This window comes from Pseudomonas sp. GW823-FHT06B06 (assembly GCF_058795195.1).
Window position 1 is genome coordinate 9,360 of sequence record NZ_JBXAHO010000027.1, and the last position, 56,242, is coordinate 65,601.

Here is a 56,242-nt window from a genome sequence, read left to right on the forward strand (position 1 = left end):
GGCGTCCCCTAGGGGACTCGAACCCCTGTTACCGCCGTGAAAGGGCGGTGTCCTAGGCCACTAGACGAAGGGGACACACTACAACATTCACTCCCTGCTTCGTTTCGCTGTTCGCTTTACGCTGCAAGTGGCGCGCATTCTATGGATGGATTGAGAGGTCGTCAACCCCCTGTTATAAATTTATTTAAATCAATGACTTCGCGCTGCTTTGCGACCCCTCCCGGCTTTTCTGTCGCCTGGGGTCTGGCGCCTATATTCTGACACTCGCCAAGACGTTATAGTCGACGCCATGAGTGATGGCAATATGCTTCAGAGTGCCAGCATTTATATACGCGGATCGCGGCCGATAAACCTTCAGCCACGCCGAGCCGGCGCCTGAAGGCCAGGCCACTTCACTCGCACGCAAACCCTATAAAGAGGTCTTACCGGTGACACCACTCATGATCACCCTGCTCGTCGTAGCCGGGATCGCACTCTTGATCGCCATTGGCTACATCAACCATGTGGTGGAAAACAATAAGCTGGAGAGGGCCCGCACCAAGGTTGAACTCAATGATCGCCTGCGTCGCTGTGGGGAGATCACCGAGACGTTTCCCGGCCAGTTGATGACGCCAGCGCTTAAACTGTTGCTGACGCGCCTGGAACTGAATGTTTGCCAACGCCTGCTGAATCTGGAAAAGACCAGCGCCAACCTCAAGGCCCGGATTACTGAACTTGAGGCTCTGGTTGGCCAGGGCGAATCAATTCCAGTCAACAACCCACCGGCACCGATCCAGACCGAAGCCAAGGCCAAGGACGTGCGTTTCCTGCTCGAAGCCCTGCACGGCCAAATCACCCGCGCTGCCCAGGATGGTTTTTTGCCACCCAATGAAGCCAAGGGATGGATTCGTCAAGTGCGCCATATCCTTGTGCTGCTTCACATCGAGTTTTTCAACAACCTCGGCCAGCATGCCCTGCAGCAGAACCAGCCCGGCCAAGCGCGACTGGCGTTCGAACGCGGCGTGCAGTACCTGCGCAAACAACAGGAACCCCAGGTCTACGCCGAACAACTGGAATACCTGGAAAAACTCCTGGCCCGCGCCAACGACCAGGTCATGGACCGTATCGCTCCGGTAGAGGGTGACGTCAACCAATTGACCGAAGGCCTGAAGGACGTCGAGGCGGATGCGGACTGGAAGAAGAAAGTGATCTACGACTGATCACAGAACGAACGTAAAAAAGCAGTAATACACACGAAGATCAAAAGATCGCAGCCTGCGGCAGCTCCTACATGAAACGTGATCCAGTAGGAGCTGCCGCAGGCTGCGATTTTTTAGCGGCTGTCAGGCCAGCATTAAAGCCTGAAATGCCCCACCATTCCCTTTAGCTCAACCCCCAACTGCGCCAGCTCGATACTCGACGCCGCATTGCCCTGCATCGCCAGCGAAGACTGATCCGCACTCGCACGAATACTCGTGACGCTGCGATTGATTTCCTCGGCCACCGAGCTCTGCTCTTCGGCAGCAGCGGCGATCTGCTGGTTCATCTGCTGGATCAAGGACACGGCCGCCGCGATACTCCCCAGCGCACTTTCAGTCTGCAGTGCATCGCTGACGGCGAGTTTCACCAACTCACCGCTGCTTTGTATCTGCTGCACCGAGGCCTGCGCCGCCGCGCGCAAGGCGCTGACCAGTCGCTCGATCTCTTCGGTCGATTGCTGGGTGCGCTTGGCCAGGGCCCGCACTTCATCGGCCACCACCGCAAACCCCCTGCCCTGCTCGCCCGCCCGGGCTGCTTCGATGGCCGCATTCAGGGCCAACAGGTTGGTCTGCTCCGCCACGCTCTTGATAACGCCGAGCACCGTGCCGATGTTCTGGATTTCCGCGCTCAGGCTTTCGATACTTGAACTGGCCGAAGTCGCGGAATCCGCCAGTTGCTCGATCCGCACCATACTCTGGCGCACCACCTGCTGCCCGCTTTCAACCTTGCCATCCGCTGTTTGCGCCGCCAGCGCGGCCTCTTCGGCGTTACGCGCAACGTCGTGCACGGTGGCGGTCATCTGGTTCATGGCCGTGGCAACCTGCTCGGTTTCTTCCTTCTGGCTGCTGACTTCGAGGTTGGTCTGCTCAGTCACGGCAGACAAGGATTGCGCTGAAGTGGCCAACTGCTCGATGCCCGCCTGCAAACCGCTGACGATCTGGCTCAGCCCTGCGCCCATCTGCTGCATGGCCTCCATCAACTGACCGATCTCGTCACGACGGGTCACCTCGACCTTCGCACTCAGGTCCCCTGCAGCGATCTGCTGCGCCACACGAATCACAGTGCGCAGCGGCGCCACGATCAAGCGGGTAATCACCCACGCTGCAATCAAGCCAACCAGCAAGGCCAGCACCGAAGAGCCGAGTATCAGTAGCGAGTTGTTTTTCAGTTGCGCCTGCATCGACTGGTCTTCGGCGACATAGGCCTGATCCACCCGCTCCACCACCTGGGCAGCGCGTTGGTGCAATTGTTGGTAGACGGTTTTTTCCTGCTCCAGCAGGCCGGTGTACTCAGCGAGCTTGTCGCTGAAACTGGCGATATGGCCGGTGACTTCATTGAGGACCGTCTGGTAACCCTCATCCTTGACCGTGGTCTTGAGTTGCTCGGCCTGGGCCAGCGCCTGGCTGGCCTGCTCGATCTTGCCCTGCCCGGCGCTGTCGTCGCCCTTGCGGCTCTGGGCCAGACGCACGTGTGCTTCGTTCATGGCTTGCAACATCAACCGAGAAACCTGGCTGACCTGACTGGCTTGCTCGATGAACGCGGCCCCGTCCTTGCCTTCGGTTTCCTTCAGCGTGTAAGCGCCGTCATCGGCGAGCCCGGCTTGCAGGACGTCGAGATTGTTGGCCACGCTGGACACCGACCAACTGGCCATTTCCAGCGCCAGGTCCTTGGCCTGGCTGAGCGAGACAAACTCGTCAAACGCCTTGCGGTAAGCCCCCAGGGACTGCTCGACATCATTCATGACCGGTACATTGGCCGCCGATGCTGACTTGAGCTGGTTTGCCAGGGCGATCAGGCCGTCAACGCCTGCGTGCAGGGCATCGACAGTTTTCGGGCTGCCATGCAAGGCATATTCCTGCTCCAGCAGTCGCACCTTGAGCAAACCGCTGTTGAGCGAAGACATCTGCTTGAGCCCGTCGAAGCGCTGACTGATGGTTTGCAGCGACCATACACCGATCGCCGCCACCAGGGCCGTCAGCAGCAACACCAGCGCAAACCCTACACCCAGTTTTTTTGCCATACCGAGGTTGGCAAAACGTCCTTGCACGGCCGAATTCATTGCACTCAGTCCCCCGCCATTATCAGTAACAGCAGAGTCGCAACGGCCCCGTATCAACACAAGACTCTGGCGCCTGAATAATGGCAAAAAGCTACGCCCGCGTCGTTTTCAGAACGCTGGAGGTCGATCCGCTATCAAAACGCGGTAACTCCGCCGTCCACGGCCAATGAGTGCCCCGTGGTAAAGGCCGCGCCATCGCTGCACAGGTACAGCACCGCGCTGGCGATTTCCTCGACCTTGCCGATGCGGCCGACCGGGTGCATCGCATTGGCGAACTCGCCCTTCTTCGGGTCTGCCTCATAAGCACGGCGGAACATGTCGGTGTCGATCACCGCCGGGCACACGGCATTGACGCGGATTTTTTTCTTGGCGTATTCAATCGCGGCCGATTTGGTCAGGCCGATGACAGCGTGCTTGGACGCCGCGTAGATGCTCATCTTCGGCGCAGCCCCGAGACCTGCCACTGACGCGGTATTGACGATTGCACCGCCGCCCTGGGCCAGCAACAAAGGCAATTGGTATTTCATGCACAACCAGACGCCCTTGACGTTGACGCCCATGATCGCGTCAAACTCCTCGACCGTACCTTCGGCCAGCTTGCCTTTTTCGATCTCGATACCGGCATTGTTGAACGCATAGTCGAGACGGCCGTAAGTATTGACCACTTCATCCATCAGGTTCTTTACATCGCTTTCCACTGTCACGTTGCACCTTACGAAGGTCGCTTCACCGCCAGCCGTACGGATCAGCGCGACCGTGCCCTCGCCGCCCGCCGTGTCCATGTCGGCCACCACCACCTTCAAGCCTGCGGCGGCAAACGCCTGGGCAGTGGCCCGGCCGATGCCGGCTGCCGCGCCTGTCACCACTGCCACCTGGCCGGAAAACGTCATGCTCATTGTGCTGTCCTCGAAGAGTAGTTTGCGGGGGATCGCGAGTTCCCAGCATAGCCACAGCCCCCAAGGCCCGGCAGCACTATCAAACGGCCGGTTGAGCCACCATGAGTGGCAGTGATTGAACTACCGTACCAACTATCACTGTACTGGATAAGACTGTATTCGCCGGATCAGCCGAACTTGCGGCATCGACCTCGAGGGTCTATCAACAAGGTTTCATTCATCCTGAGTGCCTGCCATGACGTCCCAGACCAATCGCCAATTTCTGCTCGCCAAACGCCCAGTGGGTGCCGCGACCCGGGAAACATTTACTTATCAGGAAGTACCGGTCGGCGAACCGGCTGCAGGCCAGATCCTGGTCAAGAACGAATACCTGTCCCTGGACCCGGCCATGCGCGGCTGGATGAACGAAGGCAAGTCCTACATCCCGCCGGTCGGTCTTGGCGAAGTGATGCGCGCGTTGGGCGTGGGCAAAGTCGTGGCTTCAAACAACCCTGGCTTCGCGGTGGGCGACTACGTCAACGGCGCCCTCGGCGTACAGGATTATTTCCTGGGTGAGCCGCGTGGGTTCTATAAGGTCGATCCGCAACTGGCGCCGCTACCGCGCTATTTATCCGCACTGGGCATGACCGGTATGACCGCTTACTTCGCGCTGCTTGACGTGGGTGCGCCCAAGGCCGGCGATACCGTCGTACTGTCGGGCGCTGCCGGTGCGGTGGGCAGCATTGCCGGGCAGATTGCCAAGATCAAGGGCTGTCGGGTAGTCGGTATCGCCGGCGGCGCGGACAAGTGCAGGTTCCTTATCGACGAACTGGGTTTTGACGGCGTCATCGACTACAAGAACGAAGATGTCATGACCGGTCTCAAGCGCGAATGCCCCAAAGGCGTCGACGTGTATTTCGATAACGTGGGCGGCGATATCCTCGACGCGGTATTGAGCCGCTTGAACTTCAAGGCACGGGTGGTGATCTGTGGCGCCATCAGCCAGTACAACAACAAGGAAGCGGTCAAGGGCCCGGCCAACTATCTGTCACTGCTGGTCAACCGCGCACGCATGGAAGGTTTTGTGGTGATGGACTACGCCGCGCAGTTCGCCGCCGCCGGACAGGAAATGGCTGGCTGGATCGCCAAGGGGCAGCTCAAGAGCAAGGAAGATATCGTCGAAGGCCTGGAGACCTTCCCGGAGACGCTGATGAAGTTGTTCAGCGGGGAGAATTTCGGCAAGTTGGTTCTAAAGGTTTAAAAGTGATCGATTAAAAGATCGCAGCCTCGTTTCACTCGACAGCTCCTACACAGCTCCTACAGGGAAATGCGGCCCCCTGTAGGAGCTGGCGCAGCCTGCGATCTTTTACGCCAGTTCGGCCACCACATCGGCCAAAGCCTTGGCCGGATCTGCGGCCTGGCTGATCGGGCGGCCGATCACCAGGTAATCGGAACCGGCATCCAGCGCCTGGCGCGGAGTCAGGATACGGCGTTGATCGTCCTGGGCGCTGCCCGCCGGGCGAATCCCAGGGGTCACCAATTGCAGCGACGGGTGCGCCGATTTCAGCGCCTGGGCTTCCAGGGCCGAGCACACCAGGCCATCCATACCGGCTTTTTCCGCCAGGGCGGCCAAGCGCAGAACCTGCTCTTGCGGCTCGATGTCCAGGCCGATACCCGCCAGATCCTCACGCTCCATGCTGGTCAACACCGTCACACCGATCAGCAGCGGTTTTGGCCCAGTGCGCTGGTCCAGCACTTCGCGACAAGCCGCCATCATGCGTAGGCCACCGGAGCAGTGAACGTTGACCATCCACACGCCCATTTCCGCCGCGGCCTTGACGGCCATGGCCGTGGTGTTGGGGATGTCGTGGAACTTGAGGTCCAGGAACACTTCGAAACCCTTGTCACGCAGGGTGCCGACGATTTCCGAAGCACAGCTGGTGAACAGTTCTTTACCGACTTTGACCCGGCACAGTTTCGGGTCCAATTGATCGGCCAGCTTCAGTGCGGCGTCACGGGTAGGGAAATCCAGGGCGACGATGATAGGAGTCTGGCAGGCGGACATGAGTGGGCTCTCAGGCAAGTCGAAATCGGCGCGCATTGTAGCGGAACCAATGGCCCTGCGGGACCCGATGATCGGTAAATCGTCGAGATCGCTCCGCCAAGACTAGCCTCTGCGGCAATTGTGTCGAGTTCGGTACAGTCACGACACGCCCCCAACATCCTTGTCCGCTACCCTCGGCAACCGCAATACGTCCTTGGCTCAGCACTTCCCGCCTCCGGGCAGGACGCCTATGCTGGAACCACAACCTCGCAGCCTATCTTTGTGGTTGGCAGCCTACCTGGCAGATGAACCCACGCATGCACAACACTCCAGCCCCCGTGAACGACGATCAAAAAGCGCCCGGCGATGAAAAACGCTGGAGCATTCGCGCCCTGATCGTCGACGATGATGTGCCGATCCGCGAGCTGATGATCGACTACCTGGCGCGTTTCAACATCCATGCAAGCGGGGTCACTGATGGCGCCGCCATGCGCCTGGCGATGCAGGCGGAGCATTTCGACGTGGTGGTGCTCGACTTAATGCTGCCCGGCGAAGACGGCCTGTCGCTGTGCCGCTGGTTGCGAGGCGAATCGGATATTCCGATCCTGATGCTCACGGCCCGCTGCGAACCCACCGACCGGATCATCGGTCTCGAGCTCGGCGCCGACGACTACATGGCCAAGCCGTTCGAACCCCGCGAACTGGTCGCACGCATCCAGACCATTCTGCGCCGGGTGCGGGACGACCGCAGCGAACAACGGGCGAACATCCGTTTCGACAATTGGCGTCTGAACAGCGTGCTGCGCCAATTGGTTGCAGCCGATGGCCTGGTGGTGCCGCTGTCCAATGCCGAATTTCGCCTGTTGTGGGTGTTTATTGAACGTCCGCGCCGGGTCCTCAGCCGCGAGCAACTGCTGGATGCCGCTCGTGGCCGTTCGATCGAAGCCTTCGATCGCAGCATTGACCTGCTGGTGTCGCGCCTGCGGCAGAAACTCGGTGACGATCCCAAGGCCCCGCAACTGATCAAAACCGTGCGTGGTGAGGGTTACCTGTTTGACGCCCGGGATATCGGTTGATGCGGGCGCGCTTCGATACGTTGTTCGGCCGTCTGTTTGGAGTACTGCTGATCGCGATTGTCCTGGCACACCTGCTGGCATTTGCATGGTTTCACTACTACGGCCCGCCGCCTCCCCCTCCCCCGCCGGCGTTTCCCGAAGACATGGACGGTCAACGCCCACCGATGGACCCGCGCCTGGCCCCCCGCCCTGCCAGGCCATGGTTTGGCGGACCACTGGTACCGCTGACGTTTCAGCTGATCTCGCTGATCATTGCAGCCTGGTACGGCGCCAAATTACTCAGCCGGCCGATTCAACGCCTTAGCGACGCGGCCGAGCGCCTGAGTGAAAACCTCGACAGTGCGCCACTGGAGGAATCCGGCCCACGGGAAGCGCGACAAGCGGCGCACACGTTCAACAAAATGCAGCAACGCATCATCGAGCAGGTCAAGCAGCGCTCGCGCATGCTCGGCGCGGTATCCCACGACCTGCGCACGCCCCTGTCGCGTCTCAAACTGCGCCTGGAACAAATTGACGACGACAAGCTGCAAGGACAGATGCGCCAGGATCTGGACGACATGATCAGCATGCTCGATGCGACGCTCGGCTACCTGCACGAACAGCGTACCAGCGAGGCGTCACAGTGGATGGATGTGCAGGCGCTGGTCGAGTCCCTGAGCGAAAACGCCCAGGACCAGGGGGCAAACGTCCAGGCCAGCGGTCATTGCGCGCCGCTGCAAGTCCAGCCGATGGCACTGCGCTCCTGTATCAACAACCTGCTGGACAACGCCTTGCGTTATGCCGGGAATGCGTTGATCACGCTCGAAGATAATCGCCAACACCTGGTGATCAGGGTCATCGACCATGGTCCAGGGATCGCGGCGGATAAACGTGAAGCCGTATTCGAACCGTTCTTCCGATTGGAAGGCTCACGCAATCGCAACTCCGGCGGCGTCGGCCTGGGCATGACCATTGCTCGCGAGGCGGCGCAACGCCAGGGCGGGCGGCTCAGCCTGGAAGAAACCCCCGGTGGTGGGCTGACGGCGATCATCCGCCTGCCCAGGACCTGAGTGCAGCGCAAGGATTGAATTCAACGACGGTCATCAACCCGCGACTGGCTTTTGCTCCAGTCGGTCAACAGGCTGTAAGCCACGGCCAACAACGTCGGCCCGATAAACAGGCCAATGAATCCGAATGCAATCAAACCACCAAACACCCCTAGCAACACAATCACCAGCGGCAAATTCCCACCCCGGCTGATCAAGTAAGGCTTGAGCACGTTGTCCACGCCGCTGATGATGAACATGCCCCATACGCCGAGGAACACCGCCATCCCGTACTCACCCTTCCAGGCCAGCCAGGCAGTGGCTGGAATCCATACCAGCGGCGGCCCCATGGGAATCAGGCTGAGCAGGAAGGTCACGATACCGAGCACCAGTGCCCCAGGGACGCCGGCAATCAGGAAGCCGATCAACGCCAGGACCGCCTGGGCCGCGGCGGTGCCGATCACGCCGTTTACCACCCGTTGCACGGTGCCCGCCACCAGTTCGATGTAGTACCCGGCACGGTGGCCAATCAGCCGCTCCAGCAAACCATGAACAAAGGCCGCCAACCGTGGGCCGTCGCGATAGAAAAAGAATACGAAGACAATGCTCAGGGTCAGCTCGAGGATACCGCCGCCAATCTGCGCGCTACGCGCCAGCAACCAGTTGCCGACCTGGCCCAGATAAGGCTTGAGCGACACCATCATCGCCGCGCCCTGCTGATCGATACTGTTCCAGATGACCACCAGCCGCTCGCCCACCAGGGGAATGCTGCCCAGCCAGGTCGGCGCTTCAGGCAGGCCGTCGACCTGCACATCCTTGATGAACGCCGTGGCGTCGCGCACATGATCCGCCAGGTTGAACCCCAGCCACACCAGCGGCGCCGCCACCAGCACCATCCAGCCCACGGTCAGCAGGGCCGCCGCCAGGGATTCGCGGCCATTGAGCCAGCGGGTCAGCAGGCGCATCAGCGGCCAACTGGCGAACGCCAGCACCGCGCCCCAGAACAGGGCCGACCAGAACGGCGCCATCACCCATAAGCTCGCGCCAAACAGCACCAGGAGCAGGATCTGCACCAACAGCCGATCGTTATTGATCATCACAGTCTCGAAAAAATCATTCAGCAAAAAGAGTAGGCGAACACGCCACGCGTGTTCGCCGGATGACGCTTATCGCAGCAGTTTGATATGCAATCCAGGACCGTCGACACCACCGGTTTCCATCCGCGCCGCACGTACGCCCTGCTCGATCAACGATTGACGCCAGGCTTCAGCGTTGGGCCCGGACACACTGACCCGCAAGGTGGTGTCCAGGTTCAGGCCCCGGGAGATCAGGCGCAGCCATTTGTCATCGGGTGTTTGCGTCAACTTGGGGAAGTCGAGTTCACCGGTACTCTTGAGCTCGCGCAGCAAGGTTGCGGACGTCGGCAGCAAATCCCCCAGCGGGGCGACGGCGTCGAATTGTTCGACGTGCAGATAGGCTTTGCGATTACCACGGGTGATGCTGTAGAGCGCCACCAGCGTATTGTCCTTCGGTGCGGCCAGGCGTAACAGCAGGTAAGCCTGCTCACTATCGGAGCCATAGAGCTTGGCGTTGCCGAACACTTCGTTGGCCCATAGGCTGCTTTCGCCACAATCTCGCGCCTGGCACCAGAACAGCAATTGGGCGTCCTGCTGTTGAAGCGCTTCGCGCGCAGCGGTGAAGGCCTCGGTCGAGGAATGTTCCGCCGGCAATTCATAGGTCACCGAGGTGACATGCCCACGAGCACTGACCTGCCCGTCAAAGCGCAACTGACCGCTGATCTTGCGGATCGAGCCGAGCGGGTAGATCCGTTCAAGCTCGGCCGTGGGGCGATAGTCGACGATCTGCGCATCGGTCATGCGCGGCACGATCGGCAAGTCCTGACTGCCGGGCAGATCGACGGCTAATGAGAGTGGACTGAAACAACTGAGCATCAGCAAACTGAATGAGCGCATGGATAGACTCATCGGATCAGCATGCCCTTGTGGCCATTCGGGGGCGCAGCGGTGTAGAGGTCTATCATGGTTGTCTCCCTTTTCAACCCACCCAGCCTCGACAGTTGCCCGGCGCAAGTCAAGGAATGGCGAAGAACCGATTGAAACAGTCTGCGACAAGGTCGGCACCGGGTTCATCATTCAAGTGCAAATGATGGCCGCCTGGCAGCTGTTCTAGGCTAAAGGGTAGACGCTCCAGCAACTCCGGATGTTTGGCGAGCATGCCGTCAGCGGCGACCACCAGTTTCGCCGGACAGGCGACCCGCTGGACGAAGGCCATGGCCTGCTCGGTGGTAAGGCGCAGCGGCGATGGCAGCGTGAGGCGATTGTCGGTGCGCCAGGTGTAACCGCCCGGCACCGGCATCAAGCCACGCTGGGCCAGCAGTTCGGCGGCTTCGCGACTGACCGCCACCAGGCCTTTCATGCGTGCTTCGATGGCGCGGTCTTGGGTGCTGTAGACCGGTTTGCGTTTTTCCCGCAGATCCAGTTGCGCCTGCAGGGCCATGCCCATGCGTTCGGCAGCGTTTTCGCCTTTGTCCGTGGGAGGGATGACACCGTCAATCAAAGCCAGGTGAGTGACTCGCTGCGGAAACGAACCGGCAATGATCAGCGAGGCGATGGCACCCATCGAATGCCCCAGCAACGCAAACCGCTTCAATCCAAGCTGCTCTGCAACTTGCAACACATCGTGGGCATAGTCCCACATGGCGTAACCGGCGCCAGGTGGGCGGTGTCCTGAGTGCCCGTGACCGGCCATGTCCAGGGCGATCACGCGCAAGCCTTTGAGCTTGGGTGCCAGGCGGGCGAAGCTATTGGCGTTGTCCAGCCAGCCATGCAGGGCAATGACCGGCAAACCGTCTTCGGGGCCAAACAAATGCGCCGCCAACTCGATATGCGGCAGGCTCAGGCGCACTTCTTCGACGACCTGGCTCATGCGCAATCCCGTTGCTGGCGAGAGGTCCAGCGTTCGAACAGGTTTTTCAGCAGTACGGCCGTCTCCTGCGGACGTTCCAGAGGAAACATGTGCCCGCCAGGCATGCTCAGCGCCTCGCCATTTGGCATGCGCCCGACTGAACTGGTGTGATGACGCATCACCACCCGGCTCTCGTGCCCGCGAACGACCGCCAGCGGCACTTGCAACTGCCGCAGGCGGCCGGGGCTGGTGTGTGGTACGCCCCGGTAGATGCTGATTTCCGTGGCTGGGTCGAAACGCAAGCGCAACCTGTCGCCGTCCTGATGCAAACCATAGTGCAGGTAGGCATCGAAACACTCTGGATCGAAGCTGCGAAACAGGCTCTTGCCGGCGAAATAACGGCGGGCGCTCTCGAGATCGGCGAATTCTTCACGACGCCCCAGGGTGCGGCCGGCCGGGGTCAGGCGGTCGATGAAACCCAAGCGCTTGGCTGCGCGAATGACCCATTGATCGGTGCGCGTCAGCACCGGCGAATCGAGCATCACCACACCGCGATACAACTGGGGGCAACGCAACGCCGCGTGCAGATGCAGTACGCCACCGAAGGAATGACCGACGCCCCACACCGGCTGTGACTGCTGCTGCAGATGGTGGATGAGTTCATCCACCAGGTTGTACCAGTTGTCGTCCGCCGGGAAACGCGGGTCGTGGGCGTGTTGCTCCAGATGCGTCACCCGAAATTCGGGTGCCAGCGCCGCAAACAACTTGCCGTAGGTTCCCGAAGGAAAACCATTGGCGTGGGCGAAAAATATCTGTTGCGACATACCGATCGATCCATCAGCGAAAACAAACCCGATTGTCCGCAAGACCGCGTTCTTGAGCAATGACCGTAACTGACAGGAATGATGACAGTCCGGCCATGCGAATAAAGGAACGGGGAGATCAACGTGCTGGCGGATTATCACCCAGCGGCACCACGGCCATGGTCAGCCGCGACACACAACTGGCCTTGCCTTCGTCACTGGTCAAGCGGATATCCCAGACATGGGTCGTACGCCCGATGTGAATGGGTTTGGCGACCGCCGTCACTCGGCCGCTGCGCAAGCCGCGCAGGTGGTTGGCGTTGATTTCCAGCCCCACGCAGTAAAACTTGCTGGCATCGATGCACAGGTAGCTGGCCATGGAGCCGACTGATTCAGCCAGCACCACCGAAGCGCCGCCATGCAGCAAGCCATAAGGCTGGTGGGTGCGATGGTCAATGACCATGCTCGCGGTCAAGGACTCTTCATCGAAGGCTTCGAAACGGATGTCCAACAGTTCGCCAATGGTGTTTTTCTGAATTGCGTTCAGTTGTTCGATGTTGGGAACGGTACGCCACAGACTCATAGCAGGTTTTCCTTGTTGGTTTTATCGTGGCTCAATCCTGCCACAGCACCGCTTCGGTGTGCTCGCTCCATTCTTCAAAGCGAGCGCCGTAAGTGGCTTCGATGACGTTGCGCTTGATCTTCAGGGTCGGCGTGAGAAAACCGTTTTCCACCGCCCAGTTGTCCTTGACCACCACCAACCGCCGCAAGCGTTCGTGCTTGTCGAGGACGCTGTTGACCTCTTCCAGCAGCTTTTCCAGGCTTGAATGCAACCCGGCCCGTGTCTCCTGCTGCCCGACGGCCGAAAGCACGCACAGGCCCAGTGGCGCATTCAAGCCATCACCGACCACGCACACCTGCTCGATGCGCGAATGCACCGCCAGGCGATTTTCGATCGGCGCCGGCGCTACGTACTTGCCTTTGCTGGTCTTGAAAATTTCCTTCAGGCGCCCGGTCAGGCGCAAGTTGCCTTCGGCATCTTCCTCGCCCTTGTCGCCGGTGCGCAGAAAGCCGTCCTCGGTGATGGTGTCGGCGGTTTTCTGCGGCTCCTTGAAATACCCCAGCATGATCGCGCCGCTACGTACCATGACCTCGCCCGATTCGTCGATGCGCACTTCGACCTCCGGGCACGGCATGCCAATCCAGCCTGGTTTGTTCTGCCCCGGCAGGCAAATGTGCGAGTAACCGCAACTTTCCGTCATGCCGTAGACCTCCAGCACGTCCAGTCCGAGCTTGCGATACCACAACAGCAGACTCAGGGGCACCGGCGCCGCACCGGACAAGGCCACGCGCAAGGCATCGAGCCCCAACCCGGCGAGGACTTTGTGCCCGACCCGCTTGCCGATAATCGGCAGCCCGAGCAGGAAATCCAGGCGCTTTGCCGGGATCTTGCTGTACACCCCCATCTGGAACTTGGTCCAGATGCGCGGCACGCCAAACAGCGCCGTTGGCCGGGCACGGCGCAAGTCCGTCAGGAAGGTGTCAAGGCTTTCGGCAAAGAACACGGTTTGCCCGGTGTAAATCGATGCCAGTTCGACGAACATCCGTTCGGCGACGTGACACAACGGCAAATACGACAGCAGTCGATCCGACTCATTGAGACCGAACAACTGCGTGCCGCGCGTGGTGGCGAATCCCAGGTTGGCGAAGCTGTGCATCACGCCCTTGGGCATGCCGGTGGTGCCGGACGTGTAGATGATGGTTGCCAGTTGATCGGCGGCGGGCTTGGGATCGTCCTGGATCGGCGAGCTGCGTTGCAGGTCGTCCCAGCTGAAATCGAAAGTGCCGGTTGGATGTAACGGCAGGCTGATGGTCGGCAGCTCGGGATTCACCCCATGGGACATGCCAGGCCAGTCATCGAGTTTACCGATGAATACCAGCGCCGCTTCGGAGTGTTCGAGCACCTGGGCCACCGATTCGGCGGTGAGGTTGGGGTACAACGGCACCGAGACATGCCCGGCCATCCAGATCGCCAGGTCGGCAATGATCCAGTGCGCGCAGTTTTTCGAGACCAGGGCAATATGACTGCCCTGGGGCAGTTCCCGGGATCGCAGCCAATGGGCCGCACAGCGTGCCTGATGACCGACGTCCTCCCAGCTCAAGGTCTCGACACGGCCACCGCCCACAGGCTGGACGAGAAAGCGCTGGCGAGGATGACGGGCCTCGCGCTCGTAGAAAACGTCCAGGGGCAAACGGGAAGCAGCAGGCATGGGACTCGCTCCTTTGTTTCTTGGTCTGGAGCAAGCGTAGCCAACCAAGCAAATGCTTGGTTGGCTATTTTTCAAGATCAGAAGATCGCAGCCTGCGGCAGCTCCTACGGGGGAACGCTGAAAGCCCTTTTAGGCGCCGCCGCTGGCTGTGGTCTTTTGCCTTTAAGGGTGCTTGATGCTGTTGAGCTTCATCGCGCCAATCAGCAATTCAGAGTTTTCCAGCTCGGCCAGACCAGCGGTGCTGACCTTCTCTGGCGGATGACCCGCACCATGTTGCAGGTAGCTGAGCAGGTTTCCCACGAGTGGGTTATGAGAAACCAGCAGTGCATTGGTGACCGACTTCAGCTGGTCAGTGACCCTGTCGGGATCATAATCCGGAGTCAGCCACTCGACGGTGCGTATTTCCGGTCCGAAACCCAAGGCATCCCGAACCAGCTGGGCGGTCTGCTGCGCTCGCGTGTAGGGGCTGGCATAGATCGCTGTCAGCGGCTGGCCAACCAGGTTGGCGGCGGCGCGCAGCACTTCTTCACGACCATTGGCAGTCAGCTCCCGCTCCGAATCGTGGGTTTTGGAGCCGTGTGGCTCGGCTTCACCATGACGCAATACCCAGAGTTTCATAGCTTGGGTTCCTCATCTCGGGCCGGATGTGGCGCAGGTGCCACGACGTGCGGCGCTTCACCTTCCGGCGTACGCGGCGTCGGCCAATCGGCGAACGGCCAGGGTTTCTGGTCGCTGTGGAAACTGCCGAAACGACCGATCTGGGCCAGGAACTGGCTCAGGCTGTCGCCGAAGTTCATCAGGCTGGCGCTCGGGGCGCCATAGATCAAACGATAGATCAATTGCACCAGCACCACGGCGCCAAGCATGAACTGCGCCACCTGCCACACCAGCAGGAACACCACCATCCACAGCACTCGAAGCAGGATGGACTCGTATTTGGCTTCTACTTTTGGATCACTCATTTCTCGCTCCGTTCCTGTGAAGTGGGGGTTCAGTTGAAGCCGCTGGTGGAAATAAAGTCGACATCGGTCTTCGGCTCGCCCCGCATCAACAGTTCGATCACCTGCTCAAGCGTGCGCCCTTCGAACAGGATCGCGTGCAACCCGGCGACCAACGGCATGTACACGCCAACTTCCTGGGACTTGGCCTTGAGCACCTTGAGCGTGTTCACGCCTTCGGCAACTTCGCCCAGGCGATTGACTGCCTCTTCGAGGCTCAAGCCCTGGCCGAGGGCGAACCCGACCTGATAGTTACGGCTTTTTGGCGACGAGCAGGTCACGATCAGGTCACCCACGCCCGCAAGGCCAAGGAATGTCATCGGGTTGGCACCCTGATTCACCGCGAAGCGGGTCATTTCCGCCAGCGCCCGGGTAATCAGCATGCTCTTGGTGTTTTCGCCCATGCCCATCGCCACCGCCATGCCGGCAATGATCGCGTAGACGTTTTTCAACGCACCGCCCAGTTCGACGCCAAACCGGTCGGCGCTGGCATACACGCGAAAGGTGCGGCCGTGCAGCACGTCCTGGACATGCTGGCAGAGCGCCTCGTCTTCGCTCGCGACCACCGTGGCGGTCAATGCATGTTCGGCGATTTCACGGGCCAGGTTCGGCCCGGACAACACACCGATGCGTGCCTGTGGCGCGATCTCTTCGAGAATCTGGCTCATCAGCTTGAAGGTGTGGGCTTCGATGCCCTTGGTCAGGCTCACCAGCATTTTGCCGCTGAGTCGATCAGCATGCGGGGCCAGCACCGAGCGCAACGCGCTGGAGGGCAGCGCGACAAAACTCAGGTCGCACGCATCCAGGGTGGCCAGCAGGTCAGTGACCGGCGTGACACCGGGCAGGATCTTGATGCCTTTGAGGTAACGCGGGTTCTCGCGATTGACCCGGATGGCCTCGGCCTGTTCAGGGTCACGCATCCATTGCAGGACTTGATGACCATTTTCGGCCAGCAAGTTAGCCACGGCGGTACCAAAACTTCCGCCTCCCAAAACCGCGATCGGGCGCTGTTGAGTCATATGTAATCCGTTAATCCATACCAGTGGCAATGTCGGCATTATACGGAGCGCCCCCGTGTCGGCCAGTCCCCGCGTCAATTACCGACATGGGTAGGAAGAAGTCCGGTAATACCTAGGAAAATGCTTACATCGTGACTGGAAAAGTCAACGGGCTCGGTTAACATGCGCGCCATCGATGGTTAACAAGGATGTGCTGTGTCCCTGGGTTCGACTTCACCCCATTCGCCGTTGGTCCTGGCGCTGGTGTTCAGCTCGCCGGCGATGGCCGACGACTTGTTTCTCGACAGCGAACCGTTGCCGCAAGTACTCACGGCCACGCGCCTGAAACAATCGCCGGCTGCCGTGCCGGGGAGCATGACGGTGCTCGACACCGCGCTGATCAATGCCAGCGGCGCGCGCGACATCAGTGAAGTGCTACGCCTGGTACCCGGCATGATGGTCGGCAATATCAGCGGTAATCAGGCCACGGTGAATTACCACGGCACCAGCGCCACCGAAGCACGGCGCCTGCAAGTGTTGATCGACGGTCGCTCGGTGTACCGCGCGGGTCTGGCCACGGTGGACTGGAGCGACATTCCGGTGGCCATGGAGGACATCGAGCGTATCGAGGTTTTCCGCGGCCCGAACACCGTCAGCTATGGCGCCAATGCGCTGATGGCGGTGGTCAACATCATCACGCGCAATCCGGCCGACAGCCACGGTACGCGCCTGAAAGTCACCCGCGGCCAGCGTGGCATCGACGACTTTTATGCCAGCCAGGGCGTGGGTTGGGAGGACGGCGATTTACGCCTGTCGCTGTCTGGCCAGCAAGACGATGGCTTTGATACCGACCGTTGGGGCGGCGACTACCATGACGGTCGACGTTTGAAGCGCTTCAACCTTGCCGTTAGTCAAGCGCTCGACGAACGGCAAAGTATCGAATGGCAGGTGAATGCCAAGGACGGCACCAACCAACGCCCCTATACCTACCGCCCGGTGTTTTCAGGGATTACCCGCGCTGGGGACAATTCCGACGTCAGCGCCAAGGACTACGCCGGCTCGCTGCGCTGGAATCTCGACCTGAACACCGAGCACAGCCTTTACATCCAGGGTTCGGCCCAGCACTGGGACCGTCAGCAAACCTGGCGCGCCTGCGATGCCGAAGTATCGTTCAGCCCCGAACTCAGCGAGCTTTGGCAACTCAACCCGAACTACACGGAACGCCTGGCGCGCAACATCGAGAGCTTTCTGGTCTCCGGAGCCCCTGACGCCGATCCGACCCAACGCGCATTGGCCAATCAAGTCCTCGACCAGTGGCGCAACGGCGCCCGGCGAACGGTCTGCGGCGATATCGATCAAAGCACTCGGGAATCGCGCTATGACCTTGAATTGCAGGATACCCTGAGCCTGTCCGATAACCTGCGGCTGGTCAGCGGATTGAACTATCGTTACGACCGGGCAGATTCCGAGACCTACTTCAATGGCACTCTCGATGACACCACCTGGCGAGCGTTCGGCCAGCTCGAATGGCGCGCCAGCGAACACTGGCTCCTGCAGGGCGGTGCCATGTTCGAAGACACGCGGTTGATCGGCAGCTCTCTGAGCCCACGGATGGCGGTCAACTACCTGATCAATCCGCGCCACGGCTTGCGTGCGGTGTATTCGCAAGCCGTCCGCTCGCCGGACATGTTCGAGAACAACGTTAACTGGAGCTACCAGGTCACCCACCTGCAACCCGGCGCCTATGGCCAGTCCAGTGCCCGCTATTTCGTCAAAACCCGCGGCCCCGGTGACCTCGACCAGGAACACATGCGTTCCCGGGAGCTGGGCTATAACGGTTACTTCGCCGAATCGGGCCTGGCCGTCGATGTAAAGCTGTTCTATGACGAGATCACCGGGATGATCAGTGAGCCGCTGCGCAATAACCAGTACATCGCCAGCAATGCCAACTCCGCGCGCTACACCGGAGCGGAAACCCAACTCGACTGGAAAATCAGCAGCGCCGACCGCTTGCGCCTGACGTATGCCTACGTCGACGCTGACGCGAGCAACCTGCTAGATGCACAACAGACTGCAGGCAACAGTGGTTCTGCCGCCTGGTTGCGCGACTGGGGCCATGGCTGGAACAGCGCGCTCTTCTATTATGCTGACGACGCGCTCAACGGCTACCGCTTCGAACGCCTCGACACGCGCATCGCCAGGCGCATCCGCCTGGGCAAGACTCATCTGGAACTGGCCGGTGTGCTGCAGCAGCGCCTCGACAACCAGCCTACTTCCTTTGTCGACAACAACTATGACGAGCGTCGCTTGATGTATTTCAGCGCGCAGCTGGCGTTTTAAGATGCCGCATCGCCCGCCACGCAAGCCGTCAATCCTTGGCCATCTGTTGGCCATGGCTTGCCTGGTATTCGGTGGCTGGCTACCCAGCCATTCGGCCAGCGCCGCGGACATTCTCCTGACCGGTGTCGACGATAGCCCCGGCGTGCAATCCTTCGTCCAGGCCCTGGTGCAATTGCGACCGGCCGACAACGTGCACTTCCAGCCATTGGCCAGCCTGCCGCCACCGGGCAAGCTGGCGGCGGACACCCGCTTGATCCTGCTCGATCTGCCCAGTCTGGACTGGCGCCTGCAGGACCCTCGCGGCCCGGCGACACTGGTGCTGCGCATCAGCCGCCTGCAGGCGCGACAACACCTTGGGCACGCCCTGCCCCCGCACCTCAGCCTGCTCTGGAGCGATCCGCCACTGGACCGGCAATTGCGCCTCACCCGTGTCCTGCTGCCCGAGGCCAAGCGGGTTGGCGTCCTGTACGACAGCCATAGCGAGTTCCTGTTGCGGGAACTGCGCCAGGCCGCCTATCCCCTGGGTCTTGAAGTGGTCACCGAACGTTGGGAAAACACCCAGGACAGTCGTCCCTTGCAGGCTTTGCTGGACAACAGCGATGTAGTACTGGGCCTCGACGACCCCGATCTGTACAACCCGAAAACCGCGAAAAACCTGTTGCTCAGCAGCTATGCGCGGCAGCTGGCCTTGATCGGTCCCAATGCAGGGTTCGTCAAGGCCGGGAGCCTGGCCAGTACCTACAGCGATCAAAGCGACTGGCTGGCGATTCTCGATGAGCTGCTCGACCTGCCACCCGCCACGTGGCCACGCACGCAATATCCACACCGCTTCAAAGTCTCCAGCAATCGGCAGGTGTCTCGTTCCCTGGGGCTTGAACAGGTAAATGAAGTGGCTGTCGCAACGCTGTTGGCAGAAGGAGAACGCCAGCCATGACCTTCCGTCGCCGCTGGGACATCAGTACCCGTACCCAGATCATCAGCCTCGGCCCTGCCCTGCTGCTGACGTTACTGTTGATCAGTTTCTTCACTTTCGTGCGGATCCAGGACCTGCGCCAGGAGCTCAACCACACCGGCCAGTTGATTGCCAACCAACTGGCGCCGGCCACCGAATACGGGGTGATTTCGGGCAATAACGAGGTGCTCGAAAGCCTGCTCAAGGCCACGCTGGCAACGCCCAACGTACGGTTCCTGGAGGTGCAGGACAGCGCCAACCGGATTCTGGTGTATGTCGAGCAACCTTCGGCAAGCTATCAAAAGCCGCACCAGGTTGAAGTCTTCCAGGCCCCCGTGCGCCTGCAACGGATCGCGCTGCACAATGATTTTTTCCAGGACGGCAGCGTGCCCCCCACGGCGCCCGCCGAGGATTACCTGGGTCGGGTGATCGTTGGCCTGTCCAATGATGCGTTCAGCCAGCGCCAACAGGAAATCCTGCTCAAGGCCGGCATTCTGGCGCTGTTCGCCCTGCTGTTTACCTTCATGGTCGCCCGGCGCCTGGCCGCGAGCCTGTCGCAACCGATCCGCGATATCGGCAATGCGGTCAAGGCGATCCAGGCCGGCGACTACAAGACGCCCCTGCCCATCGTTGACGACACCGAACTCGGCGCCCTGTCCCAACATATCAACAACCTCGCCAAGGGGCTCGAGCAGGCCAGCCACGAACAGCACCAGGCCATGGCGCAGTTGATCCAGACCCGCGAGGAAGCGGAAAAGGCCAATAACGCCAAGTCCGACTTCCTCGCCATGATGAGCCACGAACTGCGCACGCCGATGAATGGCGTGCTTGGCATGCTGCAATTGCTGGAAACCACCCAGATGACCGAAGAACAGCTCGAATACGCGGCTCTGGCTTCGGAATCCACCGAGCACCTGCTCAAAGTCATCAATGACATTCTGGATTTTTCGCGTATCGAACGCTCAGAACTGGAGTTGGAGCATATCCCCTTCAATCTCGCAGACCTGATCGGCAGTTGCGCCCAGTCGTTCCAGCACAGCGCCGTCCAACGCGGGCTCGATCTACAGTTGCAGATCCCACAAGACATGCGCGCGCTGCAGGTTCAGGGTGACCCGACGCGCATCCGGCAAATACTGGTCAATCTGGTCGGCAATGCCCTGAAGTTTACCGAACAGGGACGCGTGCGCATCGAATCGCAGTGGCAGTCCCTGGATCACGAACTGCTGTGGTTCACCTGCACGGTGCGCGACAGTGGGATTGGCATTCCCCCCGAAAGCCTGGAATTGATGTTCGACGCGTTTCAGCAGGCCGACAGCTCCATATCAAGACGCTATGGTGGGACCGGCCTGGGCCTGCCGATTGCACGCACACTCGCCGAACGCATGGGTGGCACCTTGCGCGCCCAGAGCGAGGAAGGCCGTGGCTCGATATTTACCCTCGAGATTCCGCTGGCGTTGTATCAGCAAGCCTTGCCGGCTCGGGCACCGCGCGTACCGACCCACAAGGGGGATGGCGAAGGGCGCAATGTGCTGCTGGTCGAAGACAATCCGGTCAACCAGACAGTGATCGAAGCCATGCTGCGCAGCCTCGGCTTTACTGTCAGCGTCGCCGCCGATGGCGCACAGGCAGTACGCAGTGCCGAGAGCCTGATTTTCGAGGCGATACTGATGGACTGCCGACTGCCGGTCATCGACGGTTATGAAGCCACCCGGCAGATTCGTGAACTGCCCGGCTGTACCGACTTGCCGATCATTGCCCTGACCGCCAACGCCTTGCAGGGGGATCGCGAAGCTTGTTTGTCGGCGGGAATGAACGATTACCTCGCCAAGCCCTTCAAACGCACTGATCTTCAGCAAATTCTGCAGCGATGGGTGCAGTAGTACAGGCCTTTCGAGCATCTGTGACTGGCGTGAAAGGCGAAAGTGCGGCAGTCTTAGGCACCCGAACAAGCTCGAAAAGGGGCTTGATTAAAAATTTCAGTGCACAAGTGTACATTCATGTCCTTGGTGCTGTGACTTTCACTACAACGCAATAGTCTATGAGTAGGCTGCCGGTTCGAGGCATGAACGCTTCGATCGGCCGGGATGATTTGCCCCACCTGCCGCATGGGACTATTGAGGAGCTCGCATGACCAAACAAAACGCCTTTACCCGGGAAGACCTGCTGCGCTGCAGTCGCGGTGAGCTGTTCGGCCCAGGTAACGCGCAACTGCCCGCCCCGAACATGCTGATGGTCGATCGCATCACCCTGATCAGCGAAGAGGGTGGCAAGTACGGCAAAGGTGAATTGGTCGCCGAGCTGGATATCACTCCGGACCTGTGGTTCTTCGCCTGCCACTTCGAAGGTGATCCGGTGATGCCGGGCTGCCTGGGCCTCGACGCCATGTGGCAATTGGTCGGTTTCTTCCTGGGCTGGCAAGGCCTGCCGGGCCGTGGCCGTGCGCTGGGTTCGGGCGAAGTGAAATTCTTCGGCCAGGTCCTGCCGACCGCCAAGAAAGTCACCTATAACATTCATATCAAGCGCGTCCTCAAGGGCAAGCTGAACCTGGCCATCGCCGACGGTTCGGTGACTGTCGACGGTCGCGAAATCTACACCGCCGAAGGCCTCCGGGTCGGCGTTTTCACCTCCACTGACAACTTCTAAGGGTTATCCGCATGCGCCGCGTCGTTATCACTGGTCTGGGCATTGTTTCGTGCCTGGGCAATGACAAAGAGACCGTCTCCGCTAACCTGCGTGCAAGCCGCCCTGGCATCCGGTTCAACCCGGAATATGCCGAAATGGGTCTGCGTAGCCAGGTTTCCGGCTCCATTGACCTCAACCTTGAAGAACTGATCGATCGCAAGATCTATCGCTTCGTCGGCCACGCGGCGGCATACGCCTACCTGGCCATGAAAGACGCCATTGCTGACTCCGGCCTGACCGAAGAGCAAGTGTCCAACCCGCGCACCGGCCTGATTGCCGGTTCCGGTGGCGCATCGACACTGAACCAGATGGAAGCGCTGGACATCCTGCGCGAGAAAGGCGTAAAGCGCGTTGGCCCATATCGCGTCACGCGGACCATGAGCAGCACCGTTTCCGCCTGTCTGGCCACTCCGTTCAAGATCAAGGGCCTGAACTACTCCATCGCTTCTGCCTGCGCCACCAGTGCTCACTGCATCGGTACCGCCATGGAACAGATCCAGATGGGCAAGCAGGACATCGTTTTCGCCGGCGGCGGTGAAGAAGAACACTGGAGCCAGTCGTTCCTGTTCGACGCCATGGGCGCATTGTCCAGCAAGCGCAACGACACTCCGGAAAAAGCTTCCCGCGCCTACGACGCAGACCGTGACGGCTTCGTCATTGCAGGCGGTGGCGGCATGGTCGTGGTGGAAGAGCTGGAACACGCTCTGGCCCGCGGCGCGAAAATCTACGCGGAAATCGTTGGCTACGGCGCGACCTCCGACGGCTACGACATGGTCGCCCCAAGCGGCGAAGGCGCGATCCGCTGCATGCAGCAGGCGCTGTCCACCGTCGACACCCCGATCGACTACCTGAATACCCACGGCACTTCGACTCCGGTCGGCGACGTCGCGGAAATGAAAGGCGTGCGTGAAGTGTTCGGCGACAAGGCTCCGGCCATCAGCTCCACCAAGAGCCTGTCGGGTCACTCCCTGGGCGCCGCCGGCGTTCACGAAGCGATCTACTGCATGCTGATGATGGAAGGCAACTTCATTGCCGGTTCCGCCAACATCGACGAGCTGGACCCAGAAGTGGCCGACCTGCCGGTACTGACCAAGACCCGCGAAAACGCCACCATCAACACTGTGATGAGCAACAGCTTCGGTTTCGGTGGCACCAACGCCACGCTGGTACTGAAGCGCTGGGAAGGCAAGTAATTCCCCGCTGCTGAGCCGCACATGAAAACGCCCCGACTGGTTCGGGGCGTTTTTTTGCCTTCAAAAACGCAAAACCCTGTGGGAGCGAGCCTGCTCGCGAAGGCGGCCTGACAGTCGATAAAGATGTTGAATGTGATGCCGTCTTCGCGAGCAGGCTCGCTCCCACAAGATCGGCCTTTAGGCCGCGAATCTTCCTCGTGAACATGAAGCTTTTGTCATGGAACTCAACAGCCTGCGACTGAATGTCGCGGATTACGCGGGCAGCAGGACTGTTTCCAATTCTGCAACAAACTCTTTCCAGACTCAGTCGTTTACTTAGCTAGCTACCAAACTCTATAACAGAGTCCTGCACATGCCTTGCTGCAGATAATAGAAATTGGAGCTAGCAGATGACTGTAAAAGTAACTGAACGCGACGATTCACGCATGTCACACGAAGGCGTAGCCGCCGGTGTCCGCATCTGGGATGTGTACCAACAGGACCTGCTGGTCGGGATGTTCCATAGCGAGACTGACGCCCACAACTACAAGGCCGAACTGGAAACTCTGGAGCAGCAACGAGCGCTACGCTCCGCTTGAGCAATGACCGCATTAAAAACGACAAACCCCGCCATGAGCGGGGTTTGTCGTTATTGCAGCCGTTAACCGCTTACCACATCAGGTCATCCGGGATCTGATAGGCCGCGTACGGATCGTCCTCGGCGGCCACTTCTTCGGTCTGCACATTCAGTTGCACGATGCGCAGTGGATCGCGCTCCTGGATCTTCAGGGCAGCTTCTCGGGGGATCACTTCGTAGCCTCCGGCGTGATGCACGATGGCCAGCGAACCGTTGCTGAGCTTGTTACGCATCAGCGTGTTGACCGAGAGGCGCTTGACCTTCTTGTCGTCGACGAAGTTGTAGTAGTCCTCGGTCGTCAGTTTCGGCAGGCGCGTGGCTTCAATCAATTGCTTGATCTGCGCGACACGGGCCTTGGCCTCGGCTTTTTCCTGTTGCTGACGGTTGAGCTCCTGATCGCGCTTGACCTTCTCGGCCATGGCCTCCTGGGCTGCACGCTGCTGGGAATCATCAAGCTCGATCTGCCCCTTGTGGGCCAGGCGTTGCTGCTTCTGTTTGTCTTTGCTGACCTGCTTGGCCTGCTTCTGGTTGACCAGCCCTGCTTTGAGCAACTGGTCGCGAAGGGAAATGCTCATGGTGCTTATTACTCACTTAGGCAACTGCTCAACCGCAGCTGGGCACATTCTTTTCCTGGCGTTTGGCTTCGCCCCACAGGGCGTCCAACTCTTCGAGGGTGCAATCTTCCATGGGACGATGGGTGTCGCGCAATGCCTGTTCGATAAAACGGAAGCGTCGTTCGAACTTGCTGTTGGCACCACGCAGCGCAGTTTCCGGATCGACCTTGAGGTGACGCGCCAGATTAACCACGGAAAATAGTAGATCGCCGACTTCATCGGCAATCGCCACCGAGTCGTTGTCGGCCATCGCTTCGAGTATTTCATCAAGTTCTTCGCGAACCTTGTCCAATACAGGCAAGGCGTCGGGCCAATCGAAGCCGACCTGCCCTGCGCGCTTTTGCAATTTTGCCGAACGGGACAGTGCCGGCAAGGCTGCCGGGACATCGTCGAGCAAGGACAGCTGTTGCGGTGCAGCGGATCTCTCCGCACGCTCTTCGGCCTTGATCTCCTCCCAGCGCTGCTTGACCTGCTCTTCATTCAAGCGCGGTACATCCAGCGGCGCGTACAGATCACCGGTGGGAAATACATGCGGATGACGGCGGATCAGCTTGCGGGTAATGCTGTCGACCACGCCAGCGAATTCGAAACGCCCTTCTTCCCGCGCCAACTGGCTGTAGTAAACCACCTGGAACAGCAGGTCGCCCAACTCACCCTGCAGGTGATCGAAATCACCCCGCTCGATGGCATCGGCAACTTCATAGGCTTCCTCGAGGGTGTGCGGGACGATGGTGGCGTAGGTTTGCTTGATGTCCCACGGACAGCCGTACTGCGGGTCGCGCAGGCGGTTCATCAGGTGCAATAAGTCTTCAAGGCTGTACATCATTAATCCCATTCAAACGCACTGTAGGAGCTGCCGCAGGCTGCGATCTTTTGATCTTAAAAAATCAAGATCAAAAGATCGCAGCCTGCGGCAGCTCCTACAGGGGTGAGGTTCATGGCGTACGGTTACGCCGGGTTTCGATGATGTTCGGCAACTGGGAAATCCGCCCCAGCAACCGCCCCAACGCGTCCAGCCCTGGAATCTCGATGGTCAGGGACATCAGCGCGGTGTTGTCCTCCTTGTTCGAGCGGGTATTGACCGCCAACACGTTGATTCGCTCGTTGAGCAACACCTGCGAGACATCACGCAGCAATCCGGAACGGTCGTAGGCACGGATGACGATGTCCACCGGGTAGGTGAGCACCGGTACCGGCCCCCAGCTGACCTGAATGATCCGTTCAGGCTCGCGCCCGGCCAATTGCAGCACCGAGGCACAGTCCTGGCGGTGGATACTGACGCCACGCCCCTGGGTGATGTAGCCGACGATCGCATCCCCCGGCAACGGCTGGCAGCAACCTGCCATCTGGGTCATCAGGTTGCCCACGCCCTGAATCTGGATATCACCACGCTTGCCTGGCTTGTAGCCGGTGGCCTTGCGTGGAATCAGTTCCAGCTGTTCGTTGCCACGTTCCGGCTCGACCAGTTGCTGCGCCAGGTTGACCAGTTGCGCCAGGCGCAGGTCGCCGGCACCGAGCGCGGCAAACATGTCCTCGGCGGTTTTCATGTTGGCCTTGTCGGCCAGCTTGTCGAAATCCACCGCTGGCAAGCCGAGGCGATTGAGTTCCCGTTCCAGCAGGGTTTTACCGGCGGCGACGTTCTGATCGCGGGCCTGCAACTTGAACCAGTGAACGATCTTCGCCCGTGCCCGTGACGTCGTGACGTAACCCAGGTTCGGGTTCAGCCAGTCGCGGCTTGGCGTGCCGTGCTTGCTGGTGATGATCTCGACCTGCTCACCGGTCTGCAGGCTGTAGTTGAGCGGCACGATGCGCCCGTTGATCTTGGCGCCACGGCAGTTGTGACCGATCTCGGTGTGCACACGGTAGGCAAAGTCCAGTGGCGTCGCGCCCTTGGGCAAGTCGATGGCGTGACCGTCCGGGGTAAAGATGTAGACCCGGTCGGGTTCGATATCGACCCGCAGCTGTTCGGCCAACCCGCCAATGTCACCCAGCTCTTCGTGCCACTCGAGCACCTGACGCAGCCAGGAGATTTTTTCTTCGTAGTGATTGGAGCCAGACTTGACGTCGGTGCCCTTGTAGCGCCAGTGGGCGCATACACCGAGTTCGGCCTCCTCATGCATGGCGTGGGTACGGATCTGTACTTCCAGCACCTTGCCCTCAGGACCGATCACCGCCGTGTGCAACGAGCGATAGCCGTTTTCCTTGGGGTTGGCGATGTAGTCGTCGAATTCTTTGGGAATGTGCCGCCACAGGGTGTGGACAATGCCCAGCGCGGTGTAGCAGTCGCGCATTTCCGGCACCAGCACACGCACGGCGCGCACGTCGTAGATCTGGCTGAACTCCAGGCCCTTGCGCTGCATTTTGCGCCAGATCGAATAGATATGTTTGGCCCGGCCGCTGATATCGGCATCGACCCCGGTGGCCTGCAGTTCGTTTTTCAGCTGGCTCATCACGTCGCTGATGAAGCGCTCGCGATCGAGTCGCCGCTCGTGGAGCAACTTGGCGATCTGCTTGTACTGGTCCGGCTCCAGGTAACGGAAGGACAAGTCCTCCAGTTCCCACTTGATGTGGCCGATACCCAGGCGATGAGCGAGCGGCGCGTAGATGTCGAACACCTCGCGGGCAACGCGGTTGCGCTTTTCGTCATCGGCGGTTTTCACCGCACGGATCGCACAGGTTCGCTCGGCCAGTTTGATCAGGGCGACGCGAACGTCGTCGACCATGGCCACCAGCATCTTGCGCAGGTTTTCCACCTGGCCCTGAGTACCCATCACCATGGACTTGCGCGGGCTCAGGCTGTCGCTGATCGCGGCCATGCGTTGCACGCCGTCGATGAGTTTGGCGACTACGGGACCAAAGCGCTGGCTGACCGCCGGCAACGGAATCTGGCCTTCACGCACACCGCGGTAGAGAACCGCGGCAACCAGCGAATCCTGATCGAGCTTGAGGTCGGCGAGGATCTCGGCGATCTCAAGGCCGGTGCGGAAACTCGAGGTCCCTTCGGACCACAAATTCTTCGCCGCATTGGCTTGTTGTTCGGCCTCGCGAGCGTACTCGCAGGCTTCTTTCAAGGCTTCGCGATCCAGTGCCAGATCGACACTGACCGCGTGATCGAGCCAAGCCTCGAGATTGATACTGCCGTCGGTGTTGATCGGCTGGTGTGCTCTCACCTGTACCATCTTGCTTACCTTCCCTACGACGCAGATTCAATGCGTCAAATCGCTGACCTTCGTTGCCCATGAGCCCACGTCGGGCTGGTACGCGGCTGCACGGGCGGGCCAGTCGGACCAGACGAGCATCCTAGCTCGCTTCAAATAACGCCATGGCTTCGACATGTGCCGTCTGAGGAAACATATCGAGAATCCCGGCACGTTTTAACCGGTAGCCCTGCTTGATCAATTCGACCGTGTCGCGCGCCAGGGTTGCCGGGTTGCACGACACATAGACCAACCGCTCGGCCCCCAGGGACTTGAGCTTGCGCACGACCTCGAAAGCGCCGTCACGCGGTGGGTCCAAGAGTACCGCACAAAAGCCTTCACGCGCCCATTCAGCATCGGTCAACGGCTGGGATAAATCGGCCTGAAAAAACTGCGCATTATGCAGATTGTTGCTGACAGCATTCGCGGCTGCGCGATCGACCATCACCTGCACACCCTCCACCGCAACGACTTCGCGAACAGCTTTAGCCAATGGCAAGGCAAAGTTACCCAACCCACAGAATAGATCGAGAACTCGCTCATCGGCTTGCGGTTTCAGCCAATCCAGCGCCTGGGCAACCATCGCTTCGTTGACCCCCGCATTGACCTGGATGAAATCCCCGGGCCGATACGCCAGATTCAAATCCCACTGTTCAAGACGATAGCCCAAGGACTGATCGGCCTCGACCGGATGCGGCTCGCCGTCCCCGTGCAACCACAACTGGGCTTCATGGAGCGCGCAGAATTCCTTGAGGATGGTCAAGTCGCTTTCGGACAACGGCGCCATGTGGCGCAGCAATACCGCCAGCGATGAGCCGCTGAACAATTCCACGTGCCCCAGGGCCTGAGGTTTGCTCAATCGTCGCAGCATCTGCGGCAAGTGGGCCATGATCGGCTGCAAGGGCTGTACCAGCACCGGGCAATCATCGATGCCGACGATGTCCTGGCTGCCGGCGGCGCGGAAACCGACTTCGAGTTTTTTCGCTTTCATGTCCCAGCGCACCGCTACCCGCGCGCGACGGCGATAAGCGAACTCCGGACCGCTCAAAGGCGCAACCCACTCTTCGGGCTCGACACCGGCGACCTTCGACAATTGCTCGGCGAGCATGCGCTGTTTCAAGGCGAGCTGTTCGCTATGGGGCAGGTGTTGCACGCTGCAGCCGCCACAACGACCAGCATGGGCGCACGGTGCCGGGCGACGCAGTTCACTGGACTTGAACACGCGCTCGGTACGCGCCTCGACCACTTTGCCGTGGGCACCGAGCACGCGTGCCTCGACTTCTTCACCGGCCAGTGCGCCGATGACGAACCAGGTGCGACCTTCGAAAAACGCGATACCGCGACCGTCGTTGGCCAGGCGCTCGATGTTCAGGCGCTGCTTTTTGCCGGTCGGGACTTGCGGGGCCTTGCTGCCGCCCGTGGGCTGGAAGCGCAGGCCTCTCTCATGCTTGGCCATCAGTTGGGCGCGTCGAAAATGCCGGTCGACAGGTATCGGTCGCCACGGTCGCAGATGATCGCGACGATCACCGCGTTTTCAACTTCTTTGGACAGGCGCAGCATCGCTGCCACGGCACCGCCGGATGACACGCCACAGAAGATGCCTTCTTCGCGAGCCAGCCGACGGGTCACGTCTTCGGCTTCGCTCTGGGCCATATCGACGATACGGTCCACGCGATCGGCCTGGTAGATCTTCGGCAGATACTCCTGGGGCCAGCGACGGATACCCGGGATCGCCGAACCTTCCATCGGTTGCAGACCGATGATCTGCACGTTCTCGTTCTGTTCTTTCAAGTAGCGCGAGACGCCCATGATGGTGCCGGTGGTGCCCATGGAACTGACGAAATGGGTGATGGTGCCCTGGGTCTGGCGCCAGATTTCCGGACCGGTGGTGGTGTAGTGCGCCTCCGGGTTGTCACCGTTGGCGAACTGGTCCAGCACCTTGCCGCGACCCTCTGCTTCCATGCGCTGGGCGAGGTCGCGGGCGCCTTCCATGCCTTGTTCCTGGCTGACCAGAATCAGTTCGGCACCATAAGCGGTCATGGCAGCCTTGCGTTCGGCGCTGGAGTTGTCCGGCATGATCAGGATCATCTTGTAACCCTTGATCGCCGCGGCCATGGCCAGCGCGATGCCGGTGTTACCGGAGGTCGCTTCGATCAACGTATCGCCGGCATGGATCTGCCCGCGCAACTCGGCGCGGGTGATCATCGACAGCGCCGGACGGTCCTTGACCGAACCCGCCGGGTTGTTCCCTTCGAGCTTGAGCAAAAGAGTGTTGCTGGTTTCGCCGGGCAGGCGCTGCAAACGGACCAGCGGAGTGTTGCCGACGCAATCGGCGATGGTTGGGTACTGCAAGGTCATGGCGTATTCGCAATCCAGACTGCGGGGGCGCCTATCATACCGGCAAACCTCGCAAGGCCATATCACGCAAAGTGTGGTGCTTATGGTTTATGGGAATAAGCGTCTGATTCAGCCTTCTTCCGATTGAGCGACATTCAGGGCGTAGAACTCATGCAGCTTGGCCTGCAACAACTGTTTGTCCGGCAGTTGGACCTGATACTCCGCGATCAGCGCGGGTGACAGGCTGCGGTTAAGGGCGTATTCGACGACTTCGTCATCCTTGCTGGCACAGAGCAGGACACCGATTGCCGGGTTTTCATGAGGCTTGCGCTCTTCGCGATCCAGGGCTTCCAGATAGAAGCCCAGCTTGCCCAAATACTCCGGCTCAAAACGCCCGACCTTGAGTTCGATGGCCACCAGGCAGTTAAGACCACGGTGAAAGAACAGCAAGTCCAGGGCAAAATCACGCCCGCCGACTTGTAGCGGATATTCGGAGCCTACAAAACAGAAATCCCGACCTAGCTCGATCAAAAATTCCTTGAGACGCGCCAGCAAGCCCCGATGCAAATCGGTTTCGCCGTGGGCGCCGGGCAGGTCGAGAAACTCGACCATGTAGGCGTCGCGGAATATTTCAAGCGCAGAGGGATGAGTCTGTTTCAGTACTGAGGAGACTTTGGCCGGCTGGGTTACGCTGCGCTCGAACAGCGCCGCCTTGAACTGGCGCTCCAGCTCGCGCTTTGACCACTTTTCCTGGATCGCCGAACGCAAGTAAAACTCCCGCTCTTGCGGAAGTTTGCTCTGGCTGAAGATGACCAGATTATGGGTCCAGGGTAATTGTCTCACCAGTGGTGAGACTTTCTCATCGCCCCGGTACGTCTCGTAAAACTGACGCATGCGAAACAGATTGGGCCGAGTAAAACCACGCAGCCCCGGCTGGTTCTGACTGAGATGCTCCGCCAATTGACCAACAACGGAATCACCCCACTCCGCCTTCTCCATCTTGCGGCTTATATAAGCACCAACCTGCCAATAGAGCTCGATCAGTTGAGTATTCCCGCCTGCACGGCCTGGCGCCTGGCACTTTGAATCAGTGCAAGCACTTCATTGAAGCGATCGTCGGTGGTACTGCCGGGCGCCTGGGTTACAGTCATGCAATGGCTCCTTGGACACGAGTTAGAGCCTGAGCTTAAACCGTCAAGGCTGCTTGAAATGACCGGTGATACCCTTTGGGAAATGTCGTACAGAAACTCAGGAACGCTCCGGCAAAATCAGTGCGTTGCAGGATGGGAGAACCTGCTCGCGATGGCATCGTCACTGACAGTTCCATCATCCGCCACCAACCGCATATTCATCCGCAACCCGCTCCCTGTGTTCTGTGCCCAAAGCCTTCCACCCTGACGCCGCACCGCATTCCTGGCGATGCTCAAGCCTAGGCCAAATCCGCCATCCCCCGGCCGCGAGCCGTCGAGGCGGGTAAAGGGCAGGAAGATCCGCTCAAGATCCGCCTCCGCCACGCCACCACCTTGATCCTCCAGCCACAGGTGCCAGAAGTCGCCGTCACGCCGCCCGCCCAAATGAACAATGCCACCCTCGGGCGAATGTCGAATGGCGTTGCGCAGCATGTTCTCGAGGGCCTGGGCCAGGGTATTGAGATGGCCGCGCACCCAGCAGGAGGCGTCCACCGAGCATTGCAACTGCGTATCCGGCCAGCAACTTTCATAACAGGCGTTTTCCGTGAGCATTTCCCACAGGGCCTCGACCTGGATCGATTCGTCGGGTAATCGCGTACGTTCGGTATCGAGCCAGGCCAGTTGCAGCGTGTCCTCCACCAGCCGTTGCATGCCATCGACTTCGCGGCCAATGCGCTCGCGCAACTGTTCAAGCCCCTGCTCGCTTTCACTGGCCACCCGCAGGCGGCTCAACGGCGTGCGCAATTCATGGGACAGGTCGCGCAACAGTTGTTGCTGCAATGCCACGGTACTTTGCAGGCGCTCGGACATGTGATCGAACGCCCTGGCCAATTCGCCCAACTCATCGGAACGATTGGTGGTGCGGCTCGACAGCCGTACGTTCAGTTGATCGGCACGCCAGGCATTGGCCTGTTCGCGCAAGTGATTGAGTGGCACCACCAACAAGCGATACAGGCCGACGCACAACAGCAAGGTGAACAAGCCCGGAATCACGCCGTTGGTGATCACCCGCCAGAACACCCGGTAGCGCCCGGGCACGAAGCGTTGCGGCAGTTCGATCACCAGGCTGCCGACGGACGGGTCACTGGGAAACGGTATGCGCATCCACGGCCGGCCTTTCTTGTGGATCGGCCAATCGAGGCCGCGCAAAAAAGTCAGGCGCTCGACTTCCTTGTCCGTCAGCGATTGGTTGCTCAAGGATTGCAAATCACCGCCGATGACACCGACCCAGCCTTTCTCCCGCTGATGCATGCCCTGCAGCCAGTCATCGACGCCGACACTCTGGCCCTGCTGCCAAGCTTGTTCGGCTTCGGCGGCATAGCGCGCCAGGGTGCCACGGGCCTCATCGGAGAGGAACTGGTTGCGCTGCTCCATGTAGCGGCCCCAGGACCAGCTCAACCAGATCATCAGCAGACAGAACGCCACCAACAGGCACGCCAGTTTCCAGAACAGCGAGTGCCGGCCCGGCACGTTACATCTCATCGACGGCACTCAGGATATAGCCCTTGCCCCAGACCGTGCGTACCTCCCGCTCGGTATAGCCGATGGCCTTGAGTTTGCGGCGAATCTGGCTGATGTGCATGTCGAGGCTACGATCGTGGGCGGCATAACCGCGTTGCAGTACCTGTTGATAAAGAAAGGCTTTGCTCAGCACTTCATCGACGCTGCGGCTCAGGGTTTCCAGCAGGCGATACTCAGTTCGAGTCAGGCCGGCAGGTTGTTGTCCATGAAAAACGTCGAAGTGATCGTCGTCAAAACGCAGACTGTCTACCTCGGCCACCATCGCCACAGGCGTCGGCCGGCGATCGAGCGCTACGCGGCGCAGAATGGCTTCGATGCGCACGCGCAACTCGATCATGCTGAAGGGTTTGGGCAGATAATCATCGGCCCCCAGCCGAAAGCCGCTGATTCGATCGGCTTCGGCACCGAGTGCCGACATCAGCAATACCGGGGTGGAATGGCTGCGGCGTAGTTGCGTCAGTACCGCCAGCCCGTCCATACCTGGCAACAAAATGTCCATCAACACCACATCGAAGGCTTGCTCGCGGGCAATGTCCAGGCCCTCGCGGCCATTCTGGCACCACGTCACCTGAAAGCCGCTACGGCCCAGATGTTCATGCACATAGGCACCGAGTACGAGGTCGTCTTCGATGGAGAGGATACGGGGATGGCCAGCGTTGATGGTCGTCATTAGTATCTGCAAATAATTCTCAGTTGGTAATTATTCAAGATTGCTTCTCCCGGGGCAACCCAAGGGTTGCGCAGGGTGCAAAAGCGCACGACCAACCGACGAGTGACGGCATCAATTATCGAGGATCGCCCGCCTGCAAATCGCTACACTGCGCAAGTGGCGCGTGCCAGACGCACGCGCAGCTCGATAAACAGCCGGTTGCAGGAGAGTGGCGTGCTGACGAAACTGGGAATCAAGGGCCGTGTGCTGTTGCTGACGTTGCTGCCGACCAGCCTCATGGCATTGGTCCTGGGCGGCTATTTCACCTGGATGCAGCAATCGGACCTGCAAACCCAACTCCTGCAGCGCGGCGAAATGATCGCCGAGCAACTGGCGCCGCTGGTGGCGCCAGCCATGGGGCACAACAACAACGAAATGCTGGAACGTATCGCCACCCAGTCCCTGGAACAACCGGACGTGCGGGCCGTGACCTTTCTTGCGCCAGACCGCACGCCGCGGGCCCACGCCGGGCCGATCATGCTGACCCAGGCGCCAATGGGCGAAGGCTCGCAGATGCAGCGTCGCAGTGGCAACGAAGCAACGCGTTACCTGCTGCCGGTGTTCGGCAAACACCGCAACCTGGCCGGCGACGTGATCCCCGATGAAGCCGATCGCCTGCTGGGCTGGGTCGAACTCGAACTGTCCCACAACGGCATGCTGCTGCGTGGCTACCGCAGCCTGTTCGCCAGCCTGTTGATGATCGGCGCTGGTCTCGGCGGCGCGGCGCTGCTGGCATTGCGCATGGGCCGCACGATCAATCGGCCGCTGACCCAGATCAAACAAGCCGTGGCGCAACTCAAGGACGGTCATCTGGAAACCCGCCTGCCCCCCCTGGGCAGCCAGGAGCTGGATGAGTTGGCCTCCGGCATCAATCGCATGGCCGGCACGCTGCAGAATGCCCAGGAAGAACTGCAACACAGCATCGACCAGGCCACCGAGGACGTGCGCCAGAACCTCGAGACCATCGAGATCCAGAACATCGAACTGGACCTGGCGCGCATGGAGGCCCTGGAGGCGAGCCGGATCAAGTCCGAGTTCCTGGCCAACATGAGCCATGAAATACGCACGCCGCTCAACGGCATCCTCGGCTTCACCCACCTGCTGCAAAAAAGTGAACTGACCCCGCGCCAGCTCGATTACCTGGGCACCATCGAAAAGTCTGCCGACAGCCTGCTGGGGATCATCAACGAGATCCTCGACTTTTCGAAGATCGAGGCGGGCAAGCTGGTGCTCGACCATATTCCGTTCAATTTGCGAGACCTGCTGCAAGACACACTGACCATCCTCGCCCCGGCCGCCCACGCCAAACAGCTGGAGCTGATCAGCCTGGTGTATCGCGATACGCCCCTGTCGCTGGTGGGCGATCCGTTGCGGCTCAAGCAGATCCTGACCAACCTGGTCAGCAATGCGATCAAGTTCACCCGCGAGGGCACCATCGTCGCCCGGGCCATGCTCGAAGAAGAGCACGAAGACAGCGTGCAATTGCGCATCAGCATCCAGGACACCGGCATCGGTCTGTCGAACCAGGACGTGCGCGCGCTGTTCCAGGCCTTCAGCCAGGCCGATAACTCGCTGTCGCGGCAACCCGGTGGCACGGGCCTGGGCCTGGTGATCTCCAAGCGCCTGATCGAACAGATGGGGGGCGAGATTGGCGTCGACAGCACCCCGGGCGAGGGTTCGGAATTCTGGATCAGCCTGAACCTGCCCAAGACCCGCGATGATGCCGAGGACCTGCCGGGTGCGCCGCTGCTCGGACGGCGGGTCGCCGTGCTGGAAAATCATGAGCTGGCACGCCAGGCGTTGCAGCATCAACTGGAAGACTGTGGCCTGGACGTCACCACGTTCAATACCCTGGAAAACCTGACGAACGGCGTCACCGGCGTGCATCAGACCGATCAGGCGATCGAACTCGCGGTGCTGGGCATCACCAGCAACGACATGCCACCGGAACGCCTGAACCAACACATCTGGGACCTCGAGCACCTGGGTTGCAAGGTGCTGGTGCTGTGCCCCACCACGGAGCAGACGCTATTCCACCTGTCGGTGCCCAACCCCCACAGCCAGCTCCAGGCCAAGCCTGCCTGTACCCGCAAGCTGCGGCGCGCGCTGTCCGACCTGGTCAACCCGCGGCAGTCGCGCACCGAGTCCAGCGAGCCGCTGTCGAGCCGCGCGCCGAAGGTGCTGTGCGTCGACGACAACCCGGCCAATTTGCTGCTGGTGCAAACCCTGCTCGAAGACATGGGCGCCAAGGTGCTCGCCGTGGAAAGCGGCTACGCAGCGATCAAGGCGGTGCAGAACGAGACATTCGACCTGGTATTGATGGACGTGCAGATGCCCGGCATGGATGGGCGCCAAAGTACCGAAGCGATCCGCCAGTGGGAAAGCGAGCGGCATTGCACGCCGCTGCCGATCGTGGCCCTCACGGCGCATGCCATGGCCAACGAAAAACGCGCATTACTGCAAAGCGGCATGGACGATTACCTGACCAAGCCGATCAGCGAGCGGCAACTGGCGCAAGTGGTACTCAAATGGAGCGGGTTGGCACTGCGCAACCATACGCCCGAGCGTGCAGGCGATGGCCACGCCAGCACCTACGAGTTGCAGGTGCTCGATCACGAAGAAGGCTTGCGCCTGGCCGCCGGCAAGGCCGATCTGGCGGCTGACATGCTGGCAATGCTGCTGGCATCTCTGGAAGCCGACCGCGAAGCCATCCGCCAGGCTCGACAAAGTAACGATCATAACGCCCTGATCGAACGGGTTCATCGCCTGCATGGCGCAACCCGCTATTGCGGAGTTCCGCAATTGCGCGCCGCTTGCCAACGCAGCGAAACCTTGCTCAAGCAGCAAGACCCGAAGGCCTTCGGCGCACTTGAAGATCTCGACCGGGCGATCAATCGCCTGGCCGCCCAGGCGCGCATCAACGCCTGATGCACTTTCCAGGAGGACAGCATGCGCACGATTATTTTCAGCAGCCAGACCTACGACCGCGACAGCTTTCTCGCCGCCAGCCTGCCACCGGGTATCGAGTTGCACTTCCAATCGGCACGATTGAGCCTCGATACCGTCGCGCTGGCGGAGCACCACGAGGTGGTCTGTGCCTTTATCAACGATGATCTAAGCGCCCCGGTGCTCGAACGCCTGGCTGCGGCGGGTACCCGTCTGATCGCCTTGCGTTCGGCCGGTTTCAACCATGTCGACCTGGCGGCGGCCAAGCGACTGGGGCTGGCGGTCGTGCGCGTCCCGGCCTATTCGCCCCACGCCGTGGCCGAGCATGCGGTAGCCCTGATCCTGGCCCTCAACCGACGCCTGCACCGCGCCTACAACCGCACGCGCGAAGGCGATTTCAGCCTGCACGGGTTGACGGGGTTCGACCTGGTGGGCAAGACCGTCGGCGTGGTCGGCACCGGGCAGATCGGCGCGACTTTTGCGAAAATCATGCATGGCTTCGGTTGCCAGTTGCTGGCCTACGACCCCTTCCCCAATCCGCAGGTCGAAGCGCTGGGCGCCCGCTACTTGAGCTTGCCGCAGCTGCTGGCCGAGTCGCAGATCATCAGCCTGCACTGCCCGCTCAACGAGCAGAGCAAGCACTTGATCAACCACCAATCCCTGGCGCACATGCAGCCTGGCGCCATGTTGATCAACACTGGCCGCGGCGGCCTGGTGGACACCCCGGCACTGATCGATGCCTTGAAGCTTGGCCAACTGGGTTATTTGGGACTGGATGTGTATGAAGAGGAAGCGCAACTGTTTTTCGAAGACCGTTCCGATCTGCCGTTGCAGGACGATGTACTCGCGCGGTTGCTGACCTTCCCCAACGTGATCGTCACGGCACACCAGGCCTTCCTCACCCGCGAAGCCTTGGGCGCTATTGCCGCGACCACCTTGCAGAACATCGCGGCCTGGGCGGCAGGAACCCCGGAGAATCAGGTCGAGGGTGATTGAACCTGATCGAAGGTCATATGCCCGCGCCATGCTGCGCTTATGCCCGTGCTAGCATATCGCGCATATTTGGAGGACCCATGGTCGAACACGATTTCCGCTACACCCTGATGAACCCGCAACACACCCTCACTGAATGCCGCGCCCTGGTGCCGGGACGTTATCAAGTCACCGGCAACGGCGGCTCGATTCGTAATAACGACGTGCTGGTCGTGACCCTCAAGGGCGCCAAGGACCTGTCCATGCGCCTGACCGTCGAAACGGTTCGCCACCTGATCAACCCGCCAGGGCAATGGGTCGCGGTGGCCAGTGGTCCAGTGTTCGGCGAACTGGCGATCCATACCTGGCAGGTGAACTGCGACAGCTGCGCCAAGGAGCTGAGTTTCGAATTCGCCGTTGACGCCAAGCTCGGCAACAAGGCCGAAAAGCCTGCTGCCACCGCGCGGATTGCCGAGTTGGGCTGGACCACCGTTGGCGAGAAACACCTGTGCCCCAAATGCCAGGAGCCTGCGTGATGAAACGCCTCGCCCTGACTGCGATGGCCGGTGCAAGCCTGCTGGGCTGCGCCGCCGAGCCGGTGCAACTGCAGCAAAATCGCAGCTATATCCTGGAGTGGATCGGCGAACGGCCGTTGATGGACTACAGCCACCTGACCATTACCCTGGGTGAAGACGGTCGCGCCTACGGTAGCGGCGGTTGCAACCACTGGTTTGCGCCGTACACACTGGAAGGCGACAAGCTGAGCTTCGGCAAGATCGGCAGCACTCGCAAGCTCTGTGCGCCGGCACTGATGGAGCAGGAAAAACGCTTCCTCCAGGCGCTGGAAAGCGTGCAGCGCTGGGACGTCTCGTCGATCGACCAGATGCGCTTCTGGCCAGCTGAAGGCAAGCCGTTGCGCTGGTGGCTGGAAGAGGGTTGATCTCCTCTACCTGATCGTTCCCACGCTCTGCGTGGGAATGCATCAAGTGACGCTCTGCGTCACAGGGACGCGGAGCGTCCCGGGCGGCGTTCCCACGCAGAGCGTGGGAACGATCAGCAGCCCCGCGATCAGTTTTTAGCCTGCAACGCCTCCAGCTTCGCCACCACCCCCGCCGCCGTCTGCTCGCCCATCAACTGTTCGCGCACCTTGCCCTTGTTATCGATGATGTAGGTCACCGGCAGTGCTTCACTGCGCGGCAATTCGAATAACTCGGAAGGGTCCTGCGCCAGCACGGTGAACTTGATTCCGAGTTTCTCGCTGGCACTTTTCAGCTCTTCGCCCTGCACGTTGTCAAAGTTGACCCCGAACACGCCGATCTTCTTGTCCTTGAGCTGGTCGGCCAACGCGTTCAATTCCGGAATCTCGGTACGGCACGGGCTGCACCATTCTGCCCAATAGTTGATCACCAGCCATTTTCCATCCAGGCGCTCGGCGGCGACCTTCTGTCCGTTTTGATCGATCCCGTAGTCGTTACCGCAGCCCCCCAGCATCAACGCCCCGATAATCGTCAATGCCGCTGCCAGTCGCCTAGTCATGTCGTGTTCCTTGTCAAAAATTGAAAGCGCCTGCGACCCATCGCCCGGCAAGGTTCAGGATTACGCGCTGCCCAGTTAGAATAGCCGCCACCTTACGCAAGATGCGACCCGCTCATGACCGATCTGACGCTTTATCACAACCCGCGCTGCTCGAAATCCCGCGGTGCGCTCGAACTGCTGGAAGCCCGCGGCCTGGCCCCGACGGTGGTCCGCTACCTGGAAACGCCGCTGGACGCCGCGCAAATCCAGAGCCTGCTGGGCAAACTCGGGATCAGTGCACGGCAACTGTTGCGCACCGGCGAAGACGAATACAAGACCCTCGCCCTGGCCGACAGCAGCCTGAGCGAGGCGCAATTGATCGCCGCCATCGCCGCCCATCCGAAACTGATGGAGCGACCGATCCTCGAAGTCGGCGACAAGGCCATCATCGGCCGTCCGCCAGAGCAAATCCTGGAGTTGTTGCCGTGACTGCGCCGTACATTCTGGTGCTGTATTACAGCCGCAGCGGTTCGACTAACGAAATGGCCCGGCAAATTGCCCGCGGTGTCGAACAGGCCGGCCTTGAAGCCCGATTGCGCACGGTACCGGCGATTTCCACCGAGTGCGAAGCCGTCGCGCCGGATATCCCGGATGAAGGCGCGCTCTATGCCAGCCTCGATGACCTGAAGAACTGCGCCGGCCTGGCGCTGGGCAGTCCGACCCGCTTCGGCAACATGGCGGCGCCACTCAAGTACTTTCTCGACGGCACCAGCAACTTGTGGCTGACCGGCGCCCTGGTGGGCAAACCCGCCGGTGTGTTCACCTCCACCGCGAGCCTGCATGGCGGGCAGGAAACCACCCTGCTGTCGATGATGCTGCCGCTGTTGCACCACGGCATGTTGATCACCGGCCTGCCCTACAGCGAGTCGGCATTGCTGGAAACCCAGGGCGGCGGCACGCCGTACGGCGCCAGCCATCACGCCGGGGCCGATGGCAAAAGCGGGCTGGATGCCCATGAAGTTGCACTGTGCCGGGCCTTGGGCATGCGCTTGGCCAAGACAGCTCAGAAACTGGAGGGTTAAGGGTGGCCAAGAAACCGAAGGTCCTGCCCGCTATCGAATGGCTTGAACCACGGGTTCGGGCCATGCGCGTTATCAGCCTGTTGTGTTTTTTCGGCCTGGTGGGGTTGCTGTGCGTTTACTACCTGATGGTCGCCGACCTGCACGGAGCACGGCCGTGGGTGATTTTGCTGATTGAGCTGGTGCCGTTGTTACTGCTCGCGCCGGGGATGATAGTCGGCAATGCCCGCGGGCATTCGTGGATGTGCTTTGTGGTGAACCTGTATTTCATCAAGGGCGCATTGGCTGCTTATGACCCGAATCGCCAGATCTTCGGCGTGCTGGAGATGGCCGCGAGTTTGGCGGTGTTCTGTTCGGCACTGTTGTATGTGCGGTGGCGATATCAATTGAACCGCAAATTGGCTGGCGAGGGGGATATTTCCGTCGCCTGATCCGACGCCTTCGCTGGCAAGCCAGCTCCTACAGGTCTGGTGTTTTTGTAGGAGCTGGCTTGCCAGCGAACGGGGCAACTCGGTCCTAATGGTTGACGGTGTAGGCCAGCATCATCGAAATCTGGCTCATCGGCCGCCCGCCACTTTCTTCATGCCACTGGTTGAACACGTCCTGCACCAATGCCAGGTCGCGCAGACTGCTCGGCACCTTGTCGACAATCTGCTGCGCATTCAATGCCGCCACCACGTCATAGCTCGGCACAAACGTATCCTTGCCGACCATGCGCAAGAATCGTGGCGCCGACAAGCCGCCCAATTGATGACCGCGTTTTTTCAGCAAAGTCCACAGTCCGACGATGTCGGTCACCGGCCAATCGGCGATCATCGCCCCGAAGCTGCCCTGCTCATGGGCCACGTCCAGCACGAACTGCGCATTGCGCGGTACGCTCTTGAGCTTGCCCAGATGGCGGATGATCCGCGTGTCCTGCATCAGCCGCTCCAGGTGTTCGGCGCTCATCAGCACGACTTTTTCCGGGTCGAATTTGAAGAACACTTCTTCGAAAGCCGGCCACTTGGCGTCCACCAGGCTGTGCTTGAGCCCGGCGCGGAATACGCGCAGTGCCATGGTCGACAAGTAACGATCGTCGGTGATGTCACGCAGTTGTGCTGCAGTCTTGGGAACGGGCAGATGGGCTTCCAGTTCAGCCGCCGAACCGAAGCGGTTCAAGCAGTATTCGTTCAGCCACTTGTAGTCGCGCATGCCCTCTCCTGAGGATTGAAAAATAAACGGCCCCCCTTGAAACAACACCTGTGGGCGCCAGCAGGCTGGCACCCACAGTGATCGTGTTTAGAGGTTGACCACGTTGACGAAGCGCGAAGCGGCGGATTCGTCGATCTTCAGGCTGGTGAAATCGAACAGGTTGCGGTCCGCCAATTGCGACGGGATCACGTTCTGCAGGCTGCGGAAAATGCTTTCGGTACGGCCCGGGGTCTTGCGCTCCCAGTCCTGCAGCATTTCCTTGACCACTTGGCGCTGCAGGTTTTCCTGGGAGCCGCAGAGGTTGCAAGGGATGATCGGGAATTGCTTAAGGTCCGAGTAGGCCTGGATGTCTTTTTCGTTGCAGTAGGCCAGGGGGCGGATCACCACGTTACGCCCGTCATCGGCACGCAACTTCGGCGGCATGGCCTTCAGCGAGCCGTTGAAGAACATGTTCAGGAAGAACGTTTCGACGATGTCGTCGCGGTGATGCCCCAAAGCCATCTTGGTCGCGCCGATTTCGTCGGCGAAGGTGTAGAGCGTGCCGCGACGCAGGCGTGAGCACAGGGAGCAGGTGGTCTTGCCTTCCGGAATCAGCTCCTTGACCACCGAGTAAGTGTCTTTCTCGACGATGTGATACTCGACACCCAATTCCTTGAGGTAGGCCGGCAGCACATGCTCGGGAAAACCCGGCTGTTTCTGATCCATGTTCACGGCCACGATCTCGAACTTGATCGGCGCGACCTTCTGCAAGTGCATCAGCACATCAAGCATGGTGTAGCTGTCCTTGCCGCCGGACAGGCAGACCATGACCTTGTCCCCGTCTTCAATCATGTTGAAATCGGCGACCGCCTCACCGGCCTGTCGGCGAAGGCGCTTTTGCAGTTTGTTCTGGTTGACCGTAAGAGTGCCCATGACGCGAAATCCGTGAGGTGTGACGAAAGGCCGGCATTTTACGCAAAAACCCTCCAGGGGCGAAGTGCCCCGACGGATCGCCCGCCCTACAGATGCAACAGCGATTACCCCGGCGCTTTACAGCGCAATTTGCTCTAAGCCACACCCCCTGTAGGGTTAAGTCCTTCCTATACTGCGACATAAGGTCGCAATCACATACAGACCTAGTACTTACTTGGCCTCATTGGCCCGTAGGGCGCTCCACTGGGGGGCGACGGTAAAAACAAGAGGAGTGACTGGCATGATCCATCACGTAGTGGGGCTATTTACCCACCCTGACCAAGAATGGAAAGAGATTCGTGGCGATCAGGAAGAAAGTATCAGCCACATGTACCTGACCCATACGCTGATCCTGGCGGCGATACCTGCGGTATCGGCATTCATCGGGACCACACAGGTGGGCTGGGTCATCGGCAATCGTCCCCCGGTAATGCTGACCGTGGAAAGCGCACTATGGATGACAGTCATGTCGTACCTGGCGATGCTCGGCGGAGTGGCGGTGATGGGCGCGTTCATCCACTGGATGGCCCGCACCTATGACGCCAATCCGAGCCTCGCACGCTGCATTGCGTTCGCAACCTATACCGCTACTCCGCTGTTCATCGGCGGCCTCGCGGCCTTGTACCCCCACTTGTGGCTGGGGATGATCGTCGGCACGGCGGCCATCTGCTACACGGTGTACCTGCTGTATGTGGGATTGCCAACATTCATGAACATTCCATCTGACGAGGGCTTTCTGTTTTCAAGTTCGGTGCTCGCCGTAGGCCTGGTGGTGCTGGTCGCCATCATGGCGTTCACCGTGATTGTCTGGGGACTCGGCGTGGGGCCGGTCTATACCAATTAACAGCTCACCACAAAAAAATCAGATCTGCCGACACAGGCCGCCGCAAGGCGGCCTTTTAATGCCCAGGCACAAAGAGTCCGAAGACCATTCGGCACCTCGCAGATTCGCAAGGCCCCTGGCTTGCGGCATACTCGACCGCTCTGGAGATCCATCAAGCATGCCCGAGCAACTCAATAACCGCGTCGAAGATTGTTTCCAACAAGCCGAATCCTTTTTCAAACGACCTTTCAAGCGCCCCGTGGTGAGTTTTAAGCTGCGTGGGCAAAAAGCCGGTGTCGCGCACTTGCACGAGAACCTGCTGCGCTTCAATCCGCAGTTGTACCGTGAAAATACCGAAGACTTTCTCAAGCAGACAGTCGCTCACGAGGTCGCGCACCTGATCGCCCATCAATTGTTCGGCGACCGCATCCAGCCCCATGGCGAAGAGTGGCAACTGATCATGCGCGGCGTTTACGAATTGCCGCCCAACCGCTGCCACACCTACGACGTCAAGCGCCGCAGCGTGACCCGCTACATCTACAAGTGCCCGTGCGCCGACAGCGATTTCCCGTTCTCGGCGCAACGTCACGGCCTGGTGCGCCAAGGGCGGCGCTATTTGTGTCGGCGGTGTCGCAACACCTTGGTATTCAGTGGCGAAATGCGGGTTGAGTAACAGGATTTTCAGTGTCTGCGCCGGCCTCTTCGCGGGCAAGCCCGCTCCCACAGGGAATTTTCGCTCCAGCTCAAATCCGATGTGGGAGCGGGCTTGCTCGCGAAGGCGGACTGGCAGGCGCTAAAGAATTACCTTGGCACGTCGCAACTCGGCAATCCGTTCAGCAGTGAACCCCAACTCTCCCAACACCTGATCCGTATGCTGCCCCAGCGCCGCGCCAATATGCCTGGGCTCTGGCAACCCGCCTGAAAACTTCAACGGGCACGCCATCTGCGCCTGACTCGCCCCATCACCCCGTGGTACTTGTGTCACCAGCTCCCGCGCCTGCAACTGCGGATGCCGCACCGCCTCACCCAGGCTCAGTACCGGCTCGACACAAGCGTCCAGTTCGGCGAACAGCGCACACAGCTCGGCAAAATCATGCTTTTCAAATTCAGTCTTCAGCGCATCCTTGAGCTTGCGTTGCTGCGCAGGTTGCGCAGATAGCCCCAGGCTGGCCCACTCCTCCAGCCCCAGCGCCGCACACAACTGTTTCATGAACCCCGGTTCCAGGCTGCCTACAGACAGCCAACGCCCATCCCGGGAACGATAATAGTCATAGAAGCTGCCGCCATTGAGCATCTGGTCTTCCCGATCCGGCTCGACACCACAAGCCAGGTACCCGGCGCCCGCCATGGCATTCAAGCTGAACACGCAGTCGGTCATGCTCACGTCCAGGTGCTGACCCTGTCCGGTTTGCTGTCGAGCGATCACGGTAGCCAGCAGGCCGATGACTCCGTGCAGCGAACCACCGGCAATGTCTGCCACCTGCATGCCCAACGGCAGCGGCCCACTGTCGGCGCGACCGCTGTAGCTCGAAAGCCCGGCCAGCGCCAGGTAATTGATGTCATGGCCGGCACGGTCTTTATAGGGGCCGGTTTGGCCGTAACCAGTGATCGATACATAGATCAGTCCTGGTTTGATCGCCTTCAGAGCCTCATAACCCAGACCCAAGCGTTCCATGACGCCGGGGCGGAACTGCTCAAGCACGATGTCGTAGTCCTGCAACAATTGCCTGATCACTTCCATCGCTTCGGGCTGCTTGAGATCCAGAGCCAGGCTGCGTTTGTTGCGATTGAGGTAGGCATGGCTGGCCGATACACCTTGATCGTGCGGCGGCAGCTCGCGCAGCAGGTCCATGCGGGCCGGCGATTCGATGCGCAGCACCTCGGCGCCCATGTCCGCCAGCAATAGCGAAGCGAACGGCCCCGGCAGCAGTGTCGAGAAATCCAGAACCTTGAGTGATGCCAGTGGACCGAGCATGAGCGTTCTCCCTGGATGATTCCCCAGCCTAGGCAGCCAAGCGCTTTGCAGCAATCACCTTATGCGCCAAACGCAATGACCGTTGTGCTCAAATCCCGGGCAAGAAAAAACCCGCCGAAGCGGGTTTTTCATGACAACAAGGCTTACCGGGCGTTAGTCGGGGTAGCCCCTTCGACGTGGCCCAGAACATCGTCTTTAGGCTCGTCGGCAATCCCGCGGCCGCCCGAGGCCAGCTCTGCTTGCAGCACGTCGGTGTCCAGTTCCTTGACCCATTTGGCCACAACGATGGTGGCAACGGCGTTACCGACCAGGTTGGTCAATGCACGGGCTTCGGACATGAAACGGTCGATACCCAGGATCAGCGCCAGACCGGCAACCGGCAGGTGGCCTACGGCGGACAGGGTGGCCGCCAGTACGATGAAGCCCGAACCGGTCACGCCTGCAGCGCCTTTGGAAGACAGCAGCAACACCACCAGCAAGGTGATCTGGTGCGTGATGTCCATGTGGGTGTCGGTGGCCTGGGCAATGAACACGGCTGCCATGGTCAGGTAGATCGCAGTACCGTCGAGGTTGAACGAGTAGCCGGTCGGGATTACCAGGCCAACCACGGACTTCTGCGCCCCCAGACGCTCCATCTTGATCAGCATGCGCGGCAGCACCGACTCCGAAGAGGACGTACCCAGCACGATCAGCAGCTCTTCACGGATGTAGCGGATCAGCTTCAACACGCTGAAGCCATGAGCGCGGGCGATACCGCCCAGCACGATCAGGATGAACAGCAGGCAGGTGATGTAGAAGCAGGCCATCAACTGACCCAGTTGCACCAGCGAGCCGACACCGTAGGCACCGATGGTGAAAGCCATGGCACCGAAGGCACCGATTGGCGCGAGCTTCATGATCATGTTGATGATGTTGAACATCACGTGGGCGAAGCGATCGATGAAGTCCAGCAGCGGCTTGCCGTAGGCACCCAGGCGATGCAGGGCGAAACCGAAGATCACCGAGAACATCAGCACTTGCAGAATGTCACCGGTGGCGAACGCACCGACGATGGTGGATGGGATCACGTTGAGCAGGAAGCCGACGACGCTTTGATCCGCACCGGCCGAGACATAGGCAGCCACTTTGGAGGCATCCAGCGTGGACACGTCGATGTGCATGCCGGCGCCCGGCTGGACTATGTTGACCACTACCAGTCCGACCAGCAAGGCGATGGTCGAAACGATTTCGAAGTACAGCAGTGCGTAACCGCCGGTCTTGCCGACCGACTTCATGTCCTGCATGCCAGCGATACCGCTGACCACGGTGCAGAAAATGATCGGCGCGATGATCATCTTGATCAGCTTGATGAACCCGTCACCCAGCGGTTTTACGGCCACACCGAGCTGTGGATAGTAGTGACCGAGCAAAATACCGATGACAATTGCAACGATCACCTGGAAATACAGGGATTTGTACAGTGGCTGACGAGTCGTCATTGCAAAGTTCCTCAAGAGTGCGCGGCGTCAACATCCATCTGTTGCCCACCCCACCTCAATGGCGAACCCTCCTGCACTGGAGGGATTTGTTTTTTCGAGCTGCGCGACGGCAGGCATCTGCTGGTTCCATCGCAAGGCCCGTGCCACCTTGTACGAAAAGTCTGTAAGCCTTGTGACAACAAGGGCTGCAGGTTTTTCCAGGGCCGCGCACGACGTTTGAGCCATGGCGGATTTCCGCCCACTCGTCGAATCACACCCCGGTAATCTGGCGGATATCCGCCTTGTTCATGGGTATGAAGCGCGGCTACCATCCGTCGTTCAATGGACGGACTTGCCTGCTATGCGCGAACGCACCATCGCCAGTCATTTCGCCCGCGCCGTTCTCGGTGGGGCGCAACGGCGTGGCTACGATTATTCAGGACTGCTGCAGCAATTGGGGATCAGCCCCGAATTGCTCGACGAGCCTCGAGCGCGCATTCCTCCGGAACAATTCACCCGCCTGATCCAGGGACTTTGGCTGGCATTGGACGATGAGTACCTGGGTTTCGGGCAAGGTGTCAGCAAGCCAGGCAGCTTCGCGATGATGTGTCATGCCGTTATCCATTGCCGCAATCTGGATAAGGCACTGCATCGCGGATTAATGTTTTACAGCCTATTCCCGGACGCCCCGCGCCTGACGCTGGCGCGCGAAGACGAAATGATTCGACTGAGCCTGGATGATTCACACCTCTGGGACCCGGAACATTTCCTCACCGAGAGTCTATTGGTGATCTGGCATCGCTTCGCCAGCTGGTTGATCGGCCAGCTTATTCGGCTGGAGCACGCCACGTTCAGCTATCCGCGACCGGAACATGGTGCCGAATACGAGTTGTTGTTCTCGTGCCCACTCGAGTTTTCGGCACAACAGAGCAGCCTGCTGTTTCACAGCCGCTACTTGGACATGCCACTGCTGCAAGACGAACGCACGCTCAAGCAGTTCCTTGAACGCTCGCCTGCCGATCTGTTATCACGCCCCGATGACGGCCACAGCCTGAGTAGCCAGTTGCGACGCTTGCTCAGTCGCGACCGGTCACCCTGGCCGGATCTGGAGGCCGTGGCTGCGCACCTGCATATCAGCCAGCAAACGCTACGCCGGCATCTGCGTGAAGAAAACACCAGTTTTCAGGAGCTGAAGGACCAACTACGCCGCGACATCGCCATTTATCACCTGGGCCGCAACGACTTGCCATTGCAACAGATCGCTGAGCAATTGGGATTTTCCGAACCGTCAGCGTTTCATAGGGCATTCAAGAAGTGGACCGGACTGACGCCAGGGGCCTATCGGGCTCGGGATTTGTAGGAGCCGGATTGCTGGCGATAGCATCTGTACGATCGCCATCGCCAGCAAGCTGTCTCCTAGAGCATCACGCCTGCGGAAACTGAATACGGAAAGCCGCACCGCCCAGGGGCGAGTCACCCAGGGTAAGTCTTGCGCTATAGCTTTCGATGATGTCCTTGACCACCGCCAAGCCAATACCCTGCCCCGGATGCTGTCGGTCCAGGCGCTCACCGCGCTGCAGGATCCGTGTGCGCTGATCGAGCGGGACGCCTGGACCATCGTCTTCTACACATATCTCGATTCCGTTAAGGGCGCGCACGCTGACGCGCACCTCGCTCAGGCACAGTCGATAAGCGTTCTCCAGCAGATTGCCCAACATTTCCAGCAAGGCGCCCTGCTCGATAGGGACCAGACACGGCTCCGGCAAATCGAAGGTTACTTGTACCTGTTTGTCGCGATAGACCTTGTCCAGTGTGTCGCAAAGGCTCTGCAACACCGGTTGCAGGCGCACCTGATGACGCACCAGACCGCTTTTGCGCAGGCTGGCTCGTTGCAGTTGGTAACTGATCTGCTGGCTCATGCGCTCAATCTGGGTCTGCAGCACCCAGGCCTGTTCCCGGTCCTCAGGGCGTTGCGCCATGCCTTCGCTGACACCCTGCAATACCGCCAGTGGGGTTTTCAAGCTATGAGCCAAGTCGTCGAGTGAATCGCGATAACGGCTACGCTGTTCGCGCTCGCTGAACAGCAGACGGTTGAGAGAGCCAGTCAGGCGCAGCAGTTCACGCGGGTGCTGTTCACTCAGGCTTTCGCGGGTTCCGCTTTCGATCTCATCCAGTTCCTGGCTCAGCCGGCGCAATGCCTGCAACCCCCAGGTCAAGCCGACCCAAAGCAACGCCAGAAGCACCAGTAACGCCGCGCCGAAACCCAAGTACAGGTTGTCTCGCAGGCCGCCGAGCGTGGCGTCGTATTCACGCGCCGGTTGCAACGCGACAAAGCTGAACGCCGCACTTTTGCCACCGAGGAGTTTGACCTCGACGTCATAGACGAAAAATTCCTGGCCATTGTCCTGGCGAATCCTGGCAAATTCATTACCGCGCCCGTCGTAACGCGGCTTGTAATTGATATTCGCGTCAAGGGTGTCCTTCGAACGCCACACCAATTGGCCCTCGCGGCTGTAGATGTAACCGAGCAAATTGCCATCAGCCAGGTTGAAGCGCTCATCGGGCAACTGTTCCGGCATCAGCAAGCGGTTGTTCTCAACCCGTGCGGCGGAGATCAACGTGGTGACGTCCGACGCCAATCGCTGCTCGATGGCATCCTGCAGTGCCAGGCTGAATGCTCCCTGCATCGCCGGCAACAATGCCAGCATGAACAATACCGCCAGGATCGTGGCGGCGAGCATCAGGCGAACGCGAAGAGAACCGATCAAGTGCAACGCTCGGTGAACAGATAGCCCAGCCCACGCACCGTATCAATTGGCTTGAAACCGGAGGTACCTTCGAGTTTGCGACGCAGCCGGCCAACCAGCACTTCAATCACGTTCGGATCGCGGTCGTCATCATCGGGATAAAGCTGCTCCATCAAACGATCCTTGGGCACCACCTGCTGGTGGTGGCGCATCAAGTACTCGAGTATCCGGTATTCATACGCGGTCAACGCCAGGGGTTGCTCATCAAGGGTCGCCTGCTTGCGATTGAGGTCCAGCAGTAGCGGCCCGGCAACGATCGTTGACTGGGTAAACCCGCTGGAGCGACGCAACAATGCATTTAGCCGAGCTTCCAGTTCTTCAAACTGGAAGGGCTTGACCACATAGTCGTCGGCACCGGCAGCAAGACCTTCCACCTTGTCCTCCCAGTTACCACGTGCTGTGAGGATCAGGATCGGAAAGGTCTTGCCCTGCGAGCGCAACTGACGGATCAGATCCAGCCCGCCCATGCCCGGCAACCCGAGATCAATCACCGCCAGGTCATGATTGAACTGCCCTGTCTGGTACAGCGCATCAACGGCGTTGGCCACGGACTCGACCACATGGCCGCTATCCGTCAGGCGGGTTTGCAGGTGATGACGCAACAGCGCTTCATCCTCGACGACCAGCAGTTTCATCTCGCTCTCCCAGGCAAATCAAATACTCCAGAGGCACGATTGACGGACCTCCATGGTTGACGGGCCGCGCCGGATCAATCTCCTGGATTGACCCGGCGCGGCGGTCACACTCGCTTTTCAGAAAGCGTAGTTGGCTGAAAGGTAGGTCTGTGCGCTGCTGGTCAAGCTCAGCGAACCTTGTTTGCTACCACCTCGCTCACTCATTTCGGTGCTGGCGTTACTGCGCAGGTAACGGTACCCCAGTTCAACAGAAGTGTTTTGCGAAACCTGTTGCAGAATGCCTGCCTGTGCACCGATGGCGTAACCGATGTTGCTGTCGCGACTGAAGCCTGGTGATTCCTGGGTCATTTTGGTCAATCCGGCCGAGGCTCCGCCGAACAGCCTGGTATCAGTACCCAGCGGATGGAACAGGTCGAAGCTGCCCAGCAGGTTTTCCTGACGCAGTTTAATGCCATTGTGCGAGCCCGACACGTTATCGTAAGTGGCGTAGTAGCGGCCTTGGCTGTTTTGCTGGCCTACACGCAAGCCCCAAGTGTTGTCCTTGCCAATCACGCCGTCGGCGTTCGGCCTATTCAGGTTATCGTTCAAGGCGTGGGATTTTTTGATCTTGTCGCTGGTCTGCCCATAAGTGAGGCTGGCGAAACTGTCGTTGGAAGCGATCGCTGCGGTGCTAGCGCCGAAGACGGTGAATGCCAGCAGCAGTTTTTTGAATCCAGTCATGGGTGAAGCTCCTCAAGAGTTAGCGTTGTTTTGGCTACGAGGCAAGATTAACCACGCGGCCCTGAACCCACCCTGAACACCCGCTTAACCTGAGCTGAACCATATCCACCCAGATGTTTCGAGGTTTTTCTTGCAGGAGACCGACCATGCGCATGCTCTTCGCCCTCTTCTTACTCGCCGCCAGCGGGCTGGCCCAGGCCGCCATCAAGACTCAGGAAATCCCGTACCAAAGTCCCGACGGCACACGGATGTTTGGCTACTACGCCTTTGATGACGCAATAAAAGGTCCGCGTCCCGGTGTCGTGGTGGTACATGAATTCTGGGGGTTGAACGACTACGCCAAGCGTCGCGCCCGCGACCTCGCCGGTCTGGGCTACAGCGCCCTGGCCATCGATATGTATGGCGACGGCAAGAATACCGAGCATCCCAAGGACGCAATGGCCTTCATGCAGGCCGTGCAAAGGGACAACGCAATTGCCAGTGCGCGGTTTCAGGCGGGACTCGAATTGCTCAAGCGACAGGCGCAAACCGATCCGAAAAAGCTTGCCGCCATTGGCTACTGCTTCGGTGGCGGCGTGGTGCTCAATGCCGCTCGCCAGGGTGTTCCTCTGGCGGGTGTCGTGAGTTTCCATGGCGCGCTGGCGACCAATACCCCTGCGACACCAGGCAGCGTCAAGGCGAAAGTCCTCGTCGAACACGGCGCCCAGGACAGCCTGGTCACACCGCAAAACGTCGCGGCCTTCAAGGCCGAGATGGACCAGGCCGGCGCTGACTACCAGTTTGTCAGCCTCGACGGCGCCAAGCACGGTTTCAGCAACCCCGATGCTGATCGCTTGAGCCATGGCGATCATGGCGGGCCGGATATTGGCTACAACAAAGTGGCGGATGAAAAATCGTGGGCGGATATGCAGGCATTTTTCAAGAAGATCTTTAGCAAGTAGATCCCGTATTGAGGGGCTTTTGTGGCAAGCACTACCCAGCATCAAGGCAACCCGGCAAAATGCCCGACATGAATTCCGTCCCTGCCCTGCCCGTTTGCTGCACGCCCCTCGATGCCCATTGGCCGCTGCCGTTGGTGCTGCCCGACGTAGTGCTGCTGAGTACCCACTTCGATACTTCGCAACTGCACAGCGATGACTTCCAGCTCAGCGCTATCGAGGCGCCCGCGAGCATTCAGCGCTCGGTCGCCAAACGCCAGGCAGAATTTCTCGCCGGGCGAATCTGCGCCCGCGCAGCCCTGCATCAATTGGAAGGCCTGAACTTCAGCCCGGCCATCGGTGATGACCGGGCACCTGTGTGGCCTGCGCACATCACCGGTTCGATCACCCACAGCACCGGTCGGGCCGCGGCGATTGTCGCCAGGAAAACCCATTGGCGAGGGTTGGGGATGGACCTGGAAAACTTGCTCAATGCCGAACGTGCCGAACGCCTGGCCGGGGAAATCCTCACTCCGCCGGAAATGCAGCGCATGGCCGCTGGGCGTCGTGATCAACTGGCGTTGCTGGTCACCCTGACTTTTTCAGTGAAAGAGAGCCTGTTCAAGGCGCTTTACCCGATCGTCCAACAACGCTTCTACTTCGAACACGCCGAGGTGCTGGAGTGGAGCGAATCAGGTGAAGTGCGGTTGCGGTTGTTGACCGACCTGTCCGGCGAGTGGCGCAACGGTACCGAGCTCGAGGCACAGTTCGGGGTCAAGGATGGGCAGTTGTTGAGTCTGGTCAGCATCAAGGCCTGAAGACTTCTGCAGCTTGTAAGGGGCTCTTCGCGGGCAAGCCTCGCGCCTACGGCTCTACGTCGATCACAACATGAGGTTCGACAAAAAACCGCTCACCGCCTCTCCTGATTCCTCGGCCAGCTCAAGCTGAAACACGCGCCGCCCAGGCTTTTGCTCTTGCCAATCAACGCCCGGCCGTCGTGCCAATGGATGATCCGCCGCACGATCGACAATCCCAATCCATGGCCGCCCGAGGCCCGGGTCCGGCTGTCGTCGAGTCGCAGGAATGGTGTGAAAATTTTCTCCCAGGCCATTTCCGGAACTCCCGGCCCGTCATCTTCGACATCCACCCGGCAGCGCTGTTGCCCCACCTGATAACTGACGGTGACCCGCGAATGAGCATGGCGCATGGCATTGCTCACCAGATTCTGCAGCGCCCGGTGCAGGTAGCGCGGCTCCGCCTCGACCCACGCGTCGTCACAGTCGGCGGCCGACAGGCACAATCCTCGTTGCACCGTGACGTCGGCGCGCAAGGGCGCCAGCTCCTCGATCACCTGATTGACCAAGGCGTCCAGGTCGATACGCTGGAAATTCAGTGCCGGCGAGCCCTGCTCCAACCGCGCGTAAGTCAGCATCTCGTCGACCAGGCGGTCGAGGTCCTCGATATCGTGATCCATGCCTTCGCAGTATTTTTCCAGGGCTTGCGGTGTCTTGGCCGAGCCGATCATTTCCAGGCCAAAGCGCAGGCGCGCCACCGGCGTGCGCAACTCGTGGGACACGGCACGTACCAGCTCGCGCTGTATGGCCAGCAGTTGTTGCAGGTGCTCGGCCATGCCGTTGAACGCCGACGCCAGTCGCCCCACCGAGTCCGCGCCCCGCGTCGGCACACGGGTTTCCAGACTGCCCTTGGCGATCCGCGTGGCCGCCGCTTCCAGCCCGCGCAGACGGCGCTCCAGTTGCCGCACCAGCAGGTAGACGATCAGGCCGATCAGGCTCAGCCCCAGTGCGGCAATCAGCACCAGCCACTCGGGTGGATACGGATTCATCTGGTATAACGGGCCGATTTCCAGCACCCACGGCGTGCCAACCATACCGGCGAACACCCGGATCGAATCGCCCTCCTTGCCCAGCGCCATCACAGTGTCACCCTCGGACACCCGACGGCTCTGGTCTTCGTCCATGTCGGCTTCCTGGACCGTGACCAGACGTAAATCGAAGCCAAAACCCTTGTCCTTTTTCAATTGCGCCAGGCGCACCGGCTGCTCGCCCACGGGGTAGCGCACCAGCTCGTCCGCCAGGAGGTAAATCGTCGCTCGGGCGAGTTGTTCGCTGATCTGCTGGACATCCCCCGTAAGCACAAGCTGTTCCTGGTCACTGACCAGTCGATAGACTCGGGCCGCATGCGGGCCGGTCTTCTCCACCAGGGCCTGGCCACGCAAGACGCGGGTGCGCTGGGTGAGGTCGAGATCGGTTTGGGCAAAGGTTTTCAGCGCCAGCGGAATCCCCAGCAGCCGCTCCCACACCAGCAACGCCCGCTGGCGCTCGGTCTTGTTCATCGGCTGCAGGTTATCGGCCATCAGCGAAAAGGTGCCGTGGGCCAGTCGTTCCCGGTACTGCTCGCCGCGCACCTGGTTGAGCATGTGCAAGGCCAGCACGCCAAGTACCGCCACCAATATCAGCGCGGCACACATGCCGCCGTAGATACGCAGGAAGATCGAGTTCACGGGGTTGGGTCTACGCAGGCCTCGGGGACAAACAGATAACCTTTGCTGCGCACGGTCTTGATCAGTCGCGGATGGTCCGGGTCATCGCCGATCTTGGGGCGGATGCGCGAGATGCGCACGTCGATGGAACGGTCCTGGCCGTCATAGCCAATGCCGCGCAACGCGGTGAAGATTTCTTCCCGGGACAGGATGCGTCCGGCGTTGGCAACCAGCAGCCAGAGCAAGTCGAATTCGGCGCTGGTCAGTTCGATGCCGCTGTCGTGCAGCCAGGCTTCGCGCAATGCATTGTCCACCACCAGCGGGCCGAATTGCAGGCGTCGTTGTTTTTCCGGGGTCACCTCCGGCGCCTCGCTGCGTCGCAGCAATGCCTGGATGCGCGCCAACAGCAAGCGCGGGCGCACCGGCTTGCACACATAGTCGTCGGCGCCCAGGTCGAGGCCGAGGATCTGGTCGGTGTCGTCGGTGCGTGCGGTGAGCATCAGGATCGGACCGTCATAACGGTCACGAACCTTGCGGCAAATACTCAGGCCATCTTCGCCTGGCAGCATCAGGTCGAGAATGACCAGGTCCGGTTGTTCCTTGATGATGCGGTTCGCGGCCAGCGCACCATTGCCTTCGACCGATACACGCAGGCCATTGGCTTGCAGGTAATCGCGTGTCAGTTCGGCCAGACGTTGATCGTCCTCCACAATCAATACCTGCCAGGCTTCTTGTTCCACCGGTGACCTCTACTTGCCAGAACGCTCATAAGGAAGGATCCGCCCGTCTTTTTGTAATGATAGGGGTGGATAAATTGGGTACACGCCGACCGATTGTATAAACGTCGCCCACTCAGAACACAAGCCGGCATATACGTTCGGACAACAGAGTTTTTTGTGATAGGGTTCGCGCCCTTAAAAATCCGCTCGGGCGTTTTCGCGGCTTGAAAATCGATGAAAAAAAGCCGGGTCCAGCAGCGTCGCGGCCTGCACGCCGATTCCTTTCACAACACACAATTTACGCACAGGTTTATCCACAGGTAGTACGTTGCAATCACCCCCCAAAACGCATTATCTTGTAGCCCAGCGTAAAAAAAACCCTAGATGTAGGGTTTTTCGTGAAATACCAAACACAAACCGGATACCAAATTCAAGCGCTTTTATTGCCTCTTTCCGGTTGAACCAAACGTAATTTCCAAAGCCCAAAACCGCGCGCGCGGATGGCTACTGTATTTCGGCCCATGGGGTGAAAAACGGTACGGGTGTTGCAGTGCAACTGCCACCTCCCAACTGTCATCTCAAAGGACCAAGGTCTCAGGCCCAAGGCGTGAGACCAAAGACTTCGGCATGGAAGCGGCGCCCAATAGCCCCCTTCCTACTGTCCCGAAGTTGTTATGCCCGGCCTTGGCCGGTTGTAGTGCTTCAGGACGGAACGGTGGGCACCGAGATGGTGCCCAATCAAACATAGAGAATGTGGAGACACCCCCCGATGCAAACCGACACAACTCGCGAGAACCCGCAGGGCACCTTGCCGCAGGCCGCTGATTCGAATTCGGATCTGTCCGCCACCGCGCCGGGCCAGCTGCGTGTGATCAAGCGTAACGGCACTGTCGTTCCTTATACCGATGACAAGATCACCGTCGCCATCACCAAAGCGTTTCTCGCAGTTGAGGGTGGCACCGCTGCCGCTTCGTCGCGCATCCACGATACCGTGGCGCGCCTGACCGAACAGGTCACTGCCACCTTCAAGCGTCGCATGCCATCGGGCGGCACCATCCACATCGAAGAAATCCAGGACCAGGTCGAACTGGCCCTGATGCGTGCCGGCGAGCAAAAAGTCGCTCGCGACTACGTGATCTACCGTGACGCGCGTTCCAAGGAACGCGCCGCCCACGCTCCTGCCGAAGAAGCGGTCAACGCTCACCCGTCGATCCGCATCACCCGCGCAGACGGTAGCCTGGCGCCGCTGGACATGGGCCGCCTGAACACCATCGTTACCGAAGCGTGCGAAGGCCTGGAAGAAGTCGACGGCGACCTGATCCAGCGTGAAACCCTGAAAAACCTGTACGACGGCGTGGCCCTGACCGACGTC

The 56,242-nt window shown here is 60.1% G+C and carries 52 protein-coding genes, 1 tRNA gene and 2 pseudogenes (1 of these 55 running past the window's edge); 23 read left to right on the forward strand and 32 right to left on the reverse strand.

The window, feature by feature from the left end; all coding sequences use genetic code 11:
* Positions 1–2: 2 nt before the first annotated feature.
* Positions 3–75, reverse strand: a tRNA-Glu gene (locus AC1Q8Q_RS22230).
* Between the two features lie 365 nt (positions 76–440).
* Here AC1Q8Q_RS22230 and AC1Q8Q_RS22235 point away from each other — a divergent pair.
* Positions 441–1,199, forward strand: a complete 759-nt coding sequence (locus tag AC1Q8Q_RS22235) for a hypothetical protein (RefSeq protein WP_020799685.1) — start codon at positions 441–443, stop codon at positions 1,197–1,199.
* Positions 1,200–1,333: 134 nt separating this feature from the next.
* Here the strand turns inward: AC1Q8Q_RS22235 and AC1Q8Q_RS22240 are convergent, their stop codons facing one another.
* The 3 genes and pseudogenes from AC1Q8Q_RS22240 to AC1Q8Q_RS22250 all read right to left on the reverse strand — a co-directional run bounded on the left by AC1Q8Q_RS22240 (position 1,334) and on the right by AC1Q8Q_RS22250 (position 4,194).
* Complete coding sequence (locus AC1Q8Q_RS22240) at positions 1,334–2,215, reverse strand: methyl-accepting chemotaxis protein (protein ID WP_371106620.1); 882 nt, start codon at positions 2,213–2,215, stop codon at positions 1,334–1,336.
* Positions 2,192–3,298 (reverse strand): annotated as a pseudogene (locus AC1Q8Q_RS22245) (HAMP domain-containing protein); the annotation flags it as partial. The gene AC1Q8Q_RS22240 and the pseudogene AC1Q8Q_RS22245, both read right to left, overlap by 24 nt.
* A 134-nt stretch (positions 3,299–3,432) precedes the next feature.
* On the reverse strand, positions 3,433–4,194 hold the full coding sequence (locus tag AC1Q8Q_RS22250; protein WP_020799687.1) for an SDR family oxidoreductase: 762 nt from the start codon (positions 4,192–4,194) through the stop codon (positions 3,433–3,435).
* Positions 4,195–4,429: 235 nt separating this feature from the next.
* Here AC1Q8Q_RS22250 and AC1Q8Q_RS22255 point away from each other — a divergent pair, with 235 nt between their 5' ends.
* The gene (locus AC1Q8Q_RS22255) at positions 4,430–5,434 is read left to right on the forward strand and encodes an NADP-dependent oxidoreductase (RefSeq protein ID WP_168758803.1); all 1,005 of its coding nucleotides are present in this window, start codon (positions 4,430–4,432) and stop codon (positions 5,432–5,434) included.
* 105 nt (positions 5,435–5,539) lie between these two features.
* On the opposite strand, the gene pyrF is transcribed toward AC1Q8Q_RS22255, so the two are convergent.
* Positions 5,540–6,238, reverse strand: a complete 699-nt coding sequence (pyrF, locus tag AC1Q8Q_RS22260) for an orotidine-5'-phosphate decarboxylase (RefSeq protein ID WP_162247449.1) — start codon at positions 6,236–6,238, stop codon at positions 5,540–5,542.
* 296 nt (positions 6,239–6,534) lie between these two features.
* On the opposite strand from pyrF, the gene AC1Q8Q_RS22265 reads away from it, so the two are divergent.
* Both AC1Q8Q_RS22265 and AC1Q8Q_RS22270 read left to right on the forward strand, forming a co-directional pair.
* The gene (locus AC1Q8Q_RS22265) at positions 6,535–7,293 is read left to right on the forward strand and encodes a response regulator (protein WP_020799690.1); all 759 of its coding nucleotides are present in this window, start codon (positions 6,535–6,537) and stop codon (positions 7,291–7,293) included.
* Positions 7,293–8,342 (forward strand): sensor histidine kinase, encoded by a 1,050-nt coding sequence (locus tag AC1Q8Q_RS22270; RefSeq protein ID WP_492615503.1) that lies wholly within the window; start codon positions 7,293–7,295, stop codon positions 8,340–8,342. Before AC1Q8Q_RS22265 ends, AC1Q8Q_RS22270 begins: the two co-directional genes overlap by 1 nt.
* Positions 8,343–8,362: 20 nt before the next feature.
* Here the strand turns inward: AC1Q8Q_RS22270 and AC1Q8Q_RS22275 are convergent, their stop codons facing one another.
* From AC1Q8Q_RS22275 to AC1Q8Q_RS22315, 9 genes are all read right to left on the reverse strand, one after another.
* Positions 8,363–9,415 (reverse strand): AI-2E family transporter, encoded by a 1,053-nt coding sequence (locus tag AC1Q8Q_RS22275; protein WP_151143149.1) that lies wholly within the window; start codon positions 9,413–9,415, stop codon positions 8,363–8,365.
* 69 nt (positions 9,416–9,484) lie between these two features.
* The gene (locus AC1Q8Q_RS22280) at positions 9,485–10,291 is read right to left on the reverse strand and encodes a DUF4892 domain-containing protein (RefSeq protein WP_492615504.1); all 807 of its coding nucleotides are present in this window, start codon (positions 10,289–10,291) and stop codon (positions 9,485–9,487) included.
* 118 nt (positions 10,292–10,409) lie between these two features.
* Entirely contained in the window at positions 10,410–11,264 is an 855-nt protein-coding gene (locus AC1Q8Q_RS22285) for an alpha/beta hydrolase (RefSeq protein ID WP_020799694.1), read from the reverse strand.
* Positions 11,261–12,067, reverse strand: coding sequence for an alpha/beta fold hydrolase (locus tag AC1Q8Q_RS22290; RefSeq protein WP_020799695.1), 807 nt, complete (start codon positions 12,065–12,067; stop codon positions 11,261–11,263). Before AC1Q8Q_RS22290 ends, AC1Q8Q_RS22285 begins: the two co-directional genes overlap by 4 nt.
* Positions 12,068–12,185: 118 nt before the next feature.
* A complete protein-coding gene (locus AC1Q8Q_RS22295; protein WP_020799696.1) occupies positions 12,186–12,629 on the reverse strand; it encodes a hotdog fold thioesterase in 444 nt (147 codons plus the stop codon).
* A 31-nt stretch (positions 12,630–12,660) separates the two neighbouring features.
* Positions 12,661–14,316, reverse strand: coding sequence for an AMP-binding protein (locus AC1Q8Q_RS22300; protein WP_492615505.1), 1,656 nt, complete (start codon positions 14,314–14,316; stop codon positions 12,661–12,663).
* 162 nt (positions 14,317–14,478) lie between these two features.
* Positions 14,479–14,934, reverse strand: a complete 456-nt coding sequence (gene sixA, locus AC1Q8Q_RS22305; RefSeq protein ID WP_020799698.1) for a phosphohistidine phosphatase SixA — start codon at positions 14,932–14,934, stop codon at positions 14,479–14,481.
* A complete protein-coding gene (locus tag AC1Q8Q_RS22310; protein ID WP_020799699.1) occupies positions 14,931–15,278 on the reverse strand; it encodes a DUF4389 domain-containing protein in 348 nt (115 codons plus the stop codon). Before AC1Q8Q_RS22310 ends, sixA begins: the two co-directional genes overlap by 4 nt.
* Positions 15,279–15,307: 29 nt before the next feature.
* The gene (locus AC1Q8Q_RS22315; RefSeq protein WP_020799700.1) at positions 15,308–16,333 is read right to left on the reverse strand and encodes an NAD(P)H-dependent glycerol-3-phosphate dehydrogenase; all 1,026 of its coding nucleotides are present in this window, start codon (positions 16,331–16,333) and stop codon (positions 15,308–15,310) included.
* 195 nt (positions 16,334–16,528) lie between these two features.
* Here AC1Q8Q_RS22315 and AC1Q8Q_RS22320 point away from each other — a divergent pair, with 195 nt between their 5' ends.
* The 6 genes from AC1Q8Q_RS22320 to AC1Q8Q_RS22345 all read left to right on the forward strand — a co-directional run bounded on the left by AC1Q8Q_RS22320 (position 16,529) and on the right by AC1Q8Q_RS22345 (position 24,057).
* Positions 16,529–18,652, forward strand: coding sequence for a TonB-dependent receptor plug domain-containing protein (locus AC1Q8Q_RS22320; protein ID WP_492615506.1), 2,124 nt, complete (start codon positions 16,529–16,531; stop codon positions 18,650–18,652).
* A 1-nt stretch (position 18,653) separates the two neighbouring features.
* Positions 18,654–19,586 carry an ABC transporter substrate-binding protein gene (locus tag AC1Q8Q_RS22325; protein ID WP_492615507.1) on the forward strand — a complete coding sequence of 311 codons (933 nt, stop codon included), beginning with the start codon at positions 18,654–18,656 and terminating at the stop codon, positions 19,584–19,586.
* A complete protein-coding gene (locus AC1Q8Q_RS22330) occupies positions 19,583–21,484 on the forward strand; it encodes an ATP-binding protein (protein ID WP_492615508.1) in 1,902 nt (633 codons plus the stop codon). The genes AC1Q8Q_RS22325 and AC1Q8Q_RS22330 overlap by 4 nt, the downstream gene beginning before the upstream one ends.
* Before the next feature lie 247 nt (positions 21,485–21,731).
* On the forward strand, positions 21,732–22,247 hold the full coding sequence (gene fabA / locus AC1Q8Q_RS22335) for a 3-hydroxyacyl-[acyl-carrier-protein] dehydratase FabA (RefSeq protein WP_003179264.1): 516 nt from the start codon (positions 21,732–21,734) through the stop codon (positions 22,245–22,247).
* A gap of 11 nt (positions 22,248–22,258) precedes the next feature.
* Complete coding sequence (gene fabB / locus AC1Q8Q_RS22340) at positions 22,259–23,479, forward strand: beta-ketoacyl-ACP synthase I (RefSeq protein WP_008016529.1); 1,221 nt, start codon at positions 22,259–22,261, stop codon at positions 23,477–23,479.
* Between the two features lie 389 nt (positions 23,480–23,868).
* Positions 23,869–24,057, forward strand: coding sequence for a hypothetical protein (locus AC1Q8Q_RS22345; RefSeq protein ID WP_020799704.1), 189 nt, complete (start codon positions 23,869–23,871; stop codon positions 24,055–24,057).
* A 70-nt stretch (positions 24,058–24,127) separates the two neighbouring features.
* On the opposite strand, the gene AC1Q8Q_RS22350 is transcribed toward AC1Q8Q_RS22345, so the two are convergent.
* The 8 genes and pseudogenes from AC1Q8Q_RS22350 to AC1Q8Q_RS22385 all read right to left on the reverse strand — a co-directional run bounded on the left by AC1Q8Q_RS22350 (position 24,128) and on the right by AC1Q8Q_RS22385 (position 33,624).
* Positions 24,128–24,670 carry a DUF2058 domain-containing protein gene (locus AC1Q8Q_RS22350; RefSeq protein ID WP_168758808.1) on the reverse strand — a complete coding sequence of 181 codons (543 nt, stop codon included), beginning with the start codon at positions 24,668–24,670 and terminating at the stop codon, positions 24,128–24,130.
* Positions 24,671–24,698: 28 nt separating this feature from the next.
* On the reverse strand, positions 24,699–25,532 hold the full coding sequence (gene mazG / locus AC1Q8Q_RS22355; protein WP_168759222.1) for a nucleoside triphosphate pyrophosphohydrolase: 834 nt from the start codon (positions 25,530–25,532) through the stop codon (positions 24,699–24,701).
* A gap of 112 nt (positions 25,533–25,644) precedes the next feature.
* Positions 25,645–27,888, reverse strand: coding sequence for a GTP diphosphokinase (gene relA / locus AC1Q8Q_RS22360; RefSeq protein ID WP_020799706.1), 2,244 nt, complete (start codon positions 27,886–27,888; stop codon positions 25,645–25,647).
* Positions 27,889–28,009: 121 nt separating this feature from the next.
* Entirely contained in the window at positions 28,010–29,362 is a 1,353-nt protein-coding gene (rlmD, locus tag AC1Q8Q_RS22365) for a 23S rRNA (uracil(1939)-C(5))-methyltransferase RlmD (RefSeq protein WP_168758809.1), read from the reverse strand.
* Positions 29,362–30,264, reverse strand: coding sequence for a cysteine synthase CysM (cysM, locus tag AC1Q8Q_RS22370; RefSeq protein ID WP_020799708.1), 903 nt, complete (start codon positions 30,262–30,264; stop codon positions 29,362–29,364). The genes rlmD and cysM overlap by 1 nt, the downstream gene beginning before the upstream one ends.
* Positions 30,265–30,372: 108 nt before the next feature.
* A pseudogene (locus AC1Q8Q_RS22375) lies at positions 30,373–31,394 on the reverse strand (PDDEXK nuclease domain-containing protein).
* 117 nt (positions 31,395–31,511) lie between these two features.
* Positions 31,512–32,915, reverse strand: coding sequence for a histidine kinase sensor domain-containing protein (locus tag AC1Q8Q_RS22380; protein WP_492615509.1), 1,404 nt, complete (start codon positions 32,913–32,915; stop codon positions 31,512–31,514).
* Positions 32,905–33,624, reverse strand: a complete 720-nt coding sequence (locus tag AC1Q8Q_RS22385; protein ID WP_020799711.1) for a response regulator transcription factor — start codon at positions 33,622–33,624, stop codon at positions 32,905–32,907. Before AC1Q8Q_RS22385 ends, AC1Q8Q_RS22380 begins: the two co-directional genes overlap by 11 nt.
* Before the next feature lie 213 nt (positions 33,625–33,837).
* Here AC1Q8Q_RS22385 and AC1Q8Q_RS22390 point away from each other — a divergent pair, with 213 nt between their 5' ends.
* From AC1Q8Q_RS22390 to AC1Q8Q_RS22405, 4 genes are all read left to right on the forward strand, one after another.
* Positions 33,838–36,591, forward strand: a complete 2,754-nt coding sequence (locus AC1Q8Q_RS22390) for a response regulator (RefSeq protein WP_168758811.1) — start codon at positions 33,838–33,840, stop codon at positions 36,589–36,591.
* A 21-nt stretch (positions 36,592–36,612) separates the two neighbouring features.
* Positions 36,613–37,605, forward strand: coding sequence for a 2-hydroxyacid dehydrogenase (locus tag AC1Q8Q_RS22395; protein WP_168758812.1), 993 nt, complete (start codon positions 36,613–36,615; stop codon positions 37,603–37,605).
* Positions 37,606–37,682: 77 nt separating this feature from the next.
* Positions 37,683–38,117, forward strand: coding sequence for a hypothetical protein (locus AC1Q8Q_RS22400; protein ID WP_020799714.1), 435 nt, complete (start codon positions 37,683–37,685; stop codon positions 38,115–38,117).
* Positions 38,117–38,521: an META domain-containing protein gene (locus AC1Q8Q_RS22405; protein WP_020799715.1), complete on the forward strand. Its 405-nt coding sequence runs from the start codon at positions 38,117–38,119 to the stop codon at positions 38,519–38,521. The genes AC1Q8Q_RS22400 and AC1Q8Q_RS22405 overlap by 1 nt, the downstream gene beginning before the upstream one ends.
* Before the next feature lie 128 nt (positions 38,522–38,649).
* On the opposite strand, the gene AC1Q8Q_RS22410 is transcribed toward AC1Q8Q_RS22405, so the two are convergent.
* Positions 38,650–39,117: a TlpA disulfide reductase family protein gene (locus AC1Q8Q_RS22410; protein WP_020800625.1), complete on the reverse strand. Its 468-nt coding sequence runs from the start codon at positions 39,115–39,117 to the stop codon at positions 38,650–38,652.
* A gap of 114 nt (positions 39,118–39,231) precedes the next feature.
* Between AC1Q8Q_RS22410 and arsC the strand changes: the two genes are divergently transcribed.
* The 3 genes from arsC to AC1Q8Q_RS22425 are packed head-to-tail and all read left to right on the forward strand — an operon-like array spanning position 39,232 to position 40,606.
* Positions 39,232–39,585 (forward strand): arsenate reductase (glutaredoxin), encoded by a 354-nt coding sequence (arsC, locus tag AC1Q8Q_RS22415; protein WP_083349660.1) that lies wholly within the window; start codon positions 39,232–39,234, stop codon positions 39,583–39,585.
* Entirely contained in the window at positions 39,582–40,178 is a 597-nt protein-coding gene (wrbA, locus tag AC1Q8Q_RS22420) for an NAD(P)H:quinone oxidoreductase (RefSeq protein WP_020800624.1), read from the forward strand. Before arsC ends, wrbA begins: the two co-directional genes overlap by 4 nt.
* A gap of 2 nt (positions 40,179–40,180) precedes the next feature.
* A complete protein-coding gene (locus tag AC1Q8Q_RS22425; RefSeq protein WP_489326183.1) occupies positions 40,181–40,606 on the forward strand; it encodes a DUF2069 domain-containing protein in 426 nt (141 codons plus the stop codon).
* Positions 40,607–40,691: 85 nt separating this feature from the next.
* Here AC1Q8Q_RS22425 and AC1Q8Q_RS22430 read toward each other — a convergent pair whose 3' ends face one another.
* On the reverse strand, positions 40,692–41,366 hold the full coding sequence (locus AC1Q8Q_RS22430; protein ID WP_020800622.1) for a DNA-3-methyladenine glycosylase I: 675 nt from the start codon (positions 41,364–41,366) through the stop codon (positions 40,692–40,694).
* A gap of 87 nt (positions 41,367–41,453) precedes the next feature.
* Positions 41,454–42,278: a tRNA 2-thiocytidine(32) synthetase TtcA gene (gene ttcA, locus AC1Q8Q_RS22435; RefSeq protein ID WP_020800621.1), complete on the reverse strand. Its 825-nt coding sequence runs from the start codon at positions 42,276–42,278 to the stop codon at positions 41,454–41,456.
* A gap of 280 nt (positions 42,279–42,558) precedes the next feature.
* Here ttcA and AC1Q8Q_RS22440 point away from each other — a divergent pair, with 280 nt between their 5' ends.
* Positions 42,559–43,161: a Yip1 family protein gene (locus tag AC1Q8Q_RS22440; protein WP_020800620.1), complete on the forward strand. Its 603-nt coding sequence runs from the start codon at positions 42,559–42,561 to the stop codon at positions 43,159–43,161.
* A gap of 157 nt (positions 43,162–43,318) precedes the next feature.
* A complete protein-coding gene (locus tag AC1Q8Q_RS22445) occupies positions 43,319–43,813 on the forward strand; it encodes a SprT family zinc-dependent metalloprotease (RefSeq protein WP_033040846.1) in 495 nt (164 codons plus the stop codon).
* A gap of 120 nt (positions 43,814–43,933) precedes the next feature.
* Here AC1Q8Q_RS22445 and AC1Q8Q_RS22450 read toward each other — a convergent pair whose 3' ends face one another.
* Both AC1Q8Q_RS22450 and AC1Q8Q_RS22455 read right to left on the reverse strand, forming a co-directional pair.
* Positions 43,934–45,115, reverse strand: a complete 1,182-nt coding sequence (locus AC1Q8Q_RS22450; protein ID WP_492615510.1) for a CaiB/BaiF CoA transferase family protein — start codon at positions 45,113–45,115, stop codon at positions 43,934–43,936.
* Positions 45,116–45,258: 143 nt separating this feature from the next.
* On the reverse strand, positions 45,259–46,593 hold the full coding sequence (locus AC1Q8Q_RS22455; protein WP_020800617.1) for a dicarboxylate/amino acid:cation symporter: 1,335 nt from the start codon (positions 46,591–46,593) through the stop codon (positions 45,259–45,261).
* A 340-nt stretch (positions 46,594–46,933) separates the two neighbouring features.
* On the opposite strand from AC1Q8Q_RS22455, the gene AC1Q8Q_RS22460 reads away from it, so the two are divergent.
* Complete coding sequence (locus tag AC1Q8Q_RS22460; RefSeq protein ID WP_492615511.1) at positions 46,934–47,932, forward strand: AraC family transcriptional regulator; 999 nt, start codon at positions 46,934–46,936, stop codon at positions 47,930–47,932.
* A 64-nt stretch (positions 47,933–47,996) separates the two neighbouring features.
* Here the strand turns inward: AC1Q8Q_RS22460 and AC1Q8Q_RS22465 are convergent, their stop codons facing one another.
* From AC1Q8Q_RS22465 to AC1Q8Q_RS22475, 3 genes are all read right to left on the reverse strand, one after another.
* Positions 47,997–49,340, reverse strand: coding sequence for an ATP-binding protein (locus tag AC1Q8Q_RS22465; RefSeq protein WP_020800615.1), 1,344 nt, complete (start codon positions 49,338–49,340; stop codon positions 47,997–47,999).
* Positions 49,337–50,014, reverse strand: coding sequence for a response regulator transcription factor (locus AC1Q8Q_RS22470; RefSeq protein ID WP_020800614.1), 678 nt, complete (start codon positions 50,012–50,014; stop codon positions 49,337–49,339). The genes AC1Q8Q_RS22465 and AC1Q8Q_RS22470 overlap by 4 nt, the downstream gene beginning before the upstream one ends.
* Before the next feature lie 117 nt (positions 50,015–50,131).
* Positions 50,132–50,734 (reverse strand): hypothetical protein, encoded by a 603-nt coding sequence (locus AC1Q8Q_RS22475; protein ID WP_020800613.1) that lies wholly within the window; start codon positions 50,732–50,734, stop codon positions 50,132–50,134.
* Between the two features lie 146 nt (positions 50,735–50,880).
* Between AC1Q8Q_RS22475 and AC1Q8Q_RS22480 the strand changes: the two genes are divergently transcribed.
* Together AC1Q8Q_RS22480 and AC1Q8Q_RS22485 are read left to right on the forward strand one after the other, a co-directional pair.
* Positions 50,881–51,675 carry a dienelactone hydrolase family protein gene (locus AC1Q8Q_RS22480; RefSeq protein ID WP_492615512.1) on the forward strand — a complete coding sequence of 265 codons (795 nt, stop codon included), beginning with the start codon at positions 50,881–50,883 and terminating at the stop codon, positions 51,673–51,675.
* A 68-nt stretch (positions 51,676–51,743) separates the two neighbouring features.
* Positions 51,744–52,469, forward strand: coding sequence for a 4'-phosphopantetheinyl transferase family protein (locus AC1Q8Q_RS22485; RefSeq protein ID WP_202807815.1), 726 nt, complete (start codon positions 51,744–51,746; stop codon positions 52,467–52,469).
* A gap of 92 nt (positions 52,470–52,561) precedes the next feature.
* Here the strand turns inward: AC1Q8Q_RS22485 and AC1Q8Q_RS22490 are convergent, their stop codons facing one another.
* Together AC1Q8Q_RS22490 and AC1Q8Q_RS22495 are read right to left on the reverse strand one after the other, a co-directional pair.
* Positions 52,562–54,172: an ATP-binding protein gene (locus AC1Q8Q_RS22490; protein WP_033039071.1), complete on the reverse strand. Its 1,611-nt coding sequence runs from the start codon at positions 54,170–54,172 to the stop codon at positions 52,562–52,564.
* The gene (locus AC1Q8Q_RS22495; protein WP_151143168.1) at positions 54,169–54,891 is read right to left on the reverse strand and encodes a response regulator; all 723 of its coding nucleotides are present in this window, start codon (positions 54,889–54,891) and stop codon (positions 54,169–54,171) included. Before AC1Q8Q_RS22495 ends, AC1Q8Q_RS22490 begins: the two co-directional genes overlap by 4 nt.
* Before the next feature lie 748 nt (positions 54,892–55,639).
* Between AC1Q8Q_RS22495 and AC1Q8Q_RS22500 the strand changes: the two genes are divergently transcribed.
* Positions 55,640–56,242: the beginning of a ribonucleoside-diphosphate reductase subunit alpha gene (locus tag AC1Q8Q_RS22500; RefSeq protein WP_033045505.1), read on the forward strand. Its footprint extends 2,292 nt past the window's final position; 603 of the gene's 2,895 nt are visible here — the first part of the coding sequence; its start codon is at positions 55,640–55,642; its stop codon lies off the right edge, out of view.

Excerpts from the sequence above, each read along its gene's own strand:
- AC1Q8Q_RS22410 (WP_020800625.1), bottom strand. The coding sequence starts at position 39,117 with ATGACTAGGCGACTGGCAGCGGCATTGACGATTATCGGGGCGTTGATG.
- AC1Q8Q_RS22325 (WP_492615507.1), top strand. The coding sequence starts at position 18,654 with ATGCCGCATCGCCCGCCACGCAAGCCGTCAATCCTTGGCCATCTGTTG.
- AC1Q8Q_RS22280 (WP_492615504.1), bottom strand. The coding sequence starts at position 10,291 with ATGCGCTCATTCAGTTTGCTGATGCTCAGTTGTTTCAGTCCACTCTCA.
- cysM (WP_020799708.1), bottom strand. The coding sequence starts at position 30,264 with ATGACCTTGCAGTACCCAACCATCGCCGATTGCGTCGGCAACACTCCG.
- AC1Q8Q_RS22405 (WP_020799715.1), top strand. The coding sequence starts at position 38,117 with ATGAAACGCCTCGCCCTGACTGCGATGGCCGGTGCAAGCCTGCTGGGC.
- AC1Q8Q_RS22315 (WP_020799700.1), bottom strand. The coding sequence starts at position 16,333 with ATGACTCAACAGCGCCCGATCGCGGTTTTGGGAGGCGGAAGTTTTGGT.
- AC1Q8Q_RS22460 (WP_492615511.1), top strand. The coding sequence starts at position 46,934 with ATGCGCGAACGCACCATCGCCAGTCATTTCGCCCGCGCCGTTCTCGGT.
- sixA (WP_020799698.1), bottom strand. The coding sequence starts at position 14,934 with ATGAAACTCTGGGTATTGCGTCATGGTGAAGCCGAGCCACACGGCTCC.
- AC1Q8Q_RS22380 (WP_492615509.1), bottom strand. The coding sequence starts at position 32,915 with ATGAGATGTAACGTGCCGGGCCGGCACTCGCTGTTCTGGAAACTGGCG.
- AC1Q8Q_RS22470 (WP_020800614.1), bottom strand. The coding sequence starts at position 50,014 with ATGAAACTGCTGGTCGTCGAGGATGAAGCGCTGTTGCGTCATCACCTG.
- AC1Q8Q_RS22285 (WP_020799694.1), bottom strand. The coding sequence starts at position 11,264 with ATGAGCCAGGTCGTCGAAGAAGTGCGCCTGAGCCTGCCGCATATCGAG.
- pyrF (WP_162247449.1), bottom strand. The coding sequence starts at position 6,238 with ATGTCCGCCTGCCAGACTCCTATCATCGTCGCCCTGGATTTCCCTACC.
- AC1Q8Q_RS22240 (WP_371106620.1), bottom strand. The coding sequence starts at position 2,215 with ATGGAGGCCATGCAGCAGATGGGCGCAGGGCTGAGCCAGATCGTCAGC.
- AC1Q8Q_RS22450 (WP_492615510.1), bottom strand. The coding sequence starts at position 45,115 with ATGCTCGGTCCACTGGCATCACTCAAGGTTCTGGATTTCTCGACACTG.
- AC1Q8Q_RS22235 (WP_020799685.1), top strand. The coding sequence starts at position 441 with ATGATCACCCTGCTCGTCGTAGCCGGGATCGCACTCTTGATCGCCATT.
- AC1Q8Q_RS22265 (WP_020799690.1), top strand. The coding sequence starts at position 6,535 with ATGCACAACACTCCAGCCCCCGTGAACGACGATCAAAAAGCGCCCGGC.
- relA (WP_020799706.1), bottom strand. The coding sequence starts at position 27,888 with ATGGTACAGGTGAGAGCACACCAGCCGATCAACACCGACGGCAGTATC.
- AC1Q8Q_RS22250 (WP_020799687.1), bottom strand. The coding sequence starts at position 4,194 with ATGAGCATGACGTTTTCCGGCCAGGTGGCAGTGGTGACAGGCGCGGCA.
- AC1Q8Q_RS22385 (WP_020799711.1), bottom strand. The coding sequence starts at position 33,624 with ATGACGACCATCAACGCTGGCCATCCCCGTATCCTCTCCATCGAAGAC.
- AC1Q8Q_RS22310 (WP_020799699.1), bottom strand. The coding sequence starts at position 15,278 with ATGAGTGATCCAAAAGTAGAAGCCAAATACGAGTCCATCCTGCTTCGA.
- AC1Q8Q_RS22290 (WP_020799695.1), bottom strand. The coding sequence starts at position 12,067 with ATGTCGCAACAGATATTTTTCGCCCACGCCAATGGTTTTCCTTCGGGA.
- AC1Q8Q_RS22430 (WP_020800622.1), bottom strand. The coding sequence starts at position 41,366 with ATGCGCGACTACAAGTGGCTGAACGAATACTGCTTGAACCGCTTCGGT.
- AC1Q8Q_RS22440 (WP_020800620.1), top strand. The coding sequence starts at position 42,559 with ATGATCCATCACGTAGTGGGGCTATTTACCCACCCTGACCAAGAATGG.
- AC1Q8Q_RS22395 (WP_168758812.1), top strand. The coding sequence starts at position 36,613 with ATGCGCACGATTATTTTCAGCAGCCAGACCTACGACCGCGACAGCTTT.
- AC1Q8Q_RS22255 (WP_168758803.1), top strand. The coding sequence starts at position 4,430 with ATGACGTCCCAGACCAATCGCCAATTTCTGCTCGCCAAACGCCCAGTG.
- AC1Q8Q_RS22400 (WP_020799714.1), top strand. The coding sequence starts at position 37,683 with ATGGTCGAACACGATTTCCGCTACACCCTGATGAACCCGCAACACACC.
- AC1Q8Q_RS22475 (WP_020800613.1), bottom strand. The coding sequence starts at position 50,734 with ATGACTGGATTCAAAAAACTGCTGCTGGCATTCACCGTCTTCGGCGCT.
- AC1Q8Q_RS22445 (WP_033040846.1), top strand. The coding sequence starts at position 43,319 with ATGCCCGAGCAACTCAATAACCGCGTCGAAGATTGTTTCCAACAAGCC.
- AC1Q8Q_RS22480 (WP_492615512.1), top strand. The coding sequence starts at position 50,881 with ATGCGCATGCTCTTCGCCCTCTTCTTACTCGCCGCCAGCGGGCTGGCC.
- ttcA (WP_020800621.1), bottom strand. The coding sequence starts at position 42,278 with ATGGGCACTCTTACGGTCAACCAGAACAAACTGCAAAAGCGCCTTCGC.
- AC1Q8Q_RS22330 (WP_492615508.1), top strand. The coding sequence starts at position 19,583 with ATGACCTTCCGTCGCCGCTGGGACATCAGTACCCGTACCCAGATCATC.
- rlmD (WP_168758809.1), bottom strand. The coding sequence starts at position 29,362 with ATGGCCAAGCATGAGAGAGGCCTGCGCTTCCAGCCCACGGGCGGCAGC.
- AC1Q8Q_RS22275 (WP_151143149.1), bottom strand. The coding sequence starts at position 9,415 with ATGATCAATAACGATCGGCTGTTGGTGCAGATCCTGCTCCTGGTGCTG.
- AC1Q8Q_RS22345 (WP_020799704.1), top strand. The coding sequence starts at position 23,869 with ATGACTGTAAAAGTAACTGAACGCGACGATTCACGCATGTCACACGAA.
- AC1Q8Q_RS22295 (WP_020799696.1), bottom strand. The coding sequence starts at position 12,629 with ATGAGTCTGTGGCGTACCGTTCCCAACATCGAACAACTGAACGCAATT.
- AC1Q8Q_RS22350 (WP_168758808.1), bottom strand. The coding sequence starts at position 24,670 with ATGAGCATTTCCCTTCGCGACCAGTTGCTCAAAGCAGGGCTGGTCAAC.
- AC1Q8Q_RS22485 (WP_202807815.1), top strand. The coding sequence starts at position 51,744 with ATGAATTCCGTCCCTGCCCTGCCCGTTTGCTGCACGCCCCTCGATGCC.
- fabB (WP_008016529.1), top strand. The coding sequence starts at position 22,259 with ATGCGCCGCGTCGTTATCACTGGTCTGGGCATTGTTTCGTGCCTGGGC.
- mazG (WP_168759222.1), bottom strand. The coding sequence starts at position 25,532 with ATGTACAGCCTTGAAGACTTATTGCACCTGATGAACCGCCTGCGCGAC.
- arsC (WP_083349660.1), top strand. The coding sequence starts at position 39,232 with ATGACCGATCTGACGCTTTATCACAACCCGCGCTGCTCGAAATCCCGC.
- fabA (WP_003179264.1), top strand. The coding sequence starts at position 21,732 with ATGACCAAACAAAACGCCTTTACCCGGGAAGACCTGCTGCGCTGCAGT.
- AC1Q8Q_RS22455 (WP_020800617.1), bottom strand. The coding sequence starts at position 46,593 with ATGACGACTCGTCAGCCACTGTACAAATCCCTGTATTTCCAGGTGATC.
- AC1Q8Q_RS22270 (WP_492615503.1), top strand. The coding sequence starts at position 7,293 with ATGCGGGCGCGCTTCGATACGTTGTTCGGCCGTCTGTTTGGAGTACTG.
- AC1Q8Q_RS22300 (WP_492615505.1), bottom strand. The coding sequence starts at position 14,316 with ATGCCTGCTGCTTCCCGTTTGCCCCTGGACGTTTTCTACGAGCGCGAG.